Source organism: Polynucleobacter sp. AM-25C3 (assembly GCF_018882335.1).
Taxonomy (GTDB): Bacteria; Pseudomonadota; Gammaproteobacteria; order Burkholderiales; family Burkholderiaceae; genus Polynucleobacter.
Map to the genome: position 1 here is coordinate 1 of NZ_JACVOS010000012.1, position 56,214 is coordinate 56,214.

A 56,214-nucleotide genomic window follows, 5' to 3' on the forward strand; every position below is an offset into this window, starting at 1 on the left:
TCAAAATGCGCTTGCAGAGCGGGTGAATGGCATATTGAAAACAGAATTTTTGTTAAATAAACCGTATGACCTAAAGCAGGCTAAACAAATGGTGAAAGAGTCGATCCGTATCTACAACCAAAAGAGGTCGCATCTAAGCTTAAAATACAAAACGCCTGATGCGGTGCACCAGGCGTTTTAGGATCATAAAATAGATTTTTAACTGTCAACCTATATTAGGACGAGTCAATTGATATCAGGTAAGGGCTTAATTCTTGAGCGGTGTACCCAACAATAAAATTTCTCTAGTCAATAGCCCGCTATCGCTTTCACGCATATTCCACAGATCTAATTGGGTAGTGGGAGCATAAGGGTCTACATAGACTCCATCCTTCCTTAATTCAAAATGCAGGTGAGGGCCCGTTGATCTGCCGGTTGATCCAACATAACCAATCTCAAGACCACGACGTACTTCATTGCCCACTTCTAGCTCTACGTTGTAATTACTCAAATGCGCATAGTAGGTCCGGTAATTGCCTGGATGCTCAAGGATGATGAGATTACCAAAGGCGCCGCTATAACCCAGATGAACTACCTTGCCAGTGGCTACGCTAAAGATTGGGGTTCCGATTGGTGCCGAATAATCGATGCCCATATGAGTGCGATATCGCTGCTTGGGAGCTGCTGCAGTTGCGACTCCATTTTTTGCTGGTGCAACTTTCTTCATTGAGGCTCGCACACTACCAACACCTCGTGATATGCGTCGATAGCTAAGGGGGTTAGTCCAGAAGGTGCGCTCAATAGATTCTCCGCTGGCGGTATAAAAGGCGCCAGGAATATCGTTGCGCTCGATCCAGAATGCGCTAGAAAATACCTCTTTTGATGTGGGATCAATAATTTCTGCAGCCCAAATTTGCGCCCAATGCTCTTTGTCGCCAAAGTCCACAATGAGGCGAACAATACTGTTCGTATTTTCGAGGGCGTTACTTTCTTCCGGGTAAATTTGTTTAATGACAGAATTCAATTCCCAAACTAGTTCGACGGGTAATTTATCCCCTACTTTTTTAGGATCGTAGAGCACATCACTTAGGGGCAATTCAATTTCTGTAAATCGTTTGGATTCCTCTTTTAAGTAGTCTTGCTGAATCAAAAAACTGCCAGCCGCTGATGGAGTAAAGGTCCAGATCTCGGTCTTAGCATCTTGCAAGGGGCCATTCATGATGCTGAGTGATTCGAATCGATTACGACTTCCAAGAGCAAGAGCGTAAGGAATGCAATTGCCCCGCATCCGATCAAAAAAGCCTTTGGTTTGGGATCTAAAAAAATCATTAAAGTTGCGATCTTCCAGGCCTAGATTGGATGGAAGACTCTCTTCGTTATAGCTACGACGTAGGCAGCCTCGTTGAACGCGGTAATCTAAGTTGCTTCCACCTGCGGCGCTGTATTCACCCTCAATTCGTTTAAATAGCTCGGGATTTAGGCTCATGCTTTTGGAGGGTTGGTTGAGCGAATTTTCCCTGAGCTTGATGCCAGATTGTTTGCTGCTTTGTATGGCAGTCTTTTGTTTGATCTGTGGCGCTTTACTGGTTTTGCTATTTTGGCTCGCAGTTTGTGCGAGTGCACTGGGGATGAGCTCTACCCCTGGTAGTTGAATGAGGCCAACTAGCGCAAATCCAATTATTTTGATTGCCCCTTTAAAAAAGAGGGGCTGCACACAGACATTTTTCTTCACAGGCCAATTATCCAATATTGTTATCAAGGATCTGGATTTTTTGGGGCGTGCCGTACCGCAATAATGTGAATTTAATTCAATTCAGGTGCTATTTTTAGCACTTCAAAGGCCGCCTTGAGTCGTGTCTCATAGACTTGCTTCATCTGGGCCGCCTCTTCGGGTGACCACTCTCTGAAACCTGCCCCTTTAGCCATTCCTGTTTTTCCGGCATTTACAAGATCCATGACGCAGGGAGGTGGTGCGCTAATGTTAGAGAGAGATGGGTAAATGACTTCTGCTGCCAATGCCATACCTTCCCAGCCGGAGATTTCTTTTTGAGTCATGGGGCCAACTGCGGCGTAGCGAAAGCCAAAGCTATAGCGCACCGCAGTATCTACGTCATCTGGCGAGGCAATACCTTCTTGCACTAAAGAAAGTGCTTCACGCATTAATGCATGCTGAATTCGGTTGGCTAAAAATCCTGGAATATCGCGCTTCACTAATACGGGTTTTTTACCATGGGCGCGATAAAGCGCGCAAATCTGCTCAGCTATCTGAGCATCAGAATTTTCACCTAAGACCACTTCCACTAAGGGAACGATGTGCGCAGGCATAAAGTAGTGGGTATTCAACATCCGATTACTTGTGGCTAATCCTTGAGCAATATCACTGATCGGAAAACCCGAGCTATTACTACCAATGGGAATGGTGGGTGGAATACGCTGATCAAGCTCGCTAAAGAGTGCTTGTTTGAGGTCTAGACGTTCAGAGATGGTTTCAATAACGAGATCAGTATTCTGCCAATCCGACCAATCCGCTATCGTTCCGGCAAGTAGGGGAGTTCCGCCGTCTCGCCACGCAGCATTAATAGAATTAGCGCATGCTTCTACCTTAGAAAGGCTGCCCTGCGCCTTCTTGAGATCTCTACCTAGCAAAATCGTTTGAGCGCCAAAAGCCAAGAAGCCGGCGGCAATACCCACCCCCATGGTGCCTGTACCAATGACAACGACTTTACTCATAGCGCCCTCAAATAATCGTAGATGAAGCATATTGATGATGGACTCATTATTCCTTATTTAGGAGCCGTCAGATAATGCGAATTATGGCTACAATAATTTTTTGAATACAGGAGTTCTCATGCCCATCATTGAGTCAGTATCAGTTGCTGCAGTAGCGGTGCCCCTGGATAAGGTCACATCCTTTTCCACGCGAACGGTTTCAGAGCGGCACTATTGCTTAGTCAAGGTACGTGGCAAGGATGGCAATGAGGGTATTGGTTTTTGTTATGTTGGCAGCGCGGGCGGCGATATTGCCAAGATTGCGGTAGAGCAATTGCTAGCCCCAAAACTGATTGGTCAAAATAGCCATCGCAGCGAAGGCTTGTGGATGGAGATGTATAACGAATCCATTCTGCAGGGACGTGCTGGCGCTGTCATGCGTGGCATCTCCATCTTGGATACGGCGCTCTGGGATTTAAATGCCCATGCCGCAAAGTTGCCCCTTCACCATTATTTAGGTTCGGTGGTGGACGACCGCGTTCCAGCCTATGCCAGCGGTGGCTACTACCTAGACGGAAAAACGCCTGCCAAGTTGGGTAAGGAGATGGAGTCTTACGTTAAACAGGGTTTTAAAGCCGTCAAAATGAAAGTAGGACGTCTTTCTCCAAGAGAAGAAGAGGCGCGGGTTAAAGCGGCTCGTAAGGCCGTAGGCGAGGATGTTCTGCTGACGCTCGATGCCAACAATGCTTGGCGCGATCTACCCACTGCCCTAGAGTACATTCGTCGCTTTGAAGCTTACAACCCATACTGGATTGAGGAACCTTTTTCTCCGGATGCCATTGATCTGCATGCGGCTCTGGCTCGCCAGACCAAGATCAATGTGGCGACCGGTGAAATGGAAGCGGGGCGCTGGCGTTTTAGGGAGTTAATTGATGCGGGCGGTGCTGCTATCTTGCAATCGGATGCAGCAGTGTGTGGGGGTATTACTGAGTGGCGGCGTATTTCTGCTTACGCGGATTTAAAAGGCGTGATTGTTTGCCCGCACTGGATGCATGACTTGCATGCGCCTTTGGTGGCTGCAACGCCGAATGCTCGTTTTGTTGAATTCTTCCTGGATGATCAGGTCTTGAACTTCCGTAGACTAATTAATAAGCAGCTTACCTTTAAGAATGGCGATTTGATTTTGCATCAAACGCCAGGCTTGGGTTTTGAGTTTGATGAGGCGGCGATTAAGAAATATGCTGGTAAAGCAGCATGGACAAAGATTGTCTAATTTAATTCATTCATCAGTAATAAAAAATCCCTCACATGATGCGGGATTTTTTATGAGGATTAGAACCGGCCCCAGTCTTCAGTTATTGAAAAATCTCAGCTCGATCGTGGATTGAGTTTGAAGTGGGTAATCGATTGTGTGATCAGCACCAAGCCAAATCCAACGAACCCAATAATGTCTGCCTCGGTTGAGGGGTAAGCAAGCGCTACACCTGCGATCACCATGATGATGCGTTCAAAGGTTTTAGTCTTTTCAATGAACCAACCTTGGAGCCCCCCAGCCAAGCAGATGATGCCAACTACTGCCGTAAATGAAACCCAGGCTATCTGTGACCAGTCAGCTTGCTCTAGGGCGGTAGTGGAGCCCATAAGCAATAAGCTTACGCCCGACTTATCGAGTACGAACATGAATGGCACCAAGATAGCGGGGGCAACGTACTTCCAAGTCTGCAAAGTAGTCTTGTAGGGATTACCTTTGCAAATCGCTGCAGCCGCAAACGGTGAGAGCGCTGTTGGGGGCGAGACCTCAGATAGCACGGCGTAATAAAAGATGAACATGTGCGCTGCAAATTCTGGAACACCTAAATTGATCAGCGCAGGCGCGGCGATCACGGCGCAAATAATATAAGAGGCTGTGACTGGCACGGCAAGGCCTACTACCCAGACTACCAAGCCAGTAAAAATCGCGGTGAGCAAGAGTGAGCCACCCGCATATTGAATGACGATGGAGCTGAACTTCAGACCTAAGCCAGTGAGGGTAACGGTGCCAACAATCAATCCAGCGCCAGCGCAGGTGACGGCAATCGCCAGAACACCAGTAGAACCAGATGCCAGTGCTTTAGTGAGGTTCGAGTTATATAGGCCAGAGAAAATCTTCTCTTTACCTTGGAACCACTCCCAGGGAATGATGGCGGTATCACGACGCAACATGCTTGAAAGTGCCGAAACAACCGTTGCCCAGAATACTGACATGACTGGTGAAAAACCAAACATCATGAAGACCACAATTGAAATCAATGAGAAAAAGTGGAACCAATATTTTTTGGTTAACTTCCAAGCAGATTCCGCCGCTTGGAAGTGGATGTTCTTCATGCCGTATTTGCGAACATCAATTTCTACCATGACTAATAGACCAAGATAAAACAGAATGGTTGGAATGGTTGCCATCAGCAACACATCTAGGTAAGAGATTTTAAGGAAGTCCGCAATCAAGAATGCAGCTGCGCCAAGAACGGGAGGGGAGATGATTGCCCCTAGTCCACCCGCTGCCAACAAACCACCCGCTGCATTTTTCTCGTAACCTACTTTATCGAGCATGGGGGCGGCTACCGAGCCAACAGTGACGGTGGTAGCTACGCCAGAGCCTGATGGGCCACCGAGTAAGAATGATGAAAGAACAATCGTCCTACCAACACCGGAGGATTTGCCACCCATAGCGGCAAAAGAGAAATCAATAAAGAATTTACCTGCACCAGTGAACTGCAGGAAGGCGCCAAAGATAGTGAAGAGAATAATTAGGGTGGCAGATACATCCACCGCAGTACCGTAAATACCCTCAAGCGTCATATACATATAGCCGACTAGACGGTCAAGGTCATAGCCCTTGTGTGTCCATGGGGCTGGCAGGTAGTTGCCAAATAAGGCGTATAGCAAAAACAGGGAGGTAACGACAACTAAGACCATGCCATTGGTTCTTCGTACGCTCTCCAGAATGATGGCGATGAGAAAGACGCCAACCATGACATCGGTTGAGTTCGGTGCGGTATTGCGATCAAATAGGTCGTCCCCACTACTTAAAATGTAATAGGCAACAGCTAGTGACCCCACGGCAAATAAAATATCCCACCACATGAGGCGGTTCTTAAATCGGGCTGCAATCGGAAAGCTAAGGAAAACCAAAAATAGTACTAAGGCTACGTGGATAACACGCAGTTGCTGGGTGGGGACAATTGAGTAAGCGGCATACAAATGAAACAAGGACATGCCAACGGCAACCAAGGTGATGAACTTAGCCAAGAGACCTTTGTAGTCATTGGAGTCACCTTCTTCTTGCTTAATGAAGGCGTCTAATTTTTCTTGTGTTTCATTATCAATTACAGCTTGCGTCATGTCTCTACCTATTTTTATATACCACTTTTTTATTATTACAAATTCGGAGCTGCTAAAAAACTCAGGAGTGCTTTAAGGGCACTCCCGATATAGCCATTAATTTACTTTGATATTTTTTTCTTTGAAATACTTTAGCGCGCCTGGATGGTATGCGATTGGTGTGGAGTTTTGTTTTTGATTCTCAAGAGTTACGTTGATATATTCCTTGTGGGTGCGAACTAACTCCAACTTATTGTCAAATACTGCCTTCACAATCTTGTAAGCTTCATCGTCAGGCATATTGGCGTTCACTACAAGGATGTTGGCTACACCAGCCACTTTGTTGTCTTTGCCCATGCCACTGTAAGTTTCCTTTGGGATGTCGGCAGCAAAATACAGGTTGCCATACTTCTTATTCATGGCAGCTACTTCTGCAGAGTTATCCACCATCACAATTTTCATGCCAGGACTATTAGCAAGATCAGTTACAGCCGCAGTTGGTAAACCGCCAACCCAGAAGAAGGCGTCGATTTTGCGATCTTTAACGGCGTTAACAGATTCCGCTACGCTTAGGCGCTCACGCTTCACGTCTTTGTCTTTATCAAGCCCTGCAGCCTCAAGCAAGCGAAAAGCCATTACTTCAGTTGCGCTACCTGGGGCGCCAGTACTCACACGTTTACCCTTGAGATCCTTCATGGACTTAATGCCAGTAGAGTCCACTGTGACCACGTGCATGAGGTTTGGATACAGAACCAAGAGTGTGCGTAAATCCACTTTCTTGTTCGCGAATTTGCCCTCACCATCTTTAGCATCTTTAGCTGCGTCGGCCATAGAGAAGCCAACGTAGGGCTTGCCTGTGCCGATGAGGTTGAGGTTATCTACTGAGCCCCCAGTCACTTCGGCAGTAGCTGACATTCCGGGTACTTTGCTAGAGAGTACTGAGGCAAGTCCACCACCCATTGGGTAGTAAACGCCACCAGTACCGCCGGTTGCGATGGAAATGTTTTGTGCTTGTGCGGCACCGAACAGCATAGTGAGTGATACGGCAATAACTTTAATTAGCTTCATTTTTGTCTCCTGTTATGCGTTTGTTTAATTAAAGACCTGGCATGCTGAAATTCATTTTTTCTAATTCGCTCAGCAATTTCGCTTGCTGGTCTGCGCTCAGTTGCATGAGTGGTGGGCGTACTCGTAGCCACTCAGAATCTTTACTGTAATGCGCAACTGCAGTTTTCATACCGGCAATCATTTGATATTGAGCAAAAATTGAGCGTACTTGATCTAAGGATTCTTGGCGTTGATCTGCGTCAGATTCCCTCCAATGGGCGGCTAATTCAGCGATAGCCCTAGGGTTTACGTTAGCAGTTGCTGAGATACAACCAACTCCGCCTGCACGTAAGGCCCGCATTAAGAACACTTCGCTACCAGCGTAAACGCGAAAACCAGATGGCGCCAATAATTTAATGACAGATTCCGTATATGACCAATCTCCAGAGCTATCCTTCATACCAACAACAGTCTTTGGATATTCTTTAGCAAGGCGCTCTAGCAATGAAAGACTCAGGTTAATTTTGGTAACGGGTGGAATGTTGTAAATATAAACTTGCAATGCTGCGTCACCCACCTTTTGAATCACTTCTGAGAAGTAGGCAAAGAGGCCATCATCTGTGACGTCTTTGTAATAGAAGGGCGGAAGCATCAACACGCCAGCACATTGATGTTGAACCGCATGGCGCGTCATATTAACAGTGGCATCAATCGACGTAGCACCCGTGCCAGGCATCATGTGTGCTGGGTTTAAGCCGCCTTCAATCAAGGACGTGAGCGTCCCCATTTTTTGCGGGGCAGACATCGAGTTTGCTTCTGAGTTTGTTCCGAAGATGGCTTGGCCAACACCATTGGCTTCGAGCCACTGACATTGCTTTAGTAATTTTTGAGCATCTGGGCTGCCATCTTCTTTAAATGGAGTTAATACCGGTGAGAGCACTGCTGGCAGTGTGGACGGGTGTAGGGAAATGGTCATGCTTGCTCCGGTTTAATTTTTAATTTCGGTCAGAAGTGACTGTTGATTGTAAAAAGCTTCTAAATTATCTATTGCTAAGTTTGTCATCAATTGACGCGTTTCCGAAGTTGCGCTTCCAATATGCGGTGTTAATAAGACATTATCAATATTTAAGAAATCGGCGTTCGGATTTGGTTCATTTTCAAATACATCGAGTGCCGCACCAGCGATCTTTTTTTGTTGCAGCGCAACTAAAAGTGCCGCTTCATCTACTACGCTACCGCGGGCAATATTAATGAGATAGCCCTTGGGTCCTAAAGCATCCAATACTTCAGCGTTGATCATCTTGTCTGTCTCTGGGCTGGCGGGGCAGGCAAGAAAAAGAATGTCACATTCCTTTGCCAATGCCTTGATATCGGGGTAATAGTCGTAAGGAACATCCTTACGCGCGGGCCCGGTATAGGCAATTTTGACTTTGAAAGGTTCTAGGCGCTTAGCAAGATCTTGGCCAATGCGACCCATTCCTGCGATACCGACTTGTTTGCCAGCGAGAGTCGTGGTGACTGTAAACAAACCCTTGGACCAAGCTGAACTTTTAACAAATTCGTGCGCCTGCGGAATGCGACGCAATAAACCAAATAGCATACCAATTGCTAGTTCACAAACTGCGTCATTGAGAACGCCTGGAGTATTACTGGCCTTGATCCCCTTGGCCTTGAGGTAGTCCAATGGGAGGTTGTCGTAACCTACGCCACAAGTTGCGACCATCTTCACCATGGGGAGCTTCTCAAGTAATTGGATGGGTAGTTGGGTATTTGAGCGAATCAAAATACTCTCGTAAGAACCGGGCGGTAGATTGGTGTTGAGGTCGGCAAGGCGAACTGGAGTAATGCGCTGGTCAATGACCGTTTGCATTACCTCAGGAAATTGGCCGACCTGCAGTACCGAATTGACTGGGATCATGTCTCACTTACTTTTTTATTGGAATAATGAAATCATTGTAAGAGGATTTGTAATCCTTATCTTGCCACCGAAGGAGAAGTTAAAAATGTTATTTACCCCTGCCGAAACAAAAGTGGTGATCGTTGGTGGCGGCACTATGGGCGCTGATGTAGCAGCTGTTTGTGCACGTGGAGGTTGCGCAGTGCAGGTGCTTGAACTTACGACAGAGCGCCGCGCACTCTTGCCAGATTACTTTGCCAGCACCATGATCGACCTAGGTTATGAAAATCGCCTACATTTACTGACTACCGCCGGTTCATTAGAGGAGGTGGATTGGCCGGAAGTAGATCTGGTAATTGAGTGCGTACCTGAGCGCTTAGACATTAAACAAGAATTGTTTGCCAAGCTGGAGCAATACGCAAAACCTGAAGCGGTCCTGGCCAGTAACAGCACCAGCTTTCCGATTAGTGATATTGCGCGTGGTCTGAAAACACCTGCCCGTATGATCGGCCTACATTTTTTCATGCCGGCGCATTTAGTGCCTTGTGTAGAAGTGGTCTACGGTGCGAAGACTTCCCCTATGGTTGGTGAAAGCCTTTCTCGACTAATGACTGCTTGTGGCATGGTGCCAGTGACCGTGAAAAAAGATTTACCGGGTTTTTTGGCTAATCGTTTGCAACATGCTCTATCGCGCGAAGCTTTTGCTATGGTCGATGCGGGCATTGCTAGTTTGGAAGATATTGATAAGGCCGTGCGTTTTGGTTTTGGCTTTCGCTACATTGCGGCTGGACCTGCCATGCAAAGAGATCATGCTGGGCTAGATGTGCATGGTGCTGGGGGTGCGACGATTTATCCCACCCTCAATAATTCCCCCGATATTGCGAAATGCTTAAGTGATCGGATTGCTAGTGGCAAGTTGGGCATGAAAACAGGCGAAGGTTTTTATTCTTGGACTGCGGAGACGATGAAGGCGGAGCGTGAACGCTATCAGGATGCCCTGCGTGCAGGGCTGAAGATTATCCAAAAAGATATTCCAGAGATTAAATAAATCTGGGGTCAGAGCGCCCGATGTTTTATCCTGAGGGCATGAAAAAAATTATTCGTATTTGGGATCTGCCAATTCGCTTGTTTCACTGGCTCTTGGTGATCTGCATTGTTGCTAGCTTTATTACTGTCAATATTGGTGGCAATGCAATGGAGTGGCATGCACGGGTAGGTTACTGTGTTCTGACTTTAATTGTTTTCAGAATATGTTGGGGTGTCATTGGATCTCACCACGCACGCTTCGTGAATTTTGTCCCCAGTCCTAAAGGCTTGCTCGCCTACCTATCTGGAAAAACCAAGGCAGGTCTTGGCCACAATCCCTTGGGCGCCCTATCGGTGGTTGGGCTACTTTTTTCGGTCGGTCTTCAAGCGGTGACGGGCCTTTTTGCAAATGACGACATCATGTTTGAGGGCCCCTTTGCAAAATATGTTTCGAATAGCACTGTGGAGCTCTTGACCTCTATTCACTATTTCAATGAAAAGGTTCTGATTATTCTAATTGCGCTCCATTTATGCGCGATCTTGTATTACCAAAAGTTCAAGGGTGAGAATTTAGTCAAGCCAATGCTGCTAGGCGATAAAGAAATTGACCCAAGCGAGGAGGCAAAGTATTTACCATCTGACTTGGGTCATGCCTCCAAAGATGGAGGTCTGCAACGCGGCTTTGCTTTATTTCTGCTTAGCCTGATTGCGGTGATTCTGGGTTACTTCATTACTAAGTAGTTATTTTTTCTTGAAGTCATCATGGCAACCTTTACAGGTAGCACCGGCTGCACCAAAAGCCTTTTTAATTGCTTCTTGATCTCCTGACTGCGCGGCAGTATTGAGGTTTGCAACAGCGAGCTGCATTTTCTCGGAAGCAGATTTGAATTTGGCGTTATCAGACCATACCTCTGGTAGCGCATTCCCACCTTCAGTGCCTGTGCCAAAGGCTTGCCATGGCAAGGTAGAAATCATTGCAACAACTGCCGCATTTTTAGCGACATCATCCTTGTTGTATGGAGCTTCACCTTTTACGACTGCGCTAATTTTGCCAAAAGAGTTAGCCATTACTGTGAATGCGCTCTGGCGATATTTAATTGCGTCTTCTGGCTTTTTAAATTGCGCATAGGCAATCCCACTAACCAATAAGGTTGGTGCAAGGGTAGCCAAAACAAGATGTTTGAGTTTCATAAGGAGCTCCAATAATTTCAATAGATTAGGGGGGTGACGCTATGTTTGCTCAGCATACTCTCGAACTACTTTTTTTGCCGACGGGAATTTGTTTAGAAAATCATTCTTAAGGGGCTGGTCAGCAGCAGAATCAACCACTCAAAAAAGGCCATCAATGGAGTCATCCAAAGGCTGCCAATAATGCCAGTAAATACGAGGCCCAAGACAATAAAAAATCCCCAAGGCTCTAGCTTTCCGAGTGCGATGGACTGGCGGGCTGGCAACAAGCCGGCTAGTATGCGACCGCCATCTAGCGGAGGGAGTGGAAAGAGGTTAAATACCAAGAGACCTAGATTCCAGGTAATTCCCGCCTGAGACATAGAGATTAAGAACTTTTCATTCACTCCAAGGCCAACGAGAACTATTAGTAGGATGAGCCAAATTAAGGCTTGGATGAAATTAGATCCAGGCCCAGCCAAGGCTACCCAAATAGAGTCAATGCGGGGGTTTCTGAGGCGTCCAAGGTTGACTGGTACGGGTTTGGCATAGCCTACTAAAAAAGGGGATCCCGACAAAATGAGTAGCAGAGGGATCAGAATCGTCCCCACTGGATCTATATGTTTAAGGGGGTTGAGGCTTACTCTGCCGAGCATATAGGCGGTATTGTCACCAAATTGACGCGCTGCATAGCCATGGGCAGCTTCATGGATGGTGATGGCAAAAATCAAAGGAATCGCATTAATCGCGACGGCTTGGATAGAATAGTCAGTAATCATGGCAATATGATATCCATAGGAGTAAAAAAATGACTGATGATAAAAAACCTGAATCAAAAACCCCAGCTAAGTCCGCGCTGGCTAAGCCAGCAGCCCGTCCACCAGCCCCAAAAGGCCCATCTGGTCCTGGCGGTAGGCCTCAGGCAGGCTTTGGAGGCGGAAAAGCCATGATGCGCAAGGCTGGCCGCGGCCGATAGTGGATAATTGCGCTATCAATTAATGTGTTTAATGAGGATTTAGCATGAACGAATGGCATAAAGAGTCAAAAGACGAAATCAACAAAAAGATCATTACTTTGATCGTGATGTTGGCAGCCGCTACTAGCCTGGCTATTTTGTTTGCATTGGTTGCAGCTCATACTGGTTACGTATTCGGTTAATTTGCATTAATGACTAGCCATCGCCAACCTGCAGTATTTGCTGGCCATGGCAGTCCGATGTACGCCATTGAGCCCAATCGCTATACAGCCGCTTGGGCCACTCTTGGTAAATCCCTTAAGCGCCCAGATGCCATCTTGGTTATCTCGGCCCATTGGGTAACTCGGGGAGTTTGGGTTACTGCAATGCCTAAACCCAAAACCATTCATGACTTTGGCGGATTTCCGCAGGCTTTGTTTGATATTCAGTATCCAGCACCAGGAAGTCCTGCGCTTGCGGATCGAGTAAAAGAGCTCTTGGATGTTCCTGTTGTGCTTGAAGAGAATGAATGGGGCATTGATCATGGTGCTTGGTCTGTTCTCAAATACCTCTACCCCAATGCTGATATTCCTGTAGTGCAGCTCAGTTTGGACGGCTCCCTTTCTGCAAGCGAGCACTATGAGCTAGCCAAAAAATTACGCCCTTTGCGGGATGAAAATATTTTGATTCTGGCTAGCGGCAACGTTGTGCACAATTTGCGTACCATTCATTGGGAAGAGGGTGCGACACCGTATCCTTGGGCCAAAGAGTTCAATGATTTTTTTGTTTCGGAGATGAAAGCAAATCATCATGAGACCTTGATTCATTGGGAGCAATTTGGCGACTCTGCTCATTTGTCTATTCCGACCCCTGAACATTATTGGCCTGCCTTGTATGTGCTCGCCCAGCAAGAGCATGGGGAAGAGTCTAAAGTGCTAGTGGATGGAGTAGAAATGGGTTCCATTGGCATGCTCACTTTTTCAATTCAATAAATATCAAAATATGTGGCCATCTATTCTTGCAATTTTCTGTGGAGCTGGTTTAGGCGCATTGCTGAGAGCGGGATTTAATCTGGCGACGGTCAGTATTTCCTCAACGCTACCACTGGGAACCTTTATCTCCAATATGGTGGGTGGATACATGATCGGTATCGCCGTAGCTTTTTTTGGCAACAACCCCGGCCTTTCTCCTGAATGGAAGTTATTTGTGATTACCGGCTTCTTAGGCGGACTCACAACTTTTTCTAGTTTTTCTGCTGAAGTCGTAGGCTTTATGCAGCGCGGTGAAGTCACTTGGGCGCTCGGTACCGCGCTCTTGCATTTAGTTGGCTCACTGTGTCTTACTTTCTTGGGTATTTTGACTTACCAAGCGCTGAAGTAAGTCTTGCAGTAAGACTTATTCGGGCTTGATATTTCCGGCCCTCACTACGGCACTCCATTTAGCAGCTTCAGATTTAATTAAGGCTGCAAAGTCTGCGGGGGTACCGCCACCAATTTCATTTCCTTGGGAGAGCATGAGTTCTCTCAGTTGTGGATCTTTAAGCGCTTCATTAGCAGCTTTATTTAATGTATCAATAATGGGTTTCGGTGTGCCGGCAGGCGCAATGAATCCCTGCCAATTAAGCACTTCAACTTTAGGATATCCAAGCTCTGCAAAGCTAGGCACATTTGGAAAGAGGGGCGATCTCTTTTTACTTGTGATGGCGATCGGGCGTAGCTTGTCTGCTCTGATGCTGGGCACTGCCGAATACATTTGGTCAAACATCATGTCGACATTACCACCCATCAAGTCTGTCAAGCCTGCAGATCCACTCTTGTAGGGCACATGAATCATTTGAATGCCGGCATTTTGCATAAAGAGTTCTGCTGAGAGTTGATGGCTGCCACCAATGCCTCCTGATGAGAAGGTCAGGGTGCCCGGTTTTGCTTTGGCTGCAGTAACAATATCTTGAATAGTCTTGTATGGCGAATTTGGATTAACCACTAAAACTAGGGGTCCTTTTTCTATCAAGATAATTGGGATTAGATCGGTTTCAGGATCGTAGCGCAGGTTGCCAAATAGCGTTTTATTAACCGCCATGGGAGCAAAGTTGCCCATACCAATCGTGTAGCCATCTGGCGTGGATCTTGCTACAAACTCAGTGCCAATATTTCCGCCGGCACCCGGTTTGTTGTCAATGACAAAGGGTTGCTTCAGGATCACACTCATTTTCTGGGCCAACTGCCTACTACGAGAATCTGCACTCCCGCCTGCGCCATAAGGCACAACCACAGTAATGGGTTTATTGGGGTAATTGGTTTGGGCTTGTGGCGTAGCAACAGTTAGCAATGCCGCACAGAGTGCAGATATCTTTAAAAGTTTCATCATTGTCATATCACTCCCATGATTCCTAGGGTTGCGCCTAGTGCGATTAAATATAAAGGATGCCAGCGAGTCAATACAGCTATTCCAATGGTGAATAGCGTAAGTGCATATGCTGCGTAGCTATGATTAATTTGCAAAGCAATCTGCCATGCAGACGAGAGTACTAAGCCGATTGCAAGAGCTGCTGCAGCATATTGAATGGACTTCTTTTTGTGAGCATCGTTCATGCCCAATATCAGGCGTTGCAAGTGGTAAACCAAAATGGACGATGGCCAAGCAATTGCAATGGTTGCAACTAGGGCTCCTAAGACACCATGAACATGCCAGCCGATGAGAGTGACTGTCATGAAGTTTGGGCCGGGCGCAGCTTGTGCGATGGCAAAGTAATCTGCAAAAGTTTGTAAGTCAATCCAATGCTCTTGATTTACAGACAGATCCAATAGGCTGGGAAGTAGCGCATTCACTCCTCCGAATGCAATCAGAGAAAAGGCGGAAAGCTTTAAAAAGAGACTGATTAACACGCTCATAGTTTGCGCGCCTTTTTTTGTGCCAAGATCCACGCAAGCGGAGAAGCAATGAGAACCACCCAGCCAAGACCGAGCTGGTAATAACTGGCGGCAATTACAGTTACAGCTACCACTAGTAACATCGCAGGAAAGCGCAACTCATCACGCAACATTTTGATTCCAGTGGAGGCAATTAAGCCCACCCCAACAGCAGAAATACCCCGCAGAATGCCTTGGACGGATTCCAGATAGCTGAAATGTGTATAGAGAAGGGCTAGCAGCATCACAATGCAAATGGGTCCAAGCGTTAAGCCAAGTACGGCTGCTAATGCGCCCTTTGCACCGGCAAAGCGGGAGCCAATACAAACTGCCAGATTAACAATGTTGGGACCCGGAACAATTTGACATATTCCAAGAATGGCGCTGAAGTCTTCAGAGCTTAATACTTTATCTCGCTCAACCAGAGTCCGGCGCGCCCAAGGTAAAACCCCGCCAAAACCAGACATCCCGATTTTGCTGAAGCTGATAAATAATTCTGCGGGGGTAAGTGTCTTCAAGTGAATTAAGGTTCGAATGGATGGGGAATTGGCTTTTGATCGAGCCATGCTTCTAGCGTTTGAGTGATGCCTTGCGAGAAGGTTTCAAAAATAGGCTCTGCAATAAACCCGAGATGAGGTGTCACTAGTAGGTTGGGTGTATAGCGAAGTGGATCATCCTTTGGCAGCGGTTCGATGTCAAAGACATCTACTGCGGCTTGCGCGGGACAACCCTTTTTAAGCGCGGCACCTAAATCGGGCATATTGATTAATGCTGAACGCGAAGTATTTACCAAAATGGAATCCGGGCGCATTAAGGCAAGTTGATCGGCGCTAATGATGCCCTTAGTGCCAGGGCCGGCTACCAGATGCATCGTGATTACTTTTGATGTACTCAGTAATTCATCTAGGCTAACGGATGTTGCATTTTCAGCAGCAGCACGTTCCGGTGTCATGCGGGGACTCCAGGTCACGACTTCCATGCCAAACGCATGGCCAACTCTCGCTACTCGACTACCGATTGCACCTAAGCCCATCACACCAAGCCGTTGGCCAGAAAGCATTGGTAGTAGAGATAGTTCATCGCGCCAGCCACCAGTAGAAATTAACTTGTTCTGCTCAATCAGGTGTTTAGAGGCGCCTAAGATTAAGGCCCAGGTTAACTCGGCGGTGGTCTCTGTTGATGGGCCACCGGGCGTACATGCCATGGGAATGTTTCTGGAGGCCAAAGAGGTGGCCTCAAGTGTGCCATTCCGTTTACCGGTAAACATGAGGAACTTGAGCTTTGGGAGTCTTGCGATCATGGCCTCATTAAAGGGTGATCGATCGCGCACGATAGCAATCGCATCAGCGTCTTTTACGGCCTCATATAGCGCCTCATCTCGCAAGGGCTCATGATGAATTGTGAGGTTTGCACTCTGGTCGAGCTTATCCCAGTTTGAGAAGCGACGCAGGGCGCGTTCGTAATCCCCTAGGATGACAATGTTAGGTAAATTGGTCATGTCTCTTTTCTTATTTATTATTCTGTTTGAGTTTACTATCGATCCCTAAGCCATTTTGACAAAGGAAATTCCCATGATTTTGGAGCATTGTGATATTGAAATTGACCCAACTAAGGGTGCTCAGTTTGAAGAAGCTATTTTGCACGGCGTAAATACGGTAATTGCTAAAGCGAAAGGCTTTCGAGGCTTTAAGGTCAACCGCAGTATCGAAAGTCCAGCGCGGTATTTGCTCTTAATTTACTGGGATACCTTAGAAAATCATACCTTGGATTTTAGGGGGTCAGAAGCCTTTGCTGAGTGGCGTGCGATTGTTGGCCCATTTTTTGTAAAGCCCCCTTTTGTTGAGCATATGACTTTGGTGGGTAAGTCGGATTAATGGTGTTGGCTTTCTAAGCCTTCAGTTTTTTACGGATGGAGCGCTCTACTGGGATGGAATCTAGGTTGGGCTCCAAAGCCTCTCGTTCATCAAAGACAAAGCAAGTGCCCGTGTAGTGAGCCGATCCGACCTCCTCAAAGTACTTGAGGATGCCACCTTCCAGTTGGTAACTATGCCCCATGCCAATCTCGCGCATATACAGACCAGATTTTTCACAGCGTATCCCGCCGGTGCAAAAGCTCACCAAGGTTTTATCTGCTAACTCTTCTTTTTTGGCCGAAATTGCTTCCGGAAATTGTGTAAATTTCTCGATATTAAAATGCAGTGCATTCTCGAAGGTGCCATACTCCACTTCGAAAGCATTGCGTGTGTCGACCATCACTACAGGGCGTCCTAGATCATCTGTGCCACGATCAAGCCACTCTTGTAATTTCTTCGGCGCAATGAAATTCGCGCGACCCTCTTCTGGACGAATGGTGGGGTGATTCATGCGAATGATTTCATTCTTTAGTTTGATGAGCATCTTCTTAAAGGGCTGGGTTTCTGACCAGCTATCTTTAGACTCGAGAGATTTGAAGCGGGGGTCTTCTCGCAACCAATCTAAAAATCCACGCAACTCAGGCCCGCTCCCAGCTAAGAACATATTGATGCCTTCACCAGTCAGCAAAATAGTCCCCTTGAGATGACGGGCATTGCATTCTCCCAACATTTTGTCGCGCAACTCTGCCAGATTGTCTAGACTGACAAATAAATAGGCGGCTATGTTCAATATTGGCTTCATCTTTAATCTCTCTTGGCTACGCGCACCATTATCAAACAGGCTGCGCAGAGCGGTGGTAATCTTGCAGTCTTACCTGAAGGAGACATGCAATGCTGATTTTATTAAAAAAGGCTAAAAAAGCCCTGTTATTCAGCGTATTTTTGATGGTGGCTAGCTCTATTGCCATTGCCCAAACCGCCGGAGTAGGCGCTTGGCCTACCCAAAAACCAATCCGCCTTATTGCTGTTTTCCCACCGGGAGGCTCCGTTGATCAGGTTGCCCGTGTATTGGCCCCGGCTTTGCAGTCGGAATTAAAGCAAAACGTGATTGTGGAGAACGTGGGCGGCGCCTCTGGAGTGATTGGTACTGCGGCCATGACAAGATCTGATCCAGATGGCTATACCTTTGCGGTGGTATTTGATACCCATGGCGTGAATCCTTCCCTTAAAGATAAGCTTCCCTACGACACCATTAAAGACATCGCCCCTGTCATTCTGATTGGTACATCACCGATGGTCTTGGTTGCGAGTAAGAAATCAGGCATCACTAGCTTTAAGCAGTTGGTCGATCTTTCTAAAACAGGCAAGCAATTTAGTTACGGCTCTATCGGAGTCGGAAGCTTAGGACACTTAGCAATGGCCCGTCTCGCAAAACAAGCGGGTTTTGATTGGAATCACGTTCCTTATCGTGGTGGTGGTCCTATGATGCAAGATGCCTTGGGTAGTCAAGTTGAGTTGGCAATAGGCTCAGAGTTTTTAGTAAAACCCCATGTTGATAGCGGCGGCGTGATTCCACTGGTGATTACCACGGCCAAAAGATCCCCATCCTTGCCAAATGTACCAACGATTTCTGAGAGTGGGTTCCCGGGCTTTAGTGCGCCAGCTTGGTGGGCGGTATTGGCTCCCGGTAAAACACCTCCGGCAGTGGTCGATGCGATGAACAAGGCGTTGAATAAAGCGTTGAAAACCTCAGCAGTTGCTGAAAAGTTCAAGGCACAAGGCATTCAAATTGTTGGGGGTACCCCTGAAGCTGCTCAAGAGTTTATTGGTAAGCAAATTGGAATTTGGGGTAAGTTTGTTATCGAAAACAACATCAAAGAGACGCAGTAAGGAATCTATATGACTGAACGTTTAATTCCTTATCAGCCAATGGATTTGGCTGAACCGGCCGTCCTTGTGGCTGCGATCCGCCAGCGACGGGGAGGTCAGTTTATTAATTTAGACCGCATGCTTTTGCATAGCACCCCGATTGCCAAGGGTTGGAATCACTTCATTGGAGAGATTCGTAACAATCTTTCTTTAGATCCCAAGTTACGCGAGCTAGCGATGTGTGGTGTGGCCGTTCTTAATGGCGCTGAATATGAATTCTTTCATCATACCCCTCCGTTTATCAAGGCGGGTGGTACTGAGGAGCAGGTTAAAGCACTTCGTTTAATTGGCCAACCCAGTTTCCCCAAAGCCCCTTTCTCTTCTCTTGAAAATGATGCGGTAGAGTTGACTCTCCAGATGACGCGCAATATTCAGGTGGATAGCGCTTTGATGAAACGTTTGCAGGCTACCCTCGGCAATACAGACACGGTAGAGCTGGTGACGGTTGTGGCAGCGTACAACATGGTCTCTCGCTTTTTAATTGCCTTAGATGTGAACCCTGAGGAGCATCCTCCTGAATAAGCCATGAGCCAAGATAGCGTCATTCATTGGGAAGAGAATAGCCATCCGCATACGGCACTCTGGCATTCTGAGAATGGCATAGTGCCACACAAAAAAGTGGTGCCTGCAGATGACGCGATGACGGCTGACGATGCCTATCATTTGGCATGTGAAGGTACAGCAATCCTTTGGAAGGGTGATTTTCAGAATGCTCGACAACTATTGCAGGCTTTGGTTCGTAGGATAGATAAGCCTTCGAAAAAATCCAAGCGCGCAGGAAAGAGGGTTGATAAATCGGTTGATACTGCCGTCAAGAAAACCGCAAAAGATATTTTCAATCGGCATCGCCTCATTCAATCTCAACGAGCAAGAATACTGGGCATGCTGTTGATCCAATGCAATACTGATCACACGATTTCATTACGTCGCGCACCAGACGTCACTCAGGCCTGCCTAGAAGCCTATGGCAGCGTTAGCGAGCCCTATGTCATTTCATTGCGAGAGCTATTAGGTGTGATTAGTGCGCATGAATGGCGCAAGAATGGATTACCTATTCTGGCTGATGGCGATGGGGAACCCATTTTTGTTCATCCGCATTACGGTGTTTTCTCACCTGTTCGTGGTGAATATATTGAGCTGGTATGCAATGCACCATTACCCAAAGCGTTGGATGCGGAATCTATTGCATTTGATATTGGCGTTGGCACTGGGGTGCTCTCTATTATTTTGGCAATGCGTGATGTACAAAACATTGTTGCCACCGATCAAGATGACCGTGCCCTCGCTTGCGCTAAAGAAAATATTGCGTTTTTGAAGCTAGGCTCGCAAATAGAGATTGTGAAGGCCAATTTATTTCCAAAAGGAAAGGCTTCGCTGATCCTATGTAATCCACCTTGGGTACCAGCAAGACCTAGCTCAACCTTAGAGCACGCTGTCTATGATCCTGATAGCCAAATGCTCAAAGGATTTTTAGCTGGATTGAAAGATCACCTATTACCTCAGGGAGAGGGGTGGTTAATTCTGTCTGATTTAGCCGAACATCTCGAGCTGAGAACTCGACAAGAGTTGCTCTCGTGGATTGAGGATGCAGGTTTGATTGTTTTAGGCCGTATTGATACCAAGCCCAAACATCCTAAAGCATTTGATGATTCTGATTTACTGTATTTTGCAAGAGCAATTGAAGTCACTTCACTTTGGCGATTAAAAGTAATTTAGAACTTTTGATAATTTTTCCAGGATATAGATATCCCTAATAAATGCAGCCCCTTAGCCTAAAGGGTTGTTAATGCAAGTTACTAACCCTAAAATTACTGACAATATTTTCATAAAGTTTCAGTAATTAAGAGTTGAGTTTGCTAAAAATTTTTAAGTTAATTCCCATCCAATCTAGGTGGATTATTTCCCTAGTGCTTGGTATGCATTTATTCGTTCTATTTAGCTCCTTTAACGAACAATCAATTTCATCCAGCAAATTTCCTGCTGATATTTTAAGTATTGCTATTGTGAGAAATGCCTCAGTACATAATTCAATAAATTCTGATCAAAAATCTGATTTCATTCAAACTGCCAGGATCGGTATTAGCCATGATCCTTCCCCGGCAAGAGCGCCTGGGAGTACCGGCATCGATCTATCCCTGCCAAGATCCCTACCAAATTTGAGTGAAAGAAATATCCATTCCAATCCAAAGCCTCCATACCCCCTTGCCAGCAAGCGACTTGGAGAGCAAGGCGCTGTCAAGCTTAGCTTGTGTATTAATCGCCTTGGCACTGTTGAAATAGTCTCCATGGTGAATAGTTCCGGCTATGAGAAATTAGATAGATCAGCTTTGGAAACAGTAAGAACTTGGAAATTTTCCGCGCTAGAGATCGAGGATCAATCCCTATCTCACTGCTACCTTCTCCCCATTCACTTTAGGTTGGAGGCTTGATATGAATTTGGAGCTTAAAAGCTCAGCTAAGGATTTATTCTTTATCGACCCAAACTTACCCAAGATAATTCCAAGCTCAGCTTTATTTGGCAAAGAAAAATCGATTGTTATTAATCATGACGGGCAACGATATGTTTTACGAATTACCAAATTAAGGAAACTCATTTTGACTAAATAGTCATGCACTATTTTTTTAGCCAGCAAAAGTATTTTGATATGCGATTAGCCAGCGATTTTTTGTACATATCTCTGGAGATTGCATATGAAGCAGCAAAAAGTAGCTTGGGCCTCATGCTTTGCACTGGCTTGCGGATGTTCGTTGGCTTTAAGTGTTCATGCTAAAGAAGTCGAATTACCGAGACTCGATATTGTGGGTCGGGAAGAAAATGCCCGCTCAAAAATCCCCGGGACTGTTGATGTTATTAATCAACAGCAGTTGGAGATACTTCAGCCCTTATCTATTCAAGATGCGCTGAAGACCGTTCCCGGTATCAATATTCGTGGAGATGAGGGTGGGTTAGGAGCCATTCCCAATATTGGCATTAGGGGTCTTAATCCTAGTCGAAGTCAAAAGGTGCTGTTGCTTGAGGATGGGGCTCCGATTCATCCTAGCTTGTTTATTTCTAGTGCATCCTATTACAGCCCTCCAGTTGACCGCATGAGTGGGATCGAAATTTTGAAAGGGGCATCTGGCTTGCAGTATGGGCCATCCAATATTGGCGGCGTTATTAATTACCTTACTAAAACTCCGGAAGAGGGCTTTAAGCTCTCCGCTAAAGCAGGTAATTATGGATATCAATTGGCTCAAATTGAGGCGGGTGGAAAGTCAGAGAGTAATGGTGCTGTAGCAGGTATCAACATTATCAAGTCAGAGAGCGATGGATATCAAGGTAATGGATTCAAGATGTATGACATCTTATTTAAAGGCGGTGTCGCAATTGATCAAAATCAATGGCTAAGTCTCAAATATACTCATTACGATAACAACATTAATACCTCATATGTAGGCTTAAGACCAGACCAATATAACAATAATTTTTCATCAAATCCCGCTCCAAATGATTACTTTATTACTCAGAGAAATGCGGTTGATTTAAATCATTCTTGGGAGTTGGGTGAAGGTACTAAGCTGAATACTCTTTTGTATTGGAGTCGACTGGGTAGAGATTATTGGCGCCAAGGTATCACTGGACGCAAGGTAGATAAGACCGTTTTTAATTCGTGCAATGGTTCAAATGATTGCATGTTTGGACGCAATCGTGAATTCCAAATGCTCGGATTAGATTCTCGCGTTTCCCAAACTTACTCAGCCATGGGCATACAAAATGAGTTTGAGTTTGGCCTACGCCTGCATACTGAGACACAATCAAACCAGCTTGTGGCATCGCGCAGTTTTAGCAAGTCGGGAAGATTAGCAGGTCATGAAGAAAACAAAGCAAATTCAATTGCACTTTTTGCTCAAAATCGATTTATGTTGACTAAAGACTTTGCTATTACCCCTGGTATTCGGATTGAGAGTTATAACCAGTCCCGAAATAATATCCTTACCGAAAAATCAGGTAGCGCAAAAAATGTAGAGACTGTTCCCCAAATCGGCGCTACTTGGCAGATTGATCCAGAGATACAGATTTACTCAAGTGTGTATAAGGGTTTTGCACCTGCACAATTAGCCACTGCCATCAGCGAAAAAGGTATAGACCAGCAATTAGATCCTGAAAGATCAACTAATTTTGAGATTGGTCTAAGAGGTGTCGATGCTGGGTTTAGTTACGATGCAGCAGTTTTTAGCATGAACTTTAGCAATCAAATAGTAAATCAAAGTCTTGCGGCAGGCATCACTAAAGCTAATGGCGGTCAAAGCTTGCACCAAGGTATGGAGTTGGCTTTGGGTTATGAATTGGGTGCTGGATGGGGTCTAAATGGAAATCTCACTTACATTCCAGTTGCGAAATTTGTGGGAAATTCTTCAATGGGAGGGGATGGAAATCGAATTCCATACACTGCTAAGATGGTTTCAAACCTGGGGGTAAATTATCAAAAAAATGGATTTAATACTTTGCTTAGCTTGAATTACCTATCACCCCAATTCGCTGATGCGGCAAATACGAGTTTGCCAAACTCCATTGGCACTCTCGGGGAGATCCCATCTATCACCACCGTTAATTGGAGTGCACATTACGCGATTGATAAAAGTTGGAAGGTATTTGGCGCAGTGAATAATGTATTCAATAAGCGTTATGTAGCTAGCAGAAGTCCTGATGGTATTTTTCTAGGTGCACCGCTCAATTTTCAAGCGGGTATGAGTTACCAGTTTTTTTAAGACAATAAATCCAGTGCTACTCAAGCTAATTATTTTGCAAATAGTTGGCTTGGGTCTTCGAATGCTTTGAATTCCAGGGCATTGCCAGCAGGGTCGAGGAAGAACATCGTGGCTTGCTCACCAACTTTGCCTTTAAAGCGAATCTGTGGCTCCATAATGAATTTCATACCGCTATTGCGCAATCTATCGGCTAAGGTATGCCAATCTGGCATCGTTAACACAACCCCAAAATGTTTTACAGGAACTTGATGGCCGTCAACTTCATTTGAGGCTGCATGGCCGCATTCTTCAGGTGCTAGGTGGGCAACCAATTGGTGTCCAAAGAAATCAAAGTCAATCCATTCATCAGAGCTACGACCTTCGGCGCAACCTAAGGTGCTACCGTAAAAAGTGCGAGCTGCCTCTAAGTTGTCTACAGGAAATGCAAGGTGAAAAGGTTGAATGCTTGACATGACGATCCTTCATAATGATATGGAGCTGAGCTTAGCATGCCCCAATGTGTGTGTTGGCAAAGTTTAGTATATTGAGATCATAAAAAATATTAATATTTGGCGGAGACAACCATGTTGAGCGATCGATTGGATGGGCTATGAGCGGTAGTGTGAGTAAAGACAAAAAACAAGCTCCTGTAACTGGCTTACGCAAGGGATTAACGAGTTACGGTGATAAAGGATTTTCTTTGTTTTTGCGTAAAGCATTTATTAAAGGTGCGGGGTATACCAATAGCGCCTTAGATCGTCCTGTCATTGGGATCATCAATACTGGCAGTGCCTACAACCCTTGTCATGGCAATATGCCGCAGTTGATTGAGGCTGTAAAACGCGGCGTGATGTTGGCGGGTGGTTTGCCGATGGACTTCCCGACGATTTCAATTCATGAAAGCTTTGCTGCTCCAACCAGTATGTATTTGCGTAACCTGATGTCGATGGATACCGAGGAGATGCTGCGCGCTCAACCCATGGATGCGGTAGTCATGATTGGTGGCTGCGATAAAACGGTGCCGGCACAAATGATGGGCGCGGCCTCAGCGGGTTTGCCCGCTATTCAATTAATTACCGGTTCAATGCTGACTGGTTCACATCGAAGTGAGCGTGTAGGTGCATGCACTGACTGTCGTCGCTATTGGGGAAAATTCCGCGCTGGGGAAATTGATGAAGTTGAAAAAGATGAAGTGAATGACCAGTTAGTAGCCAGTGTTGGCACCTGCTCAGTGATGGGTACCGCTAGTACGATGGCTTGTATCTCTGAGGCATTGGGAATGACCGTGCCTGGAGGAGCTACCCCGCCAGCGGTAACGGCAGATCGTATTCGGATTGCTGAAGAGACGGGTACTCGTGCCGTGCAAATGGCTAAGGATGGTTTAACAATTGATAAGGTATTAACTGCTGATGCTTTTGAGAATGCCATGCGAGTCCTATTAGCTATCGGCGGCTCGACGAATGGGATTATTCACTTAGCCGCTATCGCTGGACGTATGGGCTTAGAAATTGATTTAGACGCTCTCGATAAGATGGGTGATGAGACGCCGGTACTGGTTGATTTGAAGCCATCTGGTGATCACTACATGGAGAACTTCCATGATGCCGGTGGCATGACAACCTTGCTGCGTGAGCTAAAGCCTTTGTTAAAGCTTGATGCGATGACGGTGACTGGTCGCACTCTAGGCGAGGAGATTGATGCTGCCCCTCCAAGCTTTAAACAAGATGTAGTGCGCAAATTGGATAACCCGATTTATCCACGCGGCAGTATTGCGGTCTTGCATGGCAACTTAGCTCCTGGCGGCGCCATCATCAAGCAATCTGCTGCTAATGAAAAATTGATGGAGCATGAGGGCCGTGCTGTTGTCTTTGAAAACAGTGAAGATCTTGCGAATCGCATTGATAGCCCGGAGCTAGATGTTACTGCTGAGGATATTTTGGTGCTCAAGAATATTGGTCCTAAAGGTGCTCCCGGTATGCCTGAAGCGGGATACATCCCAATTCCGATGAAACTGGCGCGTGCCGGCGTAAAAGATATTGTCAGAATTTCTGATGGTCGTATGAGTGGCACTGCATTTGGAACCATTGTGTTGCATGTCACTCCTGAAGCTGCAGTCGGTGGGCCGCTAGCGCATGTAAAAAATGGTGATCGTATTCGTTTGAGCGTTAAAAATCGTGAGATTAGTTTATTCGTCTCGGAGGAAGAGTTGGCCAAGCGTGCAAAAGAAAACCCAGTGATCGAGCCCACTGCAGAGCGTGGTTACTTAAAGCTATTCTTGGATACAGTTACGCAAGCAGATAAGGGTGTTGATTTTGATTTCTTGAGGGCTGCGAAGATGGTTGGTAAAACACCGAAGCGCTAAATGAAAAACGCCACCCTGGTGGGTGGCGTTTGACTGTTGCTAAAGCAAGTTCTTCAAATTGGGTGTGGAGTCGGCGGGAATCGAACCCGCGTCCGCAAATCCTCTACAACAAGTTCTACATACTTAGTCATATCATTTAATTTAGCTAGCTAGTCACAGACTGACATGTTCCACGCTGGCGATTCACTAAGTTTTCGAACCATTCCCCGTGACATGAAATGATCTTATCTCTTGTAAATGACCCTGACCTAGCTTTCGCTAGCTGACCCAAGAGAGAATCAGTTCAGGGGCAACCGCAATTAAGCGGCTAGTGCGAAACGTTCGTCGTTTGCAGTTATTACATTCCCATTGATTTACGAGATAACGGGTCCTCGGTATGCCCTTGATGCTTTGTAATCCACGTCGAAACCATGTCGACCCCGGAGTTCATGCATTGGAATCTCTATTTTAAGGCTCTTAGCCTTTAAATGCTCGATATCTTTTATATCCCTATTTAGGGAAGATGATTTCCAGCAATTCGAGCGGGTGGCGCACTAGATAATCTGCGCCCCAAGATTCTGGAGGTTCTTCACAGCCGCAATAACCATACGCTGCCGCAATGGTTTTCATGCCCGCTGCTTTGCCTGCCACGATATCTCTAATGTCATCGCCAACGTACAGCGACCGGCTTGGGTCAATATTGGCGACTCTGGCAGCATGCAAAATGGGCTCAGGATGTGGTTTTGAGTAAGGAGTGGTGTCGCCTGAGACGGTAGACACAGATCTTTGGCGCAAACCCATTAGAACGGTCAAGGGATTGGTAAAGCGCTCACCTTTGTTCGTCACAATCCCCCAGGGGAGCTTTGCACCATCCAGTTGATCTAGTAAGTGATCTACACCCTCAAAAAGCACGCTATCAACCAGCAAGGCTTTTTCATAGTTCTCAAAAAACTCATCACGTAATGAAATGAAGTCGGGGTGATCGGTATCGATACCAAACGCTCCACCGATTAGGCCTCGCGCACCAGCTGAGGCGCAAGGGCGCAAGACTTCGTATTGCTTGGGGGGAAGATTGCGGGCAATCAGGAGCTGGTTAGCGGCTGCCACAAGGTCTGGAGCGGTGTCCGCAAGGGTGCCATCCAAGTCAAAAAAGACCCCCTTGTAAGGACTTGCTAACCCGTTACTCATTTACGTACGGCAATCATGTAATTCACATCCACATCATCACCTAGGCTGTATACCTGGGTAAGGGGGTTGTAGCTCATCCCCTTCATGCCGATCATTTCCAGTCCAGCTTGGCGCGTAAATGCGACCAACTCAGATGGTTTAATGAATTTCGCGTATTCGTGAGTACCTTTGGGAAGCAATCTCAAGACGTATTCAGCGCCAATAATGGCAAATAAGTAGGATTTGGGGCTGCGGTTCAGGGTGCTAAAAAAGAGGGTGCCACCAGGCTTGCAGAGCTTGGCACAGGCCCGAACTACTGACGAGGGATCTGGGACGTGCTCAAGCATCTCCATGCAGGTCACAACGTCATACTGCTCTGGCTGCTCTTCGGCTATGGCTTCAGCTGAAATAGAGCGGTATTCGAGGCTTGCACCCACTTCAAGGGCATGCAATTCAGCTACTTTGAGGGCTTTTTCGGATAAATCAATGCCGCAGGTATCGGCACCGGATTGAGCGATAGACTCGGCCAAAATGCCGCCACCACAACCGACATCTAGAACCTTCTTGCCCTGGAGGTCAACAAAAGACTTGATCCAGTTGAGGCGCAAGGGGTTAATTGCATGCAGGGGCTTAAATTCACTATTAGGATCCCACCAGCGGTGGGCTAAGGCGCTAAATTTAGCGATTTCAGATTGATCGACGTTCATAGGAATTTGGGCGCAGGAAGCGCTTTGGAATAAATGAAATACGAATATAGCGGAAATAAAAAAGCCCGGCAGAACCGGGCTTTTTTACAAGTAAAAAGAATTACTTAACTGCAGCTGTACCAACAACTTCGATGTCGGTGCGGCGGTTCTTAGCGCGGCCTTCAGCAGTTGCATTTGATGCAACTGGATTGCTCTTGCCTTTTGATTCTGTGTAAATACGGCTACCGTCAACACCTTTGCTTACCAAGTAAGCTTTAACGGACTGAGCACGACGTTGGCCGAGAGCCATGTTGTAAGCATCAGTACCAACGCTATCAGTGTTACCAACAGCAATAATGACTTCTAATTTGATCTTGCCTAAGTCTTTAGCGATTTTGTCTAAAGTAGCCATGCCTTCTGGCTTCAATGTAGCTTTATCGAAGTCATAGAGTGTGTCAGCTTGCAAAGTGATCTTGCTTTGGCTTACACCAGCGGCAGATTTAGGAGCCAACCAGCCATCACAACCAGCAGCTGCAGTTGCAGGTGTCCAGTTGTTATCACGCCAGCACAATGTGCCGTCGCCGTTTTTCCAGTTCAAGCCAGAGCTGTTTTCCCAGTTATCAGAAGCCATCGCTGCAGAAGCAGAAACAGTAACAACAGAAGCTAACAACACTTTTAGGGTTTTGTTCATTTTTAGTCCTCAAAAATCTCTTTTTTAATTAAAGTCAAACTTAAATGTAATTCGCCCTACTTTGAAGCAAAAAACCGCAAAGCGACACATCTCAATTTCGTACAAACTGACAGAATCTTAGCATAGGGGCTATCAGTCATCAAAATGATATTATTTCTAAATGGAACAAGCCGCTAAAGAAACACTACCAATATCCCTAGAAGACGAAATGCGGCGGTCCTATTTGGACTACGCAATGAGCGTCATTGTCGGCAGAGCCCTGCCAGACGTACGTGACGGCCTTAAACCGGTCCATCGCCGGGTCTTATTCGCGATGTATGAATTAAACAACGATTGGAACCGAGCTTACAAAAAATCTGCCCGTATAGTTGGCGATGTGATCGGTAAATACCATCCACATGGCGATTCTGCGGTGTACGACACCATCGTTCGTATGGCCCAAGATTTCTCTCTGCGCTATATGCTGGTTGACGGACAGGGTAACTTTGGCTCCGTGGACGGCGATAACGCTGCTGCAATGCGGTATACCGAGATCCGCCTCCGTAAGATTGCCCATGAGTTATTGGCCGATTTGGACAAAGAAACCGTGGATTTTGGGCCAAATTACGACGGTAGCGAGAAAGAGCCCCTTATTCTTCCTGCAAAAGTACCTAATTTGCTGATTAACGGCAGTTCAGGTATTGCAGTGGGTATGGCGACTAATATCCCTCCCCACAACCTAGATGAGGTGGTTACAGCCTGTTTGCACGTCTTACACAACCCAGATTGCACGATTGATGAGCTAATTGAGATCATTCCGGCACCAGATTTTCCGACCGCCGGCATTATTTATGGTGTTCAAGGGGTTCGTGAGGGCTATCGCACTGGCCGTGGTCGTGTGGTGATGCGCGCTAAAACCCATTTTGAAGACCTCGACAAGGGCGCTCGTCAGTCCATCATCGTGGATGAGTTGCCATACCAAGTAAATAAAAAGAATTTGCTCGAACGCATTGCTGAGTTGGTGAATGAGAAAAAAGTAGAGGGTATTTCTGATTTGCGTGATGAGTCTGATAAGTCAGGTATGCGCGTAGTGATCGAACTAAAGCGTGGTGAAGTGCCTGAAGTCGTTCTCAATAATTTGTATAAGAGCACACAACTGCAAGATAACTTCGGCATGAACATGGTGGCCTTGGTGGATAACCAACCACGTCTGTTGAACTTGAAGCAGATGCTCGAGTACTTCTTGCAACATCGTCGCGAAGTAGTTACGCGCCGTACTATTTTTGAATTACGCAAAGCACGTGAACGTGGTCATGTCTTAGAAGGTCTTGCTGTTGCATTAGCAAACATTGATGAATTTATTGCGATCATCAAAGCTGCTGCAAATCCAGTAATTGCTAAACAAGAATTGATGAGCAAGGCATGGGACTCTTCCATGGTGCGTGAGATGTTGGCGCGTGCTGAGACAGATACCCCTGGCGGTCGCAACGCTTATCGTCCTGAAGGCTTGTTGCCAGAGTACGGCATGCAAACTACTGGACTCTATCGCTTGTCTGATAGCCAAGCACAAGAAATTTTGCAGATGCGTTTACAACGCTTGACTGGCCTTGAGCAAGACAAGATTGTGAATGAATATAAAGAGGTAATGTCTGAGATTTCTGACTTGCTCGACTTACTTGCTAAGCCAGAGCGCGTCACTCAAGTCATTGAATCTGAGCTGAAGGAAGTTCAAGCGGAATTTGGTATTGCTGGGGGCGATTCTGGCCGTCGTTCATTTATTGAAATGAATGCAACCGAGTTGTTCACAGAAGATTTGATTACACCGCAAGATATGGTGGTCACACTTTCCAACACGGGTTATATGAAGAGCCAGCCTCTGAGTGAATATCGTGCGCAAAAGCGTGGTGGTCGCGGCAAGCAAGCTGCAGCTACTAAGAATGAAGATTGGATTGAAACCCTCTTCGTCGCAAATACGCATGACATCATTTTGTGCTTCTCTGATCGTGGCCGTATGTACTGGCTCAAAGTATGGGAAGTCCCGCAAGGTAGCCGTAACTCACGTGGCAAGCCTATCGTCAATATGTTCCCATTGATTGAAGGTGAAAAGATTACTGTGATTCTCCCGATTAAGGGATATCAAGATGATCATTACGTCTTTATGGCAACAAGCTTGGGCACTGTGAAGAAGACGCGATTGTCTGACTTCTCCAATCCTCGCAAGGCCGGAATCATTGCGGTCGATTTGAATGAAAACGATTTCTTAGTTGGCGCCGCAATTACCGATGGCCAGCATGATGTGATGTTGTTCTCGGATGCCGGTAAAGCGGTGCGCTTTGATGAGAATGATGTTCGCCCAATGGGGCGTACAGCGCGCGGTGTACGTGGTATGAGCTTGGGTGAAGGACATCAAGTGATTGCCATGTTAGTTTCTCAAGCAGAGGTGGCGGAAGGTGTTGAGGCTGCGGTAGTAGATGAGAGCGGCCTTGCTATTCCAAGTAGTGTATTGACTGCAACTGAAAATGGTTTTGGTAAGCGCACTCCGATTGCTGAATACACCCGTCACGGTCGCGGCACTAAAGGCATGATCGCGATTCAGACTACGGAGCGAAACGGTAAAGTCGTTGCTGCTGCTCTGGTTTCTCCTGAAGATCAAATTATGTTGATCACCACCGGTGGTATCTTGGTGCGTACGCGTGTTTCAGAGATTCGTGAAATGGGTCGCGCTACTCAAGGCGTTACCTTGATCAACGTGGACGAAGGCACTCGTTTGTCTGGCTTACAGCGTATTGCTGAAAGCGATTCTGATGATGAGAATGAACTCGATGATGGTGAAGAGGGTGATGTTGCTGCAGATCCAGTAGTTGATTCCAATTCTGATGAAGCTGGTGATGCCTAACTGGCATTCATACAAGGTTAATTAATTCATCATGACGTTTGACCGCCGCATTTTCAATTTCGCTGCGGGGCCTGCTACCGTACCTGAAGAGGTATTAAAGCAAGCCGCTGCAGAGATGTTGAATTGGCAAGGACTTGGTGCTAGTGTGATGGAGGTAAGTCACCGCGGCAAAGAGTTCATGGCTCTTTACGAGGAAGTACTCCAAGATCTTCGTACCCTCATGGGCATTCCTGATTCTTATGAAATATTGATGCTTCAAGGTGGGGGCTTGGGTCAAAATGCGGCCATTCCCATGAACCTCATGAGCCTTGCTAAGAATGGTCCTAAGGCGGACTTCTTAGTAACCGGCATTTGGTCTGAAAAATCTTACAAAGAAGCGGATAAGTATGGCGTTGCTCATCTAGCAGCGTCTTCAGCAGCAGAAAAATTCAACACGATTCCAGCAAGATCGACTTGGCAACTATCAGATGATGCTGCCTATGTGCATTACTGCGCTAATGAAACCATTGGTGGCGTAGAGTTTCCAGATGTGCCGGATGTGAACGGCAAGGTATTAGTTGCGGATATCTCTAGCAACATTCTTTCTAAAGAGATGGATATCAGTAAGTGCGGCGTTTGGTTTGGTGGCGCACAAAAAAATATTGGCCCATCCGGTGTAACGATCGTGATTGTGCGTAAAGATTTGATGGGTCACGGCATGAAGATCACTCCATCGATTTGGGATTGGTCTAAGCAAGCTGCCAATCAATCGATGCTCAATACGCCCCCGACATTTGCTATCTACATGGCTGGCCTAGGCTTTAAGTGGTTGCTAAAGCAGGGCGGTGTTAAAGCAATCGAACAGCGCAATCAAGAAAAAGCAGATCTACTTTATAACTACTTAGATCAAAGTAGCTTGTATGAGAATCGCGTTACCAAAGAATATCGGTCTAGAATGAATGTTACCTTCTTCTTGAAGGATGAAAATCTAAACGCAGAGTTTTTAGCGCAATCGAATGCGGCAGGCTTAGTTGCCCTGCGCGGTCATAAGGCTGCAGGTGGTATGCGGGCCAGTATTTACAACGCAATGCCACTAGAGGGCGTTAAGGCGCTAGTGGACTTTATGCGTGACTTTGAAAGGCGTGCCTAATGAGCTCCAAAGACCAGAGTACTGAGGAGCAGCGCCTAGCGCCAATCCGTGACAAGATTGATGCGCTCGATGCGCAGATTTTGGATTTGTTATCGCAACGCGCAAAAGCGGCCCAAGAAGTTGGTCACATCAAGGGTGGATTTTCCTCGCCAGTGTTTAGGCCAGAGCGTGAGCGACAAGTTGTTGCGCGCTTACAAGAACTCAGCAAGGGCCCATTGTTACCTGATGGCATAGCTGCAATTTGGCGAGAGGTGATGTCAGCTTGCCGTGCCTTAGAGGCTCGTCAGACAATTGCTTATCTCGGACCAGTGGGAACATTTTCAGAGCAAGCAGCCCAGACTTATTTTGGTCACTCGATTGCTGGCTTGCCTTGCAACAGTCTTGATGAAGTATTTAAAGCGGTTGAGAAGGGCGCGGCGCAATTTGGTGTTGTTCCTGTTGAGAACTCAAGCGAAGGCGCCATCTCCCGTACTTTAGATTTGCTGCTAGATTCTCCAATGCGTATTAGTGGTGAAGTGGTTCTGCCTATTCGTCACCACCTCTTAACCAAGAGCGGTAACCTGGATGGTGTAACCACCGTATGTGCGCATGCCCAAGCCTTGGCGCAATGTCAGCAATGGTTGAGTGTGCATGCGCCTCAATTAAAGCGTCAGGCAGTCAGCAGCAATGCCGAGGCTGCTCGCATGGCTTCCATTGATCCAGCATTAGCAGCTATTGCAGGTGACCCAGCGCAAGAAGCCTACGGTCTTCAAGCAGTGGCTGCCCAGATTCAGGATGATCCGCATAACCGGACACGTTTTGTGGTGGTCGGCACTTACGAGTGTCAGCCTACCGGCAAAGATCAAACATCCTTGGTTCTCTCGGTAGATAACCAACCAGGCGCTGTACACCGATTGTTAGAGCCCTTAGCGAAGCATGGTGTTTCCATGAATCGTTTCGAGTCTCGTCCTGCTCGCAAAGGCACTTGGGAGTATCACTTCTACATTGATGTAGCGGGTCATACTGAGGATGCGAAAGTGGCTAAGGCATTGGATGAGTTAAAAACGACAGCGGCTTTTTACAAAAACCTTGGCTCATACCCCCATTCCGCATGAGCTCTAAGATTGGTTTAAAACATATTCATGCGATAGCGCCTTATGTAGGTGGACGACCTATCAGCGAGGTAGCGCGTGAGTATGGCTTGGATGAAAGCAAGATCGTCAAACTGGCGTCCAATGAAAATCCATTGGGCATGCCAAAATCAGCGCAAGAAGCGATGCTCAAAGCGGCTAGTGATTTAGGTCGTTATCCCGACTCGAATGGTTTTGAGTTAAAGAATGTTTTATCGGCACGCTTAGGTGTTCCAACGAATTGGATTACCTTAGGTAATGGCAGCAACGACATTTTGGAATTGGCTGCCCGCGCAGTAGCTCAAACTGGCGATGAAGTGATCTTCTCTAAGCATGCCTTTGCCGTTTATCCGCTGGCTACTCAAGCTGTAGGTGCCAAGGCAGTCGAGGTGGCCGCTACTGAAATGTATGGTCATGACCTACCTGCCATGCTACAGGCAGTGAAAGCGGCTGGCGATAAAGCCAAACTCGTCTTTGTAGCTAATCCCAATAATCCAACAGGCAGTTATTTGACCGCCAAAGAGATCGAGGATTTCTTAATCGCCGTGCCTGCCCATGTTGTGGTGGTCTTGGATGAGGCTTATAACGAATATCTCACTGCTGATCAGCGCTATGATGCGATTGCTTGGGTAAAGCGTTTCCCGAACATGATTTTGTCCCGTAGTTTCTCTAAAGCCTATGGCCTAGCAGGCTTACGAATTGGTTACGGCGTAGCACAGCCAGGCTTGACGGATTTGCTTAATCGCATTCGTCAACCGTTTAACGTTAATAGTCTTGCACAAGCAGCGGCGATTGCGGCGTTTCAAGACTCTGCTTTTTTGCAACAAGGCTTTGAATTAAACCGTGCTGGTTTTGCTCAATTAACCCAAGCTTTCGATGAGCTCGGTCTGACCTACTTACCATCTGCTGGTAACTTTGTGTTGGTGAAGGTGGGTGAGGATGATGGCGCTGGCACTCGCATTAATTTAGAGTTACTTAAGCGCGGCATCATTGTTCGCCCGGTAGGAAATTATGGCCTGCCACAGTGGTTGCGTATTTCCATCGGCCTGCCAGAAGAAAACGCGGCCTTTATTGCTGCTCTTAAAGATATTTTGGCTCAGCAGTAATTCAACAGCAATTAGATCAATTCAATACGGCAATGACCATCATCAATCCATCTAGTAATTACGGCACCGTCACTATTGTTGGCGTTGGCCTGATTGGCGCTTCTCTTGGTTTGGCTTTAAAGAAAGCGGGCGTTGTTAACAAGGTACTCGGTGTTGGTCGCAGCCCCGCAAATCTGGATCAAGCGCTCAAGATGGGCGCGATTGATGGTGTGGTCGATTTAGTCGAGGCAGCCAAGCAGTCTGATGTGATTGTGTTGTGTGTGCCGGTCGCGCAAATGAGATCAGCCTTTGAGGTGATTGAGCCCCACCTTGAGCCTCGCACGATGTTGACTGATGCAGGTAGCACCAAGGGCGATGTGATTTTGGCTGCTAAGGAAGTCCTCGGCAAGAAGGCCTGTCAATTTGTGCCAGCCCATCCGATTGCGGGTGGAGCACAGCATGGTGCTAGCGCTGCTAAAGCAGACCTATTTCAGGGCAAACAAACGATTCTTTGCCCCTTGCAGGAAAACTCTCCACAAGATACTGAATTAATCGAAGGCTTTTGGCAGTCCGTTGGCTCTGTTGTGAAAAAAATCTCCAACGTGCAACACGATGCTATTTATGCTGCCGTATCGCATTTGCCACATATTCTCTCGTATGCGCTGATGGCCAGCGTAGTGAACTCTGAGGATGCCGATCAAAAACTCAGTCATGTTGGTGCAGGCTTTAAAGATTTCACACGCATTGCCGCCTCTAGTCCGGAGATGTGGCGTGATATTTGTCTAGGTAATCGCACCGCCGTTCTCAAAGAGCTCGATCAATATTTGCTGATCGTCAATCACATGCGCAAATTGATTGCTGAGAATGATGGCGCTGGTTTGGAGAAGTTATTTAATAAGGCAAGCAAAGCACGTCAAGATTTGGATGTACTTTGATGAGTGGGATTCCAGATATTCAGATTGGTCCATTTAAGAAAGCCCAAGGCTCCATTGTCTTGCCAGGATCGAAGAGTATTTCCAATCGCGCCTTGTTATTGGCGGCGCTTTCCACTGGAACTACTACGCTGAAAAACTTGCTGGATGCCGACGATACGCAGGTCATGCGTAATGCCTTGCGTCAGTTAGGTTTGTCTGTAACCGACCAAGCAGATAATGTGTGCGTGGTGGAAGGTTGTGGCGGTAAATTCCCCGCGCAAGATGCAGATCTCTTTATGGGTAATGCAGGTACGGCGATACGTCCATTAACAGCGGCACTTGCAATGCAAGGTGGTAACTATCGCTTATCTGGTGTGCCGCGGATGCATGAGCGCCCCATTCGTGATTTGGTAGATGGCTTGCGTCAAGTGGGCGCAAAGATTGATTATGAATTGCAAGAAGGTTATCCTCCCATCAAAATTTCTGCTGCGGATATTCAAATTAAAGATGTTGTTAAGGTGCGTGGCGATGTCTCAAGCCAATTCCTGACTGCCCTGTTGATGGCTTTGCCTTTAGTGGCTAAAGAGCCTGTCAAGATTGAAGTGATTGGTGAACTCATTTCTCGCCCTTATATTGAAATTACCCTCAAGCTTATGGCTCGATTCGGCGTCACGGTGGCACGTCCTGATGCACAGTCATTTGTGATCCCCGCCAAAACATCGGATGCGGTATATCAAAGTCCTGGGGTGTTATCGGTTGAGGGTGATGCATCCTCTGCCTCTTACTTCTTAGCGCTTGGTGCAATTGGTGGTGGCCCGGTTCGTGTTCTTGGTGTTGGTAGCAATAGCATTCAAGGTGATGTGGCATTTGCTGATGCACTGGCGCTCATGGGTGCCAAGATTTCATCTGGTGAAGATTGGATTGAAGTTGCTGGCGTGAAGAATGCCAATGGCAAACTCAATGGCATCACGATCGATTGCACGGAAATTCCAGATGCAGCCATGACATTGGCTGTTGCTGCATTGTTTGCTGAAGGGTCAACCCGCTTAAACAATATTGCGAGTTGGCGCGTGAAAGAGACAGACCGCATTGCTGCAATGGCTAAAGAGTTGAAAAAAGTGGGCGCTATTGTGGAGGAGGGTGCTGACTACATCGTCGTTCAAGCACCCAAATCACTTATCGACTGGAAGTCGCCTAGCGAAGGTATTGATACTTATGATGACCATCGCATGGCGATGTGTTTCTCATTAGCGGCATTTGGCCCAAATACTTTGCAGATCAATGACCCAAACTGCGTGGCCAAAACCTTCCCAAGCTACTTTGCTGAATTTGCAAAGATTGTTTCCTAGAATTCATTTATTTCATGAGTCTGCCTCCAGTAATCGCCATTGATGGCCCAACTGCCTCAGGAAAAGGGACGGTCGCCTCTTTGGTGGCAGAAAAGCTCGGCTTTCACTATTTGGATAGTGGGGCGCTTTATCGCTTGGTTGCCTTGGGAAGTCAAAAAGCATTGATTGACCCCAAAAATGGCCCAGAACTGGGTATTTTGGCCAAAAAACTAGTGATTTCCTTCAAAAATGGCCAAATTCTGCTCAATTCTGAAGATGTGACCGAAGACATTCGTACGGAAAGCATTGGTTTGCGTGCCTCAGCGATTGCCGTTCACCCAGAAGTTCGACAGGCTTTAGTGGCAGTTCAGCATGGTTTTAGAACTACTCCGGGCTTGGTGGCTGATGGCAGGGACATGGCTAGCGTCATATTCCCAGATGCAGCGCTCAAGGTTTTCCTGACGGCGACAGCGCAAGCCAGAGCCGAGCGTCGGTATAAGCAATTGATAGCTAAGGGAATTTCTGCTAAACTAGACGACTTGCTGCACGATTTGCAGGAGCGCGATGCCAGAGACAGTAGTCGAGGTACAGCACCCTTGCTAGTTGCAGATGGTGCCAAAGTGCTAGAAACATCAGAATTATCGATAGATCAAGCAGTTAAGACGGTTTTAGATTGGTATCAATCAAAAACAGCTTAGTTTGTTGGTGAGTAGTAAAAAAGCAGTGGCAGTAGTTTTGGTGTCTTAAGGAACTCTACAACGCGATTATCTAATTTAGCGTGTTTCTTGGGGCTTTTTTAATCTAACCCGTCGGGCCTTCTGACGGCACAAAGTGAATATATAAATGTCTGAATCATTTGCAGAATTATTTGAAGAATCATTAACCCGATCGAATATGAAGACCGGCCAAGTTATTTCGGCTGAAGTCCTTCGCATCGACCATAACTTCGTCGTTGTTAACGCTGGCTTGAAGTCTGAAGCGTTTATTCCTGTTGAAGAATTCCATAACGACGCTGGCGAGATTGAAGTAGCTCCTGGCGATTTCGTTTCTGTTGCTATTGACGCTCTTGAGAACGGCTATGGCGACACAATCCTTTCCCGTGACAAAGCGAAGCGCTTGGCATCATGGATGAATTTGGAAAAAGCTCTTGAGCAAGCTGAGATCGTTACTGGTACTGTTACCGGTAAGGTTAAGGGCGGCTTGACAGTTATGGTTAACGGTATCCGCGCATTCTTGCCTGGATCACTCGTTGATACACGTCCAATCAAAGACACCAGCCCTTACGAAGGTAAGACGATGGAGTTCAAGGTTATCAAGCTTGACCGTAAGCGTAACAACGTAGTGTTGTCACGTCGTGCGGTTGTTGAAGCTAGCCAAGGTGAAGAGCGCGCGAAGTTGATGTCTAACCTCAAAGAAGGTAGCGTTGTTCAAGGTATCGTTAAGAACATTACTGACTACGGCGCGTTCGTGGACCTCGGTGGTATCGATGGCCTCTTGCACATTACCGATTTGGCATGGCGTCGTGTGCGTCACCCAAGCGAGATGTTGACTGTTGGTCAAGAAGTTACAGCAAAGATTTTGAAGTTCGATCAAGAAAAGAACCGTGTTTCACTCGGCGTGAAACAGCTTGGTGATGATCCATGGGTTGGTATCGCTCGTCGTTACCCACCAAACACCCGTTTATTCGGTAAGGTAACCAACTTGACTGACTACGGTGCGTTCGTTGAAATCGAATCCGGTATCGAAGGTTTGGTACACGTTTCTGAAATGGATTGGACCAACAAGAACGTTGCTCCAAGCAAAGCTACTGCATTAGGAACCGAAGTTGAAGTCATGGTTCTAGATATTGATGAAGACAAGCGTCGTATTAGCTTGGGCATCAAGCAGTGCAAAGCAAATCCATGGGAAGAGTTCTCACGTGGCCAACAAAAAGGCGACAAGTTGACTGGTGCAATCAAGTCTATTACTGACTTTGGTGTGTTCATTGGCTTGCCTGGCGGTATCGACGGTTTAGTCCACCTCTCAGACCTTTCATGGAATGAGCCAGGCGAAGAAGCTGTTAAGAAATACAAAAAAGGCGATGAAGTTGAAGCAACTGTATTGGCCATTGATGTTGAGAAAGAGCGTATCTCTCTTGGTATCAAGCAATTGTCTGGTGACCCATTCAATAACTACACATCTGTCAGCGACAAGGGTAGCCTTGTAACTGGTACTGTGAAGGCTGTTGATGCTAAGGGCGCAACGATTCACTTGGCTGATGAAGTTGAAGCTTACTTACGTGCTTCTGAGATCTCAACAGATCGCGTTGAAGATGCACGCAATGTATTGAAAGAAGGCGATAGCGTAACTGCAATGATCATTAATATTGATCGTAAGTCACGCGTAATCAATCTTTCAATCAAGGCTAAAGACAGCTCTGACCAACAAGATGCTATGAGCAAGCTCCAAGGTGATGCGCAGTCCGGCACAACCAACTTGGGTGCTTTGTTGAAAGCGAAGTTGGACAATCAAGGCTAAATCAATATCGCCGCTTTCCATTAGGAGAGCGGCGGTTTTTTATTGATAGATATGTCAGATCAAGAGCAACAAGCAATCACTCGCTCCGAACTCGTGGAGAGCTTGGCGGAACAATTTCCCCAGCTATTACCTCGTGATGTGGAGTTGGCAGTAAAAACATTGCTAGACACCATGACTCACGCTTTAGCCGAAGGCAAGCGGATTGAGTTGCGGGGTGTTGGCAGCTTTGTTTTGCATCACCGTCCTGCGCGTACTGGCCGCAATCCAAAATCTGGTGAAAAGGTATTAATCCCAGAAAAACGGGTGCCCCATTTCAAGCCTGGCAAAGAATTACGTGAGCGTGTTGATTACAAGCCTTTAAAGCAAGTGAGCCCTAAAGAGGGTTCTGGTGCCTAGTAACTTAGCGCACATCCAGTGGTCCATTCGGACCATTTTTTTATTTAAGTTCTGCACAGCATGATTCAGATCGCAACCTCCTGGCTACTGTTATTACCAGTCATGTTTGGTATTGGTTGGTTGGCTTCGCGCTGGGATCTGCGTCTTGAGAATCGCATGGATGAACGTGAGCGCATGCGTCAGCAACGCTCCACATTTAAAGGCTTAAGCCTTTTATTAAATGAGCAACCAGATCAAGCGATTGAAACCTTAGTCAAAATTGCGCAACTTGATCCAGAGACAATTGAGTTACATTTTTCTTTGGGTAATTTATTTCGTCGCCGTGGTGAAACTGAGCGTGCGATACGAGTGCACCAACATTTAGCTAACCGTGATGACTTAAAGCCTCGTGATCGCGATCACGCTGCTTATGAGTTGGGCCGTGATTTTCTGCGTGCTGGTTTATTGGATCGCGCCGAAGCCTCATTAAATCGCGTTGGGGATGGTAAATTTGCGGCGCCTGCTAAAGAGAGCTTGCTTGAGATGTACCAAATTGAGCGTGATTGGAAAAAAGCCATCATTGCTGCAAGTGAGCTTGAGGGCTTGCAGGGTAAATCTCATCATACGGAGATTGCCCAGTTTCATTGTGAAATAGGGCAGGAGGCCTTGCGTCGCAAAGATCTTGCTGAGGTAGAACAATCGATTCAGTTAGCGTTACAGGCAGTACCTAATCACGCACGTGCACTGATTTTGCAGGGTGATTATTTAATCGCAATGGATCGACCGGCCCAGGCAATCGAGGCTTGGGGCCTGATTGCTAAAGCTCATCCTGCTTATATGCATTTACTAGCTGATCGCTGGATGGCTGCGCATGCTGCTTTGGATCAAGCGGATATTGGATTAAGTGCGCTTTGTGAGCTCTTAAAAACTCAGGCTTCTGGTGAGTTGCTCGATATTGTGCAAAAGCATATGACTCAACTTCGCGGCGCACAGGCTGCGGAGGAAATGTTGGTGGAGGTGATGCAGCATTCACCAAGCTTGAGTGCACTCTCCAAATTGGCTGAGACACGTTTGGTGTTGGCTGAGAGCAATGGCACACCAGAAAGAGTGTCTGATCTTCAGGCGACTCTGAGTTTATTAAAACAAAGAACCACTAGTTTGGCGCGTTATACCTGCGGTAATTGCGGTTTCCGGGCACGACGCTTTTATTGGCAATGTCCAGGCTGCAACCATTGGGAGGCTTACTCCCCAAGACGTAGCGAGGGTGCTGTGCCAAGCGGTCCATCGATGTAAATAAACTCACTAAATAAGTTAACTAAACCGTCATCAAATAGTTTTTTAATGATGGTATTGAAATGAATATGAAATTGGAGCTATTTTGAAAGTCACCATCATCGGTAGCGGTTACGTTGGTCTTGTTACGGGCGCTTGTCTAGCGGAGCAGGGTAATAACGTCTTTTGCGTTGACGTGGATTCTAAAAAGATTGAGATTTTGAACTCTGGTGGCGTTCCTATTTATGAGCCAGGCTTAAAAGAAATGATTGAGCGCAATCGCGCTGCTGGCCGTTTGCAGTTCTCTACTGATATTGCCGCCTCAGTTGCCCATGGCGAGATTCAGTTTATTGCGGTTGGCACCCCTCCCGATGAAGATGGCTCGGCTGACTTGCAGTACGTAGTAGCAGCAGCGCGCAATATTGGTCGTCATATGACTACCCCTAAAGTAATCGTCGACAAATCCACTGTCCCTGTGGGAACAGCAGACAAGGTCTCTGCAGCTATTACTGAGGAGCTGACTAAAAGAGGTCTCCCTCCGGAGCTGTGCTCCGTAGTTTCTAATCCCGAGTTCCTTAAAGAAGGCGCTGCGGTGGAAGATTTTATGCGCCCAGACCGCATTGTGATCGGTACGCAAAATACCCCAGCAGGTCTGCGGGCTAAAGAGCAAATGCGCAAGCTCTACGCCCCCTTTAATCGACATCATGAGCGCACCTATTACATGGATGTCAAAAGCGCTGAGCTCACTAAATATGCAGCCAATGCGATGTTAGCTACCCGCATCTCGTTTATGAACGAGTTAGCTAATCTGGCTGACTTAGTCGGGGCTGATATCGAAGCGGTACGCCAGGGCATTGGCTCAGACTCCCGTATTGGTTATGGCTTTTTGTACTCCGGTACTGGCTATGGCGGCTCTTGCTTTCCAAAGGATGTTTCGGCTTTATCTAAGACTGCAATTGAGCATGGCCGTGATTTGAAGATCCTGGATGCCGTAGAGGCAGTCAATGAGGCCCAGAAATACATCCTCGTTGAGAAGATTGAAAAGCGCTTTGGTAAGGATTTGTCAGGCAAGAAGTTCGCCTTGTGGGGCTTAGCATTTAAACCGAACACCGACGATATGCGTGAAGCACCAAGCCGAGTCATTATTGGTGAGCTAGTCAAACGGGGTGCCCAAGTTGTTGCCTATGACCCTGTAGCGATGCCAGAAGCCCAGCATTGCCTAGGTATGGACTTTAAAGGCAATCCAGAAGGCCTCAAGCAAGTATCTCTGGTTGATGATCCTATGTCAGCCACCCAAGATGCTGATGCCCTCGTGATCGTGACCGAGTGGAAAGCCTTCCGCAGCCCGGATTTTGATCTCCTTAAGGCCAAGCTCAAGACCCCCATTATCTTTGATGGCCGCAACCTCTATGAGCCTCAAGCTATGCAAGAATTAGGTATTGAGTACCAAGGTATTGGTCGTCATAATTAAAAAAGTAAAAAGAATCCATTAGAGAGATTAGTGCCCCGTGGAAAAAGCCAACCGAGAACAATTTTCTAAAGCCCGCTTACTGGTAGTGGGTGATGTCATGCTCGATCGCTATTGGTTTGGTGATACTAGTCGCATTTCTCCTGAGGCTCCTGTTCCAGTGGTTCAGGTGGGTAAGATTGATGAGCGTTTAGGCGGCGCTGCCAACGTGGCTCGTAACGTAGCTGCTCTCGGTGCAAAGACAACCATCTTGGGTGTGATTGGTGATGATGAGCCAGGGCGTCGCGTTACGGAACTGTTGAAGTCTAGTGGTGTTAATAGTCAACTTGAAATAGATGGCAAAGTTCCAACTATCGTGAAGCTGCGCGTGATTGCAAGACAGCAACAGCTCATTCGCCTAGACTTTGAAGAGGCGCCTAGTGAGACAGCTTTGGCTCATAAGCTCGAGCGTTATGAAAAGCTCATTGGTGATGCAGATGTGGTGATTTTGTCTGACTACGGCAAAGGCGCTTTAGGTCAAGTAGCCTTGATGATTGAGCAAGCTCGCGCTCAGAAGAAAGTGATACTGGTCGACCCTAAGGGCGATGATTACGCTAAATATCGCGGCGCTACTGTATTGACACCTAATCGCAGTGAGTTGCGCCAAGTAGTTGGCCAATGGACTAGCGAAGCAGATCTCACCAAGAAAGCACAAGACCTTCGGACATCTTTAAACCTCGAGGCGCTCCTCCTTACTCGCTCTGAAGAGGGTATGAGTTTATTTACCGAGGCCGGTGTGAGCCACGTCAAGGCGCAGGCACGAGAAGTGTTTGATGTATCTGGTGCTGGTGATACCGTCATTGGAACTCTTGCGGTAGCACTTGCAGCGGGATGGCCGCTGGAAAGAGCGATGGCTTTGGCTAATCGCGCTGGCGGCATCGTAGTTGGAAAGCTAGGAACAGCCACAGTTACTTCTGAGGAATTGCAATGACCATTATCGTGACCGGAGCCGCAGGATTTATTGGCGCTAATATTGTTCAGGCTCTCAATGCACGGGGCGAAAAAAATATTATTGCAGTTGATGATTTGCGTCCCGCAGATAAGTATCGCAATCTAGCTGATTTAGACATCATTGATTATCTTGATAAAGACGAGTTTCTAGAGGCATTTAGAAGTGGTCGCTTTGGCAAGGTGAGGGCAGTTTTTCATGAAGGTGCGTGTTCAGACACGATGGAAACGGATGGCATCTTTATGATGGCAAATAATTTCCGTTACACCATGGATTTACTCGATATTTGTACTGAGCAAAAGGTGCAGTTGCTCTACGCTTCTTCGGCGGCGACCTATGGTGGCTCCGATGTATTTGAAGAGAGTCGTGAGCATGAGAAGCCGTTAAATATCTATGGTTACTCCAAGTTCTTATTTGATCAAGTAATGCGTAAGCGCTTTGCTGAAAAATCCAATACTGCGCAAGTAGTTGGTTTTCGATATTTCAATGTGTATGGCCCACGTGAGTCCCACAAAGGACGCATGGCTTCTGTCGCTTTTCATCAATATCACCAGTACAAAGCCAATGGCAAGGTAAAACTCTTTGGCGAGTATGGTGGCTATGGGCCTGGTGAACAAAGCCGTGACTTTGTCTCAGTTGAAGACGTAGTAAAAGTAAATCTTTATTTCTTGGATCACCCAGAAATCAGTGGCATCTTCAATCTGGGTAGTGGTCGCGCTCAGCCATTTAATGATGTTGCCCATGCAGTAGCAAACGCTATGCGCAAGATCGATAATGCCAATCCTGCCAGTCTAGAAGAGTTGGTCAAAGAAAAGGCGATTGAGTACATTCCTTTCCCTGAAGCACTCAAAGGTAAATACCAGTGCTTCACACAGGCAGATTTAACGAAACTGCGAGCAGCAGGTTACACAGAGCCCTTCCTGAATGTTGAGCAGGGTGTCAGTCGTTATATCGCTTGGCTATCAGCCAATGCAGATTTCTTAGCAAGCCCACTCTAGTCTTTAAAAAACAGTCAACAGTTCTCATCCTCATTCGTTGTAACTGATCCACTTGCACTTGTTGTGAGTGGATTTTTTATTAACTGATGGAGATCGAATGAATCAATTATTAAAGTCTTTAGTATTTTCAGTATTAGTTGCAGTTTCAGGATTGGCTGCCGCCTCCCCAATTAATGTAAATACCGCAACCCAAACTGAACTCGAGAGCATTAAGGGCATAGGCCCATCCAAAGCAAAAACTATTCTTGCAGAGCGTTTGGATGGAGGGCATTTTCAGGATGCCAATGATTTGCAAAAGCGCGTTCGTGGTATTGGTATGAAATCCGTAGAAAAGATGGTGGATAACGGCTTAACCATCGAAGCGCCCAGTTCTTTTCGTGAGCCGCATGGTCGCACCAATAAGGAAGCCTCCGGTACTGGGAGACGCAGTTCGCGTGGTCAAAGCAACTCTCGCCATAATCCGGATCGTGCGACGCCAAATCGCCGAAATTAAGCTCTTTTACGTCTAGCTTGGCTTATGGCTAAAATGGTTTCATGAGCACACCTTCTTACTTAACTATTTCACAGACCGTGGGTAATACACCCTTGGTTCGCTTGCAACGCATTCCGGGTGCCGAGAACGATTCCAAAAATAATCTGATTTTAGGAAAGTTAGAAGGTAATAATCCAGCCGGGTCGGTGAAAGACCGACCTGCGCTGTCGATGATCCTGCGCGCACAAGAGCGTGGCGATATTAAACCTGGCGACACTCTGATTGAGGCCACCAGTGGCAATACTGGTATTGCTTTGGCAATGACTGCGGCCATGTTGGGTTACAAGATGGTTTTAGTGATGCCTGAAAATCAAAGTATTGAGCGTCGGCAAAGTATGGCTGCATATGGTGCGGAGCTAATTCTGACGGCAGCCTCTGGTGGTATGGAGTTTGCTCGTGATTATGCATTGCAACTTCAAAAAGAAGGTCGCGGCAGATTGCTCGATCAGTTTGCCAATCCCGATAACCCTCGCGCTCATATTGAAACTACTGGCCCAGAAATCTGGCGCGATACTGATGGGCAGGTCACCCACTTCATTTCGGCAATGGGCACTACCGGGACGATTACTGGAGTCTCCACTTATCTGAAGTCCATGAATCCGGACATTCAGATTATTGGTGCACAACCAGAAGATGGTTCGCAGATCCCCGGTATTCGTAAATGGGCCCCTGAGTATTTGCCAAAGATTTATCAGGGCGACAAGGTTGACCGTATCGAGTACGTGTCTCAGGCAGATGCGGAAGAGATGGCCCGTCGTCTAGCTGCTGAAGAGGGTATCTTCTGCGGCATTTCAGCTGGTGGAGCCTTAGTGGTTGCCTTACGAATTGCTCGTCAAGTAGAAAATGCCACGATTGTCTTTATTGTGTGCGATCGTGGTGATCGCTATCTCTCCACCGGAGTATTTCCCGCATAAGAATTTCAGATTCTAGCGATTTAAGTCTGCCTTACCTTTTTCTTGGCAGTAGATTTCTTGGGCTTCGCTTTGACTGGCTCAGTCGATTTGGTTTCTGACTTTACTTCTGACTTTGTTTCTTTAGTGTTTGCTTTGGTTGGAGCGACCGGTACTACGCTTTGATTCTTATATCCCAGGGCTTCTGCGAACTCGGCAACACTTTGGGCATAAAAATAGCTGCGGTTGTATTGCACAATCGTCAGGAAGTTGTTTAGGCCTACTACGTAGCGCACTTGATCATTCCCATCTTTGTCGGGGTAAGGAAGGTCAACGATGAGTGCTTTGCTTTGCGGCTCAACACCGCCCACTTGAAGGTCGCCTTGCGCCTTAGTCAAAATCCCTTTTTCATTGAGCTCTTGAATGGTGTACTTCAGTTGAGGCTCACCATCAGCTAATGCCTTAGCTTCGCTGATAGCCGTTTCCTGTACGGGGAAGTAAATCGGCATACCTGGCTGCCAGCCATGCTTTCTCATAAAGTTGGCAACACTGGCGATGGCATCTTTAGGGCTTTGTTTTAGGTCGATGCGACCATCCCCATCCCCATCCACTGCAAAACTACGAATGCTACTGGGCATAAATTGGGGTAATCCAATGGCGCCAGCATAGGAGCTGTTTTGATTCAGGCAGGCGTTAAAGCGGGCCTGGTTCAAGCCTTGACTGCTATTTTTAGCTGGCAGAGTCCCGCCGCCTTCGGACCAACACATGAGGATTAACTCCCGCAGCTGATCCTGAAATAGCTTTTCGCGACTCGCTTTATTGGGTGTATCTGGGTAGCTAAATGCAAGGGTGCTTAGTACGTCCTTTACCCGAAAGCTCCCAGTTTGGCGTCCATAGATGGTTTCGATCCCAATGATGGCCACAATTACCTCGGCCGGTACTCCAGATTCTTGCTCAACTTTGTTCAGGAATGCCTGGTTTTGCTCCCAAAAGGCTTTGCCAGCCTGAAGACGAATCGGCTCAATAAAGCGCTTGCGATAGGCAACCCAATTCTTTTTAAAGCTACCCGATGGGGGTAACACCAATTTGCGTATGGAAGGAATCGTTTTAGCATCTAGGAAGCTGGCTTCAAGCGTTGCCTGGGGGATTTCTTGGGTTTGAGCAATTTGGCTTATTAGCTGGTTTAGGTTCTGGCTAATTCGGGCTTCTGTAGCGGCATCCTCAGACTGGTTTACGATAGTCTCCGTAGGGCTAACTTGTTGTGTGGGGATGCTAGAGCAGGCGCCCAGAAGTAGCACGATGAATAGTGTGGCAGCAAGGTAGGAGACGCGAAAATTCATGGATAAGAAAATGGGTTTTTGAGAGGTTGACGGGTTTTATTAAATTATAAAAATTACAGTTTTGCTATTGAGGATTTCTAGTAATGACAACAGGATACATAACTCATCCAGATTTTTTAAAACATGAGATGGGCAGCCACCATCCCGAGTGCCCAGAGCGTATTCAGGCAATTAATGATCAGTTAATTAGAAGCGGCATCGACCGCTTCTTGCACCATTTGGACGCGCCATTAGCAACCGAGGAGCAACTAGAGTTGGTTCACAGCCCAGAGCATATTGCCTTTGTGAAAGAACGCTCACCAGCTAGTGGTTATTTCATGCTCGATGGCGATACCATTATGAACCCCCATACTTGGAGCGCCGCTCTTCGTGCGGCGGGCGCGGCCATCGCTGGTGTTGATGCGGTAATGAGGGGTGAGGTCGAGAATGTATTTTGTGCCATTCGTCCACCGGGCCACCATGCTGAGCCAAATCGCTCAATGGGATTTTGTATTTTTGACAATGTCGCCGTAGCAGCGCGATATGCGATCGAGACATACGGCATCGAGCGTGTGGCCATCATCGATTTTGATGTCCATCACGGCAACGGGACTGAGGCGGCATTTTTCAATGATCCCAACGTGCTTATGTGCAGCTTCTTTCAGCATCCGTTTTATCCGTATAGTGGATTAGATGGAGCAAATAATATGGTGAACGTCCCGCTTCCAGCATCTACACGCGGTGATGTTGTACGCTCCACAGTAGAGGAGCAGTGGTTACCACGTTTGCGTGATTTTGAGCCACAACTCATCATCATCTCCGCAGGGTTTGATGCCCATCGTGAGGATGACTTGGGGCAAATGGGTTTAGTTGAGGATGACTATGCTTGGATTACTAGGCAGCTCAAGGTCATTGCAAACCAATATGCCCAGGGCCGTATCGTTAGTTGTCTAGAGGGTGGTTACAACCTTTCTGCTTTAGGCCGTAGTGTGGTGGCGCACGTTAAGGCGCTTGCCGACATTTAAGCGCAATGAGAAATCCCGATTTAAAAAAGATGAATACTTAAGGAATACATGACCAATATTTTTGAGCAGGGTTTAGAGCGTAACCCCGCAAACTTCACTCCGATTACTCCACTGTTGTTTCTTGAGCGGTCGGCTGAGGTTTATCCGGATCGGCTGGCGATCGTTCATGGCAAGCTGCGTCAGACTTGGGGTCAGACTTATGAGCGTTGCCGTCGCTTAGCGAGCGCCTTGCAACAACATGGCATTGGACTGGGTGATACGGTGGCTGTGATGTTGCCCAATACGCCGCCCATGGTTGAGGCCCACTTCGGTATTCCAATGGCTGGGGCGGTATTGAATGCTTTAAATACGCGCCTTGATCCGGAGTCAGTTGCCTTCATGCTAAATCATGGCGAGGCAAAAGTCGTGATCGTGGATCCTGAGTTTTCCGCGGTGATGAAAAAGGCCCTCGAGATTGCGAAAAAAGAAAGTGGTCGTGAGTTCTTAGTCATTGATGTTGAAGAAAAAGAGTTTGATGTTCCTGGTGAAAAGCTGGGTAAGTTGACTTATGAAAAACTCTTGGCCGAAGGCGATCCACAGTTTGCTTGGCAGGTCCCGGCAGATGAGTGGCAAGCCATTTGCTTGAACTACACCTCAGGCACAACTGGCAACCCCAAAGGGGTGGTGTATCACCATCGTGGCGCTGCCATTAATGCCGTGTCCAATATTTTGGATTGGGATATTAATAAGCACCCAATCTATCTATGGACGCTTCCGATGTTCCATTGCAATGGCTGGTGTTTCCCATGGACGATAGCGGCCCGTGCCGGTATTAATGTCTGCCTGCGTCGCGTTGATGCTCAGCATATTTTTGCCGCCATTAAAGATCATGGGGTTACGCATTACTGCGCAGCCCCGATTGTGCACAACCTATTGGTTAATGCCCCTGATGAATTAAAAGAAGGTGTACCTAGTGGTGTAAAAGGGTTGATCGCAGGCGCTGCACCTCCAGCATCCATCATCGAAGGTATGGAAAAGTTAGGTTTTGATTTGACCCACGTCTATGGCTTAACGGAGGTCTACGGGCCTGCAGCCGTTTGTGTAAAGCAAGATGAGTGGAATGACCTTGATATTGGCGAGAGAGCTCGTCTTAATGCACGTCAAGGTGTTCGCTATCACATGCAACAGGCGATTGCTGTTCTTGACCCTGAAACCCTCGAGCCAGTTCCCGCTGATGGTGAGACTATGGGTGAGATTATGTTCAGGGGCAATATCGCCATGAAGGGCTACCTTAAGAATGAGAAGGCGACCAAAGAGGCGTTTGAGGGAGGCTGGTTCCATTCGGGGGACTTGGCTGTAATGAATCCCGATGGCTATGTGAAGATGAAGGATCGTAGTAAAGACATCATCATTTCTGGTGGTGAAAATATTTCCTCGGTCGAAGTAGAGGATGTGCTTTATCGTCATCCCGCTGTGATTGCAGCAGCAGTGGTTGCCAAGCCTGATCCTAAGTGGGGTGAGACGCCATGCGCCTTTCTGGAGATCAAGCCGGGCATGGAAGTCACGCCAGCCGACATCATCGCCCATTGCAAGCAACATCTGGCTGGATTTAAGGTGCCCAGGGCGATTGTCTTCTGTGAGCTGCCAAAGACTTCTACTGGCAAGATCCAAAAATTTGAACTTCGCAAGCAGGCTGGTTCCGCTTCAGCAATCGACGTTTAGATCAAGATAGCCCTAGACAGATAAAATAGAAAAGTTACTCAAAAATAGAGAATCAAGAATGAAAATCTTAGTAGCGGTAAAACGCGTCGTTGATTACAACGTTAAAATTCGCGTGAAGTCAGATAACTCTGGCGTTGATCTAGCCAACGTCAAAATGAGCATGAACCCATTTGATGAGATCGCCATAGAAGAGGCGGTTCGCTTAAAAGAAGCGGGTGTTGCTACTGAAGTGGTGGTGGTTTCTGCTGGTCCTGCGCAATGCCAAGAAACGCTTCGTACTGCTTTAGCCATTGGCGCTGATCGCGCTATTCTGGTAGAGACCGACGCAGAATTACAGCCCCTGGCTGTTGCCAAAATTCTCAAAGCGCTCTCTGAAAAAGAGCAGGCGCAGATCGTGATCCTGGGTAAGCAGGCGATTGATGACGATAGCAATCAGACTGGTCAGATGTTGGCTAGCCTGATGGATATCCCACAGGCGACTTTTGCTTCTAAGGTAGTCGTTGCTGACGGCAAGGCCAGTGTGACTCGTGAGGTGGATGGTGGTTTGGAAACTATCGCCATTACATTGCCCGCAGTCATCACAACAGACTTGCGTTTGAATGAGCCGCGTTATGTGACCTTACCCAACATCATGAAGGCCAAGAAGAAAACTCTTGAAGTAGTAAAGCCTGAAGAGCTTGGTGTTGACATTGCCCCACACCTCAAAACCCTCAAAGTAGAAGAGCCGCCGAAGCGCTCAGCTGGTGTGATGGTGGCCGATGTAGCCGCTCTGGTAGAAAAACTTAAAAATGAAGCGAAGGTGATTTAAATGGCCGCACTTGTTATTGCTGAACACGACAATCATTCTTTAAAGGCCGCTACGCTCAATGCGGTAGCTGCTGCTCTGCAGTGCTCTGCTGAGGTCGACATTCTGGTTGCTGGTAGTGGCGCTGATGCAGTTGCCACCGCAGCGAGTCAAATTGCCGGCATTCGCAAAGTGATTCAGGTAGATGACCCAAGCTTGGCAGACCAATTAGCCGAACCTTTGGCCGCTCAAATCCTCTCCATTACTAGTGGCTATAGCCATGTATTGGCCCCAGCAACTGCGAATGGTAAGAATGTACTTCCACGCGTTGCGGCTAAGTTAGACGTAGCTCAGTTATCTGACATTACTAAGGTCATTAGTGAGGATACTTTTGAGCGTCCAATTTACGCAGGTAATGCGATTGCTACTGTGCAATCAAGCGATCCTGTAAAAGTCATTACCGTTCGTACCACCGGCTTTGATCCTGTTGCCGCAAGTGGTGGCTCTGCCGCTGTTGAAAAACAATCTGTTGCGCAAGCTGTAGGCAATTCTGCTTCATCTTCTTTTGTAGGGCGCGAGCTCACTAAATCAGACCGCCCAGAATTGACTGCCGCCAAAATTATCGTATCCGGTGGTCGCGGTCTAGGTTCTGGCGAAAAATATCAAGAGATTATTGTGCCCCTGGCTGATAAGTTGGGCGCAGCCTTAGGTGCATCACGCGCTGCAGTGGATGCTGGCTATGTACCCAATGACTATCAAGTGGGTCAAACTGGCAAAATTGTTGCTCCACAACTCTATGTGGCGGTTGGTATCTCTGGTGCGATCCAGCACTTGGCAGGTATGAAAGACTCTAAAGTCATCGTAGCAATTAATAAAGATCCAGAAGCGCCCATCTTTAGCGTGGCTGACTATGGCTTAGTCGCCGATTTAAATACTGCCGTTCCCGAATTAATTAATTTACTTCCTTAAGCCCTTTATTACCCTCGACTGATTGATAGGAGTTTTATGCCATACGTAGCCCCAGTGAAAGACATGCTGTTTGTGATGAACGAATTAGCGGGGTTATCTGAGGTTGTCTCCTATCCTTCCTATGCAGAGGCAGGCGCCGATGTGGATTTGGCGCCAGCGATTTTGGAAGAGTCCGCTAAATTTAATCAAGATGTTGTGGCCCCACTCAATTGGCCTGGTGATCAGAATCCCAGTTCACTAAAGGATGGTGTTGTAACTACTACTCCGGGCTTTAAAGAGGCCTTTGAGCAGTTTGCTGCGGCCGGTTGGCAAGGCGTTGTGCATCCCGCAGAATTCGGTGGTCAAGGCTTACCAAAACTCATTGCTACTGCTTGTTTTGAGATGGTTCACTCAGCAAGCCTTTCTTTTGCCTTATGCCCGATGTTGACTGATGGGGCGATTGAAGCCTTGTTGACTGCAGCCAGCCCTGAGTTACAAGAGCGTTATGTTCCCAAGATGATTTCTGGTGAGTGGACTGGTTCAATGTGCCTCACTGAGCCTCAAGCTGGTTCAGACTTGTCGATGGTGCGTTCCCGTGCTGTTCCTGAAGGTGATGGCACATACAAAATTTTTGGCACCAAGATCTATATCACTTATGGTGAGCACGACATGGCAAAAAATATTGTCCATCTCGTGTTGGCTAGAACACCGGATGCGCCAGAAGGCGTGAAGGGCATTTCTTTATTTGTGGTGCCCAAGTTCTTGGTCAATGCGGACGGCTCTTTGGGTGAGCGCAACGATGTTCACTGCGTCTCTATCGAGCATAAGTTGGGCATTAAGGCTAGCCCTACCGCAGTGTTGCAATTTGGTGATCATGGTGGCGCAATCGGCTACTTGGTCGGCGAAGAAAATCGTGGCCTGGAATACATGTTTGTCATGATGAATGCTGCCCGATTTGCGGTGGGCATGCAAGGCATCGCAGTAGCAGAGCGCGCATACCAAAAAGCAGTTCAGTATGCAAAAGATCGCGTACAAAGTCGTGATCTTGCTGGTTCTCCAGGCCCTGTAGCAATCATTCATCAGCCAGATGTCAAGCGGATGCTGATGACGATGCGTGGCTACATTGAGGCATCTAGATCTTTGGCTTATTACGCTGCTGCAGCCTATGATGCACAGCATGCTTCTCCTGATGAAGCTGCGCGCAAACAGAATCAAGCGGTATATGAGTTCCTAGTGCCGATTGTGAAGGGCTTCTCCACTGAGATGTCAATTGAGGTTGCGAGTTTGGGTGTTCAGGTTCATGGTGGCATGGGCTTCATTGAAGAGACGGGTGTCGCGCAATACTATCGTGATGCCCGTATTCTGACGATCTATGAAGGCACAACAGCCATTCAGGCAAATGATTTGATTGGCAGAAAAACAGTACGTGATGGTGGCGTAACTGCAAAAGCGTTTGCAGAAAAGATCATGCAAACTGAAACAGATTTGGCAAGCAGTGGCACTGCTGATGCAAAAGCAGTATTAAAGCAATTGACTGCGGCTCGCGAAGCGTTTGAATCTGCTGTTGCGTATATTGTGGCCAATGCCAAGACTGATATCAAGGCAGTGTATGCAGGCAGCTTTGCCTACTTGCGTTTATGTGGTTTGGTATTGGGTGCGTGGCAAATGGCCCGTGCCTTATTGGCTGCCCAAGAATTACGCGCGGGGGACCCGAACTTCTTTGATGCCAAGATTGCTACTGCGCGTTTCTTTGCAGAAAACTTGTTACCGCAAGCTCAGGCTTTGGCAATCTCGATTCTAGAGAGCGGTCAATCTACAAATGCACTGACAGCGGAGCAGTTTTAAGATTTAAAAACTGTTGCTGCTCCTCCAAAAGCTATCTGCATTATTGGGATAGCTTTTTTGCTTCTAGCAATTGCGAGATAAAGAATTGCTCAAAAGCAATTGCTAGGAATGTCATCATCACACCCGCACCAAATACCAAAGAAAAAATCACCGTGAGCACGACCGGCCAGCCCGATCTGGTGGCGCGACTAGGATCTAATCTAGGATTAAATTGCGCATCCCATTTTTCATCAGGGCGCAAGCCGAAAGCGATGGTAGTTAACCAACTAGCTTCTAGTGTGATGAAGCCAAAAGTGATTAACACCCAACCCGGTGCAGAGTGGAAGTGCGTATCTTTGAGAATCAGCCAACCAGCGATTCCGCCGATGAAGGAAAAGAGTTGCGCCCAGCCCCAGAAGGACTTAAGGCCTTGCAAATAAAAACAATTCAAGCCAGTGCCAGGAAAAAATAATCCGAGGGAGCAGAACAGCAGTTTGTATTTTTTCATTCAGGCTTTCGGTAATGAATATTGAATCAATCAAATAATTTATTTTGCGGAATTACTTTTTTGCATAAAGCTGAGGACTTCACGATCGGCGCCAATCATGAGTAACTGATCGCCATTGCGCACAATCGTACGGTAATCATTTAATTCGTATAGGAAGTCATTCTCGAGTTCCATGCGTTGTGGTGTGCAGGCCATCTTGGTGCTGGTGATTTGATCAAGAGTAAAACCTCGGGCATCTTCGGTAATGCGTGCAGTAAAGCGATTGCAACCCGTTGATCCGCTCATGCGCTCACCATCAACATCAAAAACTATTTGAATGGGGTTGCTGTTGTCACCTAGGGGGATTTGTCGAGTGCGAACCTCACCCCTAGCATTGGGCGCTAAATTCCAGCGAACCAGCTCCCACTTCGTGTTTCGGAACTCGCTACTAGGAGGGCTGGTTTTGGCAGTGCAGGGTGGAATGACATTGGCGCAGCCCGTCAAAAAAGCTAAACCGAGACAAGAAAGAATGAGAAAAATGCGCTTTATAGGGCCTTTAAAGGGTCTAAAAATGGCGGTTTTCATGGGGATATTTCTGTAAGTTATTGTTTTTAATAATTATTTTATGAATTACTGGTTTCTATTCTACTGTTGAAGCTAAAAAGGTGCCCGCTTAAATAGGTGGATCAAGTAGAGGTTTTCGTCTAGAATATGAGGTTTTCCGCTATACCGTGCATTTGTTTTGTTCATTTGCTCAGTTAGCTGGAGCCCAAGATTTTGCAGTAATTTCATTGGGTTGTAATCAACCTGTTTTCATTTTAGATTTTAAGGAATAAGTATGGTCGTCATTCGACTGGCACGCGGCGGTTCAAAGAAGCGCCCTTTTTATAGCATCGTGGCTACAGACAAGCGCAATCGTCGCGACTCGAACTTTATCGAGCGTATTGGTTACTTCAATCCACAGGCAGCAGAGACTGAGCAAGCAATGCGTATTGCTCAAGATCGTTTGACCTATTGGACTGGTGTTGGCGCGCAGATCTCTCCAACAGTAGTTCGTTTGATCAAAAACAATCCTGCAGTCTAAAGACTTCAATTCCAAAGACTTTCTCTTAGCGACAAAGTCTTTGGTAGCAGAATTTACTGGTAGTGTTATTTGGGGAGTAGCGGTGGCTTCAATATGAATACACCTTCCCTAGATGATTTGATTGAGCTTGGTGCTGTTCAAGACGCCCAAGGCTTACAGGGTCAGATTAAGGTTCGCCCTCATTCTCCCGATCCCGTAGCCCTCTTATCTAGCAAAGAACTGTGGTTATCACTCATTCCACGTCGGAGTGCGGGTGTTGCTGCGTCTCATGAGCAAGCATCATTAAAGTTATACAAGGTGAAGCTAGCCAAGATGCATAGCGGTACGGTAGTTATTGCCTTGGATGGCATTACTGATCGTGATCAAGCTGAAGCTTTAAAAGGTGCACGCATCTTAGTTGCGCGTGATGTATTTCCAAAGGCAGAAAACGATAGCTATTACTGGGTTGATCTGATCGGTTGCAAAGCAATTAATCTCCAAGGCGAAAGTCTGGGTGAAGTGATTGATGTGAACGATAACGGCGCGCATGGAATCATTGCCCTTGGCGATCCAGAAACCAAAACAGTAAAACAGCTAGTACCTTTCGTAAAAGAAACGGTGCAGAACGTTGACTTGCCAAACAAGCTCATTACACTGGATTGGCAAGCTGATTGGTAGTCCAATTGGCCTGGTAAACAGTCTTTGATGCTCTATTCCTACTATGCGCTTTGATGTAGTCACCTTATTCCCTGAAATGTTCTCTGCGTTAACGCAGTGGGGTATTACTGGGCGCGCTTGTGAGCAAGTCCTTGCCAGCGTGAACCTCTGGAATCCTCGAGACTACTGCACCGATCCCCGCAAGACTGTGGACGATCGCGCCTATGGTGGCGGTCCCGGCATGGTCATGATGGCAAAACCACTGGAAGATACGATATCTGCTGTTAAAGCAGCTCATCAATCTCAAAACGTTGTTTCTGGCCCAATTTGCCTTCTCGCCCCTCAAGGGGAGGTCTTTTCTCAGAAGATAGCGACAGATATCCTCAATTACGGCAATTTAACCTTTATTTGCGGTCGATATGAGGCTGTTGACCAGCGTTTTATCGATCGAAACATCGATTTACAGCTTTCTATGGGTGATT

59 protein-coding genes, 1 other RNA gene and 1 pseudogene (1 of these 61 only partly in view) are annotated in these 56,214 nt (G+C 47.0%); 40 read left to right on the forward strand and 21 right to left on the reverse strand.

Features of this window, described 5'->3' with window-relative positions; all coding sequences use genetic code 11:
• On the forward strand, positions 1–181 hold a 181-nt coding region (locus ICN12_RS08510), incomplete at its 5' end, for an integrase core domain-containing protein (protein WP_216272078.1).
• 66 nt (positions 182–247) lie between these two features.
• On the opposite strand, the gene ICN12_RS08515 is transcribed toward ICN12_RS08510, so the two are convergent.
• A complete protein-coding gene (locus ICN12_RS08515) occupies positions 248–1,465 on the reverse strand; it encodes a M23 family metallopeptidase (protein WP_216272079.1) in 1,218 nt (405 codons plus the stop codon).
• 12 nt (positions 1,466–1,477) lie between these two features.
• Between ICN12_RS08515 and ICN12_RS08520 the strand changes: the two genes are divergently transcribed.
• Positions 1,478–1,627, forward strand: a complete 150-nt coding sequence (locus tag ICN12_RS08520) for a hypothetical protein (RefSeq protein WP_216272080.1) — start codon at positions 1,478–1,480, stop codon at positions 1,625–1,627.
• Between the two features lie 155 nt (positions 1,628–1,782).
• Here ICN12_RS08520 and ICN12_RS08525 read toward each other — a convergent pair whose 3' ends face one another.
• On the reverse strand, positions 1,783–2,709 hold the full coding sequence (locus ICN12_RS08525) for a 3-hydroxyacyl-CoA dehydrogenase NAD-binding domain-containing protein (protein WP_216272081.1): 927 nt from the start codon (positions 2,707–2,709) through the stop codon (positions 1,783–1,785).
• A gap of 118 nt (positions 2,710–2,827) precedes the next feature.
• Here ICN12_RS08525 and ICN12_RS08530 point away from each other — a divergent pair, with 118 nt between their 5' ends.
• Complete coding sequence (locus ICN12_RS08530; protein ID WP_216272082.1) at positions 2,828–3,961, forward strand: mandelate racemase/muconate lactonizing enzyme family protein; 1,134 nt, start codon at positions 2,828–2,830, stop codon at positions 3,959–3,961.
• A 95-nt stretch (positions 3,962–4,056) separates the two neighbouring features.
• Here ICN12_RS08530 and ICN12_RS08535 read toward each other — a convergent pair whose 3' ends face one another.
• The 4 genes from ICN12_RS08535 to ICN12_RS08550 form a co-directional block, all read right to left on the reverse strand.
• Positions 4,057–6,069, reverse strand: coding sequence for a TRAP transporter permease (locus ICN12_RS08535; RefSeq protein ID WP_216272083.1), 2,013 nt, complete (start codon positions 6,067–6,069; stop codon positions 4,057–4,059).
• 96 nt (positions 6,070–6,165) lie between these two features.
• Positions 6,166–7,116: a TAXI family TRAP transporter solute-binding subunit gene (locus ICN12_RS08540; RefSeq protein WP_216272084.1), complete on the reverse strand. Its 951-nt coding sequence runs from the start codon at positions 7,114–7,116 to the stop codon at positions 6,166–6,168.
• 28 nt (positions 7,117–7,144) lie between these two features.
• Positions 7,145–8,071, reverse strand: coding sequence for a dihydrodipicolinate synthase family protein (locus tag ICN12_RS08545; protein WP_216272085.1), 927 nt, complete (start codon positions 8,069–8,071; stop codon positions 7,145–7,147).
• Between the two features lie 12 nt (positions 8,072–8,083).
• Positions 8,084–9,013 carry a 2-hydroxyacid dehydrogenase gene (locus ICN12_RS08550; RefSeq protein ID WP_216272086.1) on the reverse strand — a complete coding sequence of 310 codons (930 nt, stop codon included), beginning with the start codon at positions 9,011–9,013 and terminating at the stop codon, positions 8,084–8,086.
• Between the two features lie 85 nt (positions 9,014–9,098).
• On the opposite strand from ICN12_RS08550, the gene ICN12_RS08555 reads away from it, so the two are divergent.
• Complete coding sequence (locus tag ICN12_RS08555; RefSeq protein ID WP_216272087.1) at positions 9,099–10,040, forward strand: 3-hydroxyacyl-CoA dehydrogenase family protein; 942 nt, start codon at positions 9,099–9,101, stop codon at positions 10,038–10,040.
• A 38-nt stretch (positions 10,041–10,078) separates the two neighbouring features.
• The gene (locus tag ICN12_RS08560; protein WP_216272088.1) at positions 10,079–10,759 is read left to right on the forward strand and encodes a cytochrome b/b6 domain-containing protein; all 681 of its coding nucleotides are present in this window, start codon (positions 10,079–10,081) and stop codon (positions 10,757–10,759) included.
• Here ICN12_RS08560 and ICN12_RS08565 read toward each other — a convergent pair whose 3' ends face one another.
• Together ICN12_RS08565 and ICN12_RS08570 are read right to left on the reverse strand one after the other, a co-directional pair.
• Positions 10,760–11,209, reverse strand: a complete 450-nt coding sequence (locus tag ICN12_RS08565; RefSeq protein WP_216272089.1) for a c-type cytochrome — start codon at positions 11,207–11,209, stop codon at positions 10,760–10,762.
• A gap of 92 nt (positions 11,210–11,301) precedes the next feature.
• Positions 11,302–11,964: a site-2 protease family protein gene (locus ICN12_RS08570; protein ID WP_216272090.1), complete on the reverse strand. Its 663-nt coding sequence runs from the start codon at positions 11,962–11,964 to the stop codon at positions 11,302–11,304.
• A gap of 29 nt (positions 11,965–11,993) precedes the next feature.
• Between ICN12_RS08570 and ICN12_RS08575 the strand changes: the two genes are divergently transcribed.
• Genes ICN12_RS08575 through crcB form a run of 4 tightly spaced genes read left to right on the forward strand, consistent with a single transcriptional unit; the run spans position 11,994 to position 13,520 of the window.
• A complete protein-coding gene (locus tag ICN12_RS08575) occupies positions 11,994–12,161 on the forward strand; it encodes a hypothetical protein (protein WP_216272091.1) in 168 nt (55 codons plus the stop codon).
• A gap of 44 nt (positions 12,162–12,205) precedes the next feature.
• Positions 12,206–12,343: a hypothetical protein gene (locus ICN12_RS08580; RefSeq protein ID WP_169711246.1), complete on the forward strand. Its 138-nt coding sequence runs from the start codon at positions 12,206–12,208 to the stop codon at positions 12,341–12,343.
• A gap of 9 nt (positions 12,344–12,352) precedes the next feature.
• A complete protein-coding gene (gene ygiD / locus ICN12_RS08585) occupies positions 12,353–13,132 on the forward strand; it encodes a 4,5-DOPA-extradiol-dioxygenase (RefSeq protein ID WP_216272092.1) in 780 nt (259 codons plus the stop codon).
• A 10-nt stretch (positions 13,133–13,142) separates the two neighbouring features.
• A complete protein-coding gene (gene crcB / locus ICN12_RS08590) occupies positions 13,143–13,520 on the forward strand; it encodes a fluoride efflux transporter CrcB (RefSeq protein ID WP_216272093.1) in 378 nt (125 codons plus the stop codon).
• A gap of 15 nt (positions 13,521–13,535) precedes the next feature.
• On the opposite strand, the gene ICN12_RS08595 is transcribed toward crcB, so the two are convergent.
• The 4 genes from ICN12_RS08595 to ICN12_RS08610 are packed head-to-tail and all read right to left on the reverse strand — an operon-like array spanning position 13,536 to position 16,547.
• A complete protein-coding gene (locus tag ICN12_RS08595) occupies positions 13,536–14,513 on the reverse strand; it encodes a Bug family tripartite tricarboxylate transporter substrate binding protein (protein WP_370625004.1) in 978 nt (325 codons plus the stop codon).
• Positions 14,510–15,031, reverse strand: a complete 522-nt coding sequence (locus ICN12_RS08600) for a chromate transporter (protein ID WP_216272094.1) — start codon at positions 15,029–15,031, stop codon at positions 14,510–14,512. The genes ICN12_RS08595 and ICN12_RS08600 overlap by 4 nt, the downstream gene beginning before the upstream one ends.
• Positions 15,028–15,567, reverse strand: coding sequence for a chromate transporter (locus ICN12_RS08605; protein ID WP_216272095.1), 540 nt, complete (start codon positions 15,565–15,567; stop codon positions 15,028–15,030). Before ICN12_RS08605 ends, ICN12_RS08600 begins: the two co-directional genes overlap by 4 nt.
• A 5-nt stretch (positions 15,568–15,572) precedes the next feature.
• Entirely contained in the window at positions 15,573–16,547 is a 975-nt protein-coding gene (locus ICN12_RS08610; RefSeq protein ID WP_216272096.1) for a D-2-hydroxyacid dehydrogenase family protein, read from the reverse strand.
• 73 nt (positions 16,548–16,620) lie between these two features.
• Here ICN12_RS08610 and ICN12_RS08615 point away from each other — a divergent pair, with 73 nt between their 5' ends.
• A complete protein-coding gene (locus ICN12_RS08615; RefSeq protein ID WP_216272097.1) occupies positions 16,621–16,923 on the forward strand; it encodes an antibiotic biosynthesis monooxygenase family protein in 303 nt (100 codons plus the stop codon).
• 13 nt (positions 16,924–16,936) lie between these two features.
• Here ICN12_RS08615 and ICN12_RS08620 read toward each other — a convergent pair whose 3' ends face one another.
• Positions 16,937–17,704 (reverse strand): sulfurtransferase, encoded by a 768-nt coding sequence (locus ICN12_RS08620; RefSeq protein WP_216272098.1) that lies wholly within the window; start codon positions 17,702–17,704, stop codon positions 16,937–16,939.
• A gap of 89 nt (positions 17,705–17,793) precedes the next feature.
• Between ICN12_RS08620 and ICN12_RS08625 the strand changes: the two genes are divergently transcribed.
• The 6 genes from ICN12_RS08625 to ICN12_RS08650 all read left to right on the forward strand — a co-directional run bounded on the left by ICN12_RS08625 (position 17,794) and on the right by ICN12_RS08650 (position 23,580).
• A complete protein-coding gene (locus tag ICN12_RS08625; RefSeq protein ID WP_216272099.1) occupies positions 17,794–18,792 on the forward strand; it encodes a tripartite tricarboxylate transporter substrate binding protein in 999 nt (332 codons plus the stop codon).
• Positions 18,793–18,801: 9 nt separating this feature from the next.
• Positions 18,802–19,353, forward strand: coding sequence for a carboxymuconolactone decarboxylase family protein (locus ICN12_RS08630; protein ID WP_216272100.1), 552 nt, complete (start codon positions 18,802–18,804; stop codon positions 19,351–19,353).
• Between the two features lie 3 nt (positions 19,354–19,356).
• A complete protein-coding gene (locus ICN12_RS08635; RefSeq protein ID WP_216272101.1) occupies positions 19,357–20,547 on the forward strand; it encodes a methyltransferase in 1,191 nt (396 codons plus the stop codon).
• Positions 20,548–20,747: 200 nt separating this feature from the next.
• On the forward strand, positions 20,748–21,260 hold the full coding sequence (locus tag ICN12_RS08640) for an energy transducer TonB (RefSeq protein ID WP_216272102.1): 513 nt from the start codon (positions 20,748–20,750) through the stop codon (positions 21,258–21,260).
• A gap of 1 nt (position 21,261) precedes the next feature.
• Positions 21,262–21,438 carry a hemin uptake protein HemP gene (gene hemP, locus ICN12_RS11005; protein WP_216272103.1) on the forward strand — a complete coding sequence of 59 codons (177 nt, stop codon included), beginning with the start codon at positions 21,262–21,264 and terminating at the stop codon, positions 21,436–21,438.
• 84 nt (positions 21,439–21,522) lie between these two features.
• Complete coding sequence (locus tag ICN12_RS08650; RefSeq protein ID WP_216272104.1) at positions 21,523–23,580, forward strand: TonB-dependent receptor family protein; 2,058 nt, start codon at positions 21,523–21,525, stop codon at positions 23,578–23,580.
• 29 nt (positions 23,581–23,609) lie between these two features.
• Here ICN12_RS08650 and ICN12_RS08655 read toward each other — a convergent pair whose 3' ends face one another.
• On the reverse strand, positions 23,610–24,032 hold the full coding sequence (locus ICN12_RS08655) for a VOC family protein (protein ID WP_216272105.1): 423 nt from the start codon (positions 24,030–24,032) through the stop codon (positions 23,610–23,612).
• A 137-nt stretch (positions 24,033–24,169) separates the two neighbouring features.
• Here ICN12_RS08655 and ICN12_RS08660 point away from each other — a divergent pair, with 137 nt between their 5' ends.
• Positions 24,170–25,921 carry an IlvD/Edd family dehydratase gene (locus ICN12_RS08660; protein WP_216272106.1) on the forward strand — a complete coding sequence of 584 codons (1,752 nt, stop codon included), beginning with the start codon at positions 24,170–24,172 and terminating at the stop codon, positions 25,919–25,921.
• 62 nt (positions 25,922–25,983) lie between these two features.
• Here the strand turns inward: ICN12_RS08660 and ssrA are convergent.
• From ssrA to ompA, 4 genes are all read right to left on the reverse strand, one after another.
• Positions 25,984–26,342, reverse strand: a transfer-messenger RNA (tmRNA) gene (gene ssrA / locus ICN12_RS08665).
• Between the two features lie 68 nt (positions 26,343–26,410).
• The gene (locus ICN12_RS08670) at positions 26,411–27,088 is read right to left on the reverse strand and encodes an HAD family hydrolase (RefSeq protein ID WP_216272107.1); all 678 of its coding nucleotides are present in this window, start codon (positions 27,086–27,088) and stop codon (positions 26,411–26,413) included.
• Positions 27,085–27,774, reverse strand: a complete 690-nt coding sequence (gene ubiG / locus ICN12_RS08675) for a bifunctional 2-polyprenyl-6-hydroxyphenol methylase/3-demethylubiquinol 3-O-methyltransferase UbiG (RefSeq protein ID WP_216272108.1) — start codon at positions 27,772–27,774, stop codon at positions 27,085–27,087. The genes ICN12_RS08670 and ubiG overlap by 4 nt, the downstream gene beginning before the upstream one ends.
• Before the next feature lie 100 nt (positions 27,775–27,874).
• Entirely contained in the window at positions 27,875–28,444 is a 570-nt protein-coding gene (gene ompA / locus ICN12_RS08680) for an outer membrane protein OmpA (RefSeq protein WP_216272109.1), read from the reverse strand.
• A 160-nt stretch (positions 28,445–28,604) separates the two neighbouring features.
• Here ompA and gyrA point away from each other — a divergent pair, with 160 nt between their 5' ends.
• From gyrA to cysM, 15 genes and pseudogenes are all read left to right on the forward strand, one after another.
• A complete protein-coding gene (gene gyrA, locus ICN12_RS08685) occupies positions 28,605–31,319 on the forward strand; it encodes a DNA gyrase subunit A (RefSeq protein ID WP_216272110.1) in 2,715 nt (904 codons plus the stop codon).
• A 31-nt stretch (positions 31,320–31,350) separates the two neighbouring features.
• A complete protein-coding gene (gene serC / locus ICN12_RS08690) occupies positions 31,351–32,448 on the forward strand; it encodes a 3-phosphoserine/phosphohydroxythreonine transaminase (protein WP_216272111.1) in 1,098 nt (365 codons plus the stop codon).
• Positions 32,448–33,542, forward strand: coding sequence for a prephenate dehydratase (gene pheA, locus ICN12_RS08695; RefSeq protein WP_216272112.1), 1,095 nt, complete (start codon positions 32,448–32,450; stop codon positions 33,540–33,542). The genes serC and pheA overlap by 1 nt, the downstream gene beginning before the upstream one ends.
• Positions 33,539–34,663 carry a histidinol-phosphate transaminase gene (hisC, locus tag ICN12_RS08700; RefSeq protein WP_216272113.1) on the forward strand — a complete coding sequence of 375 codons (1,125 nt, stop codon included), beginning with the start codon at positions 33,539–33,541 and terminating at the stop codon, positions 34,661–34,663. Before pheA ends, hisC begins: the two co-directional genes overlap by 4 nt.
• Positions 34,664–34,695: 32 nt before the next feature.
• Positions 34,696–35,577: a prephenate dehydrogenase gene (locus ICN12_RS08705; RefSeq protein WP_216272114.1), complete on the forward strand. Its 882-nt coding sequence runs from the start codon at positions 34,696–34,698 to the stop codon at positions 35,575–35,577.
• Complete coding sequence (aroA, locus tag ICN12_RS08710; protein WP_216862175.1) at positions 35,577–36,905, forward strand: 3-phosphoshikimate 1-carboxyvinyltransferase; 1,329 nt, start codon at positions 35,577–35,579, stop codon at positions 36,903–36,905. Before ICN12_RS08705 ends, aroA begins: the two co-directional genes overlap by 1 nt.
• A gap of 14 nt (positions 36,906–36,919) precedes the next feature.
• Positions 36,920–37,582, forward strand: coding sequence for a (d)CMP kinase (gene cmk, locus ICN12_RS08715; protein ID WP_216272115.1), 663 nt, complete (start codon positions 36,920–36,922; stop codon positions 37,580–37,582).
• Between the two features lie 145 nt (positions 37,583–37,727).
• A complete protein-coding gene (gene rpsA / locus ICN12_RS08720; RefSeq protein ID WP_015421646.1) occupies positions 37,728–39,401 on the forward strand; it encodes a 30S ribosomal protein S1 in 1,674 nt (557 codons plus the stop codon).
• A 51-nt stretch (positions 39,402–39,452) separates the two neighbouring features.
• Positions 39,453–39,749 (forward strand): annotated as a pseudogene (locus ICN12_RS08725) (integration host factor subunit beta); the annotation flags it as partial.
• Positions 39,750–39,857: 108 nt separating this feature from the next.
• Positions 39,858–41,069: a lipopolysaccharide assembly protein LapB gene (gene lapB / locus ICN12_RS08730; RefSeq protein WP_216272116.1), complete on the forward strand. Its 1,212-nt coding sequence runs from the start codon at positions 39,858–39,860 to the stop codon at positions 41,067–41,069.
• An 85-nt stretch (positions 41,070–41,154) separates the two neighbouring features.
• The gene (locus tag ICN12_RS08735; RefSeq protein ID WP_216272117.1) at positions 41,155–42,519 is read left to right on the forward strand and encodes a UDP-glucose dehydrogenase family protein; all 1,365 of its coding nucleotides are present in this window, start codon (positions 41,155–41,157) and stop codon (positions 42,517–42,519) included.
• A gap of 37 nt (positions 42,520–42,556) precedes the next feature.
• A complete protein-coding gene (gene rfaE1 / locus ICN12_RS08740) occupies positions 42,557–43,486 on the forward strand; it encodes a D-glycero-beta-D-manno-heptose-7-phosphate kinase (protein ID WP_216272118.1) in 930 nt (309 codons plus the stop codon).
• The gene (gene rfaD / locus ICN12_RS08745) at positions 43,483–44,502 is read left to right on the forward strand and encodes an ADP-glyceromanno-heptose 6-epimerase (RefSeq protein WP_216272119.1); all 1,020 of its coding nucleotides are present in this window, start codon (positions 43,483–43,485) and stop codon (positions 44,500–44,502) included. The genes rfaE1 and rfaD overlap by 4 nt, the downstream gene beginning before the upstream one ends.
• Before the next feature lie 97 nt (positions 44,503–44,599).
• Positions 44,600–44,995 (forward strand): ComEA family DNA-binding protein, encoded by a 396-nt coding sequence (locus ICN12_RS08750; RefSeq protein WP_216272120.1) that lies wholly within the window; start codon positions 44,600–44,602, stop codon positions 44,993–44,995.
• A gap of 41 nt (positions 44,996–45,036) precedes the next feature.
• On the forward strand, positions 45,037–45,948 hold the full coding sequence (gene cysM, locus ICN12_RS08755; RefSeq protein ID WP_216272121.1) for a cysteine synthase CysM: 912 nt from the start codon (positions 45,037–45,039) through the stop codon (positions 45,946–45,948).
• A gap of 20 nt (positions 45,949–45,968) precedes the next feature.
• Here cysM and mltB read toward each other — a convergent pair whose 3' ends face one another.
• Positions 45,969–47,264 (reverse strand): lytic murein transglycosylase B, encoded by a 1,296-nt coding sequence (gene mltB, locus ICN12_RS08760; RefSeq protein ID WP_216272122.1) that lies wholly within the window; start codon positions 47,262–47,264, stop codon positions 45,969–45,971.
• An 83-nt stretch (positions 47,265–47,347) separates the two neighbouring features.
• Between mltB and ICN12_RS08765 the strand changes: the two genes are divergently transcribed.
• From ICN12_RS08765 to ICN12_RS08785, 5 genes are read left to right on the forward strand one after another with little or no spacing between them, the layout of a single operon-like run.
• A complete protein-coding gene (locus ICN12_RS08765; RefSeq protein ID WP_216272123.1) occupies positions 47,348–48,268 on the forward strand; it encodes a histone deacetylase family protein in 921 nt (306 codons plus the stop codon).
• A 48-nt stretch (positions 48,269–48,316) separates the two neighbouring features.
• Positions 48,317–49,969, forward strand: a complete 1,653-nt coding sequence (locus ICN12_RS08770; RefSeq protein WP_216272124.1) for an acyl-CoA synthetase — start codon at positions 48,317–48,319, stop codon at positions 49,967–49,969.
• A 58-nt stretch (positions 49,970–50,027) separates the two neighbouring features.
• The gene (locus tag ICN12_RS08775) at positions 50,028–50,777 is read left to right on the forward strand and encodes an electron transfer flavoprotein subunit beta/FixA family protein (RefSeq protein WP_216272125.1); all 750 of its coding nucleotides are present in this window, start codon (positions 50,028–50,030) and stop codon (positions 50,775–50,777) included.
• On the forward strand, positions 50,778–51,722 hold the full coding sequence (locus ICN12_RS08780; protein ID WP_216272126.1) for an electron transfer flavoprotein subunit alpha/FixB family protein: 945 nt from the start codon (positions 50,778–50,780) through the stop codon (positions 51,720–51,722).
• A 36-nt stretch (positions 51,723–51,758) separates the two neighbouring features.
• Entirely contained in the window at positions 51,759–53,546 is a 1,788-nt protein-coding gene (locus tag ICN12_RS08785) for an acyl-CoA dehydrogenase (protein ID WP_216272127.1), read from the forward strand.
• A gap of 40 nt (positions 53,547–53,586) precedes the next feature.
• Here the strand turns inward: ICN12_RS08785 and ICN12_RS08790 are convergent, their stop codons facing one another.
• Positions 53,587–54,033: a hypothetical protein gene (locus tag ICN12_RS08790; protein ID WP_216272128.1), complete on the reverse strand. Its 447-nt coding sequence runs from the start codon at positions 54,031–54,033 to the stop codon at positions 53,587–53,589.
• A 39-nt stretch (positions 54,034–54,072) separates the two neighbouring features.
• Positions 54,073–54,597: an META domain-containing protein gene (locus tag ICN12_RS08795; protein WP_216862176.1), complete on the reverse strand. Its 525-nt coding sequence runs from the start codon at positions 54,595–54,597 to the stop codon at positions 54,073–54,075.
• 253 nt (positions 54,598–54,850) lie between these two features.
• Between ICN12_RS08795 and rpsP the strand changes: the two genes are divergently transcribed.
• The 3 genes from rpsP to trmD form a co-directional block, all read left to right on the forward strand.
• Positions 54,851–55,096: a 30S ribosomal protein S16 gene (rpsP, locus tag ICN12_RS08800; RefSeq protein WP_215325477.1), complete on the forward strand. Its 246-nt coding sequence runs from the start codon at positions 54,851–54,853 to the stop codon at positions 55,094–55,096.
• Positions 55,097–55,189: 93 nt separating this feature from the next.
• Positions 55,190–55,753: a ribosome maturation factor RimM gene (gene rimM / locus ICN12_RS08805; protein WP_216272129.1), complete on the forward strand. Its 564-nt coding sequence runs from the start codon at positions 55,190–55,192 to the stop codon at positions 55,751–55,753.
• Positions 55,754–55,796: 43 nt separating this feature from the next.
• Positions 55,797–56,214, forward strand: the 5' portion of a protein-coding gene (trmD, locus tag ICN12_RS08810; protein WP_216272130.1) for a tRNA (guanosine(37)-N1)-methyltransferase TrmD. The gene runs 329 nt beyond the window's last position; only the first 418 of its 747 coding nucleotides appear in the window; its start codon is at positions 55,797–55,799; the stop codon falls past the right edge of the window.

Excerpts from the sequence above, each read along its gene's own strand:
- ICN12_RS08515 (WP_216272079.1), bottom strand. The coding sequence starts at position 1,465 with ATGAGCCTAAATCCCGAGCTATTTAAACGAATTGAGGGTGAATACAGC.
- ICN12_RS08525 (WP_216272081.1), bottom strand. The coding sequence starts at position 2,709 with ATGAGTAAAGTCGTTGTCATTGGTACAGGCACCATGGGGGTGGGTATT.
- ICN12_RS08530 (WP_216272082.1), top strand. The coding sequence starts at position 2,828 with ATGCCCATCATTGAGTCAGTATCAGTTGCTGCAGTAGCGGTGCCCCTG.
- ICN12_RS08535 (WP_216272083.1), bottom strand. The coding sequence starts at position 6,069 with ATGACGCAAGCTGTAATTGATAATGAAACACAAGAAAAATTAGACGCC.
- ICN12_RS08540 (WP_216272084.1), bottom strand. The coding sequence starts at position 7,116 with ATGAAGCTAATTAAAGTTATTGCCGTATCACTCACTATGCTGTTCGGT.
- ICN12_RS08545 (WP_216272085.1), bottom strand. The coding sequence starts at position 8,071 with ATGACCATTTCCCTACACCCGTCCACACTGCCAGCAGTGCTCTCACCG.
- ICN12_RS08550 (WP_216272086.1), bottom strand. The coding sequence starts at position 9,013 with ATGATCCCAGTCAATTCGGTACTGCAGGTCGGCCAATTTCCTGAGGTA.
- ICN12_RS08555 (WP_216272087.1), top strand. The coding sequence starts at position 9,099 with ATGTTATTTACCCCTGCCGAAACAAAAGTGGTGATCGTTGGTGGCGGC.
- ICN12_RS08560 (WP_216272088.1), top strand. The coding sequence starts at position 10,079 with ATGAAAAAAATTATTCGTATTTGGGATCTGCCAATTCGCTTGTTTCAC.
- ICN12_RS08565 (WP_216272089.1), bottom strand. The coding sequence starts at position 11,209 with ATGAAACTCAAACATCTTGTTTTGGCTACCCTTGCACCAACCTTATTG.
- ICN12_RS08570 (WP_216272090.1), bottom strand. The coding sequence starts at position 11,964 with ATGATTACTGACTATTCTATCCAAGCCGTCGCGATTAATGCGATTCCT.
- ICN12_RS08575 (WP_216272091.1), top strand. The coding sequence starts at position 11,994 with ATGACTGATGATAAAAAACCTGAATCAAAAACCCCAGCTAAGTCCGCG.
- ICN12_RS08580 (WP_169711246.1), top strand. The coding sequence starts at position 12,206 with ATGAACGAATGGCATAAAGAGTCAAAAGACGAAATCAACAAAAAGATC.
- ygiD (WP_216272092.1), top strand. The coding sequence starts at position 12,353 with ATGACTAGCCATCGCCAACCTGCAGTATTTGCTGGCCATGGCAGTCCG.
- crcB (WP_216272093.1), top strand. The coding sequence starts at position 13,143 with ATGTGGCCATCTATTCTTGCAATTTTCTGTGGAGCTGGTTTAGGCGCA.
- ICN12_RS08595 (WP_370625004.1), bottom strand. The coding sequence starts at position 14,513 with ATGACAATGATGAAACTTTTAAAGATATCTGCACTCTGTGCGGCATTG.
- ICN12_RS08600 (WP_216272094.1), bottom strand. The coding sequence starts at position 15,031 with ATGAGCGTGTTAATCAGTCTCTTTTTAAAGCTTTCCGCCTTTTCTCTG.
- ICN12_RS08610 (WP_216272096.1), bottom strand. The coding sequence starts at position 16,547 with ATGACCAATTTACCTAACATTGTCATCCTAGGGGATTACGAACGCGCC.
- ICN12_RS08615 (WP_216272097.1), top strand. The coding sequence starts at position 16,621 with ATGATTTTGGAGCATTGTGATATTGAAATTGACCCAACTAAGGGTGCT.
- ICN12_RS08620 (WP_216272098.1), bottom strand. The coding sequence starts at position 17,704 with ATGAAGCCAATATTGAACATAGCCGCCTATTTATTTGTCAGTCTAGAC.
- ICN12_RS08625 (WP_216272099.1), top strand. The coding sequence starts at position 17,794 with ATGCTGATTTTATTAAAAAAGGCTAAAAAAGCCCTGTTATTCAGCGTA.
- ICN12_RS08630 (WP_216272100.1), top strand. The coding sequence starts at position 18,802 with ATGACTGAACGTTTAATTCCTTATCAGCCAATGGATTTGGCTGAACCG.
- ICN12_RS08635 (WP_216272101.1), top strand. The coding sequence starts at position 19,357 with ATGAGCCAAGATAGCGTCATTCATTGGGAAGAGAATAGCCATCCGCAT.
- ICN12_RS08640 (WP_216272102.1), top strand. The coding sequence starts at position 20,748 with ATGCATTTATTCGTTCTATTTAGCTCCTTTAACGAACAATCAATTTCA.
- hemP (WP_216272103.1), top strand. The coding sequence starts at position 21,262 with ATGAATTTGGAGCTTAAAAGCTCAGCTAAGGATTTATTCTTTATCGAC.
- ICN12_RS08650 (WP_216272104.1), top strand. The coding sequence starts at position 21,523 with ATGAAGCAGCAAAAAGTAGCTTGGGCCTCATGCTTTGCACTGGCTTGC.
- ICN12_RS08655 (WP_216272105.1), bottom strand. The coding sequence starts at position 24,032 with ATGTCAAGCATTCAACCTTTTCACCTTGCATTTCCTGTAGACAACTTA.
- ICN12_RS08660 (WP_216272106.1), top strand. The coding sequence starts at position 24,170 with ATGAGCGGTAGTGTGAGTAAAGACAAAAAACAAGCTCCTGTAACTGGC.
- ICN12_RS08670 (WP_216272107.1), bottom strand. The coding sequence starts at position 27,088 with ATGAGTAACGGGTTAGCAAGTCCTTACAAGGGGGTCTTTTTTGACTTG.
- ubiG (WP_216272108.1), bottom strand. The coding sequence starts at position 27,774 with ATGAACGTCGATCAATCTGAAATCGCTAAATTTAGCGCCTTAGCCCAC.
- ompA (WP_216272109.1), bottom strand. The coding sequence starts at position 28,444 with ATGAACAAAACCCTAAAAGTGTTGTTAGCTTCTGTTGTTACTGTTTCT.
- gyrA (WP_216272110.1), top strand. The coding sequence starts at position 28,605 with ATGGAACAAGCCGCTAAAGAAACACTACCAATATCCCTAGAAGACGAA.
- serC (WP_216272111.1), top strand. The coding sequence starts at position 31,351 with ATGACGTTTGACCGCCGCATTTTCAATTTCGCTGCGGGGCCTGCTACC.
- pheA (WP_216272112.1), top strand. The coding sequence starts at position 32,448 with ATGAGCTCCAAAGACCAGAGTACTGAGGAGCAGCGCCTAGCGCCAATC.
- hisC (WP_216272113.1), top strand. The coding sequence starts at position 33,539 with ATGAGCTCTAAGATTGGTTTAAAACATATTCATGCGATAGCGCCTTAT.
- ICN12_RS08705 (WP_216272114.1), top strand. The coding sequence starts at position 34,696 with ATGACCATCATCAATCCATCTAGTAATTACGGCACCGTCACTATTGTT.
- aroA (WP_216862175.1), top strand. The coding sequence starts at position 35,577 with ATGAGTGGGATTCCAGATATTCAGATTGGTCCATTTAAGAAAGCCCAA.
- cmk (WP_216272115.1), top strand. The coding sequence starts at position 36,920 with ATGAGTCTGCCTCCAGTAATCGCCATTGATGGCCCAACTGCCTCAGGA.
- rpsA (WP_015421646.1), top strand. The coding sequence starts at position 37,728 with ATGTCTGAATCATTTGCAGAATTATTTGAAGAATCATTAACCCGATCG.
- lapB (WP_216272116.1), top strand. The coding sequence starts at position 39,858 with ATGATTCAGATCGCAACCTCCTGGCTACTGTTATTACCAGTCATGTTT.
- rfaD (WP_216272119.1), top strand. The coding sequence starts at position 43,483 with ATGACCATTATCGTGACCGGAGCCGCAGGATTTATTGGCGCTAATATT.
- ICN12_RS08750 (WP_216272120.1), top strand. The coding sequence starts at position 44,600 with ATGAATCAATTATTAAAGTCTTTAGTATTTTCAGTATTAGTTGCAGTT.
- cysM (WP_216272121.1), top strand. The coding sequence starts at position 45,037 with ATGAGCACACCTTCTTACTTAACTATTTCACAGACCGTGGGTAATACA.
- mltB (WP_216272122.1), bottom strand. The coding sequence starts at position 47,264 with ATGAATTTTCGCGTCTCCTACCTTGCTGCCACACTATTCATCGTGCTA.
- ICN12_RS08765 (WP_216272123.1), top strand. The coding sequence starts at position 47,348 with ATGACAACAGGATACATAACTCATCCAGATTTTTTAAAACATGAGATG.
- ICN12_RS08770 (WP_216272124.1), top strand. The coding sequence starts at position 48,317 with ATGACCAATATTTTTGAGCAGGGTTTAGAGCGTAACCCCGCAAACTTC.
- ICN12_RS08775 (WP_216272125.1), top strand. The coding sequence starts at position 50,028 with ATGAAAATCTTAGTAGCGGTAAAACGCGTCGTTGATTACAACGTTAAA.
- ICN12_RS08780 (WP_216272126.1), top strand. The coding sequence starts at position 50,778 with ATGGCCGCACTTGTTATTGCTGAACACGACAATCATTCTTTAAAGGCC.
- ICN12_RS08785 (WP_216272127.1), top strand. The coding sequence starts at position 51,759 with ATGCCATACGTAGCCCCAGTGAAAGACATGCTGTTTGTGATGAACGAA.
- ICN12_RS08790 (WP_216272128.1), bottom strand. The coding sequence starts at position 54,033 with ATGAAAAAATACAAACTGCTGTTCTGCTCCCTCGGATTATTTTTTCCT.
- ICN12_RS08795 (WP_216862176.1), bottom strand. The coding sequence starts at position 54,597 with ATGAAAACCGCCATTTTTAGACCCTTTAAAGGCCCTATAAAGCGCATT.
- rpsP (WP_215325477.1), top strand. The coding sequence starts at position 54,851 with ATGGTCGTCATTCGACTGGCACGCGGCGGTTCAAAGAAGCGCCCTTTT.
- rimM (WP_216272129.1), top strand. The coding sequence starts at position 55,190 with ATGAATACACCTTCCCTAGATGATTTGATTGAGCTTGGTGCTGTTCAA.